General features: G+C 56.8%; 50 protein-coding genes (1 of these 50 only partly in view). 23 read left to right on the top strand and 27 right to left on the bottom strand.

Features of this window, described 5'->3' with window-relative positions; all coding sequences use genetic code 11:
* Positions 1-279, bottom strand: partial view of a zinc-dependent alcohol dehydrogenase family protein gene (locus tag Q6A51_RS02780; protein ID WP_201002348.1) — the start only. 744 nt of this gene lie to the left of the window's left edge; only the first 279 of its 1,023 coding nucleotides appear in the window; the start codon lies at positions 277-279; its stop codon lies off the left edge, out of view.
* A 309-nt stretch (positions 280-588) separates the two neighbouring features.
* On the opposite strand from Q6A51_RS02780, the gene Q6A51_RS02775 reads away from it, so the two are divergent.
* Positions 589-1,503 (top strand): LysR substrate-binding domain-containing protein, encoded by a 915-nt coding sequence (locus tag Q6A51_RS02775; RefSeq protein ID WP_236124074.1) that lies wholly within the window; start codon positions 589-591, stop codon positions 1,501-1,503.
* Positions 1,504-1,656: 153 nt separating this feature from the next.
* Here the strand turns inward: Q6A51_RS02775 and Q6A51_RS02770 are convergent, their stop codons facing one another.
* The gene (locus Q6A51_RS02770; RefSeq protein ID WP_304574072.1) at positions 1,657-2,679 is read right to left on the bottom strand and encodes a zinc-dependent alcohol dehydrogenase family protein; all 1,023 of its coding nucleotides are present in this window, start codon (positions 2,677-2,679) and stop codon (positions 1,657-1,659) included.
* Between the two features lie 101 nt (positions 2,680-2,780).
* Here Q6A51_RS02770 and Q6A51_RS02765 point away from each other — a divergent pair, with 101 nt between their 5' ends.
* A complete protein-coding gene (locus Q6A51_RS02765) occupies positions 2,781-3,668 on the top strand; it encodes a LysR family transcriptional regulator (RefSeq protein WP_304574071.1) in 888 nt (295 codons plus the stop codon).
* Positions 3,669-3,735: 67 nt separating this feature from the next.
* Here Q6A51_RS02765 and catA read toward each other — a convergent pair whose 3' ends face one another.
* The 4 genes from catA to Q6A51_RS02745 all read right to left on the bottom strand — a co-directional run bounded on the left by catA (position 3,736) and on the right by Q6A51_RS02745 (position 7,278).
* Complete coding sequence (gene catA / locus Q6A51_RS02760; RefSeq protein WP_304574070.1) at positions 3,736-4,665, bottom strand: catechol 1,2-dioxygenase; 930 nt, start codon at positions 4,663-4,665, stop codon at positions 3,736-3,738.
* A 73-nt stretch (positions 4,666-4,738) separates the two neighbouring features.
* Entirely contained in the window at positions 4,739-5,029 is a 291-nt protein-coding gene (gene catC / locus Q6A51_RS02755) for a muconolactone Delta-isomerase (protein WP_304574069.1), read from the bottom strand.
* Positions 5,030-5,039: 10 nt separating this feature from the next.
* Complete coding sequence (locus tag Q6A51_RS02750) at positions 5,040-6,188, bottom strand: muconate cycloisomerase family protein (RefSeq protein ID WP_304574068.1); 1,149 nt, start codon at positions 6,186-6,188, stop codon at positions 5,040-5,042.
* Between the two features lie 82 nt (positions 6,189-6,270).
* Entirely contained in the window at positions 6,271-7,278 is a 1,008-nt protein-coding gene (locus Q6A51_RS02745; protein WP_201019632.1) for an AraC family transcriptional regulator, read from the bottom strand.
* A 228-nt stretch (positions 7,279-7,506) separates the two neighbouring features.
* On the opposite strand from Q6A51_RS02745, the gene antA reads away from it, so the two are divergent.
* The 3 genes from antA to antC are packed head-to-tail and all read left to right on the top strand — an operon-like array spanning position 7,507 to position 10,432.
* Entirely contained in the window at positions 7,507-8,892 is a 1,386-nt protein-coding gene (gene antA, locus Q6A51_RS02740) for an anthranilate 1,2-dioxygenase large subunit (RefSeq protein WP_304574067.1), read from the top strand.
* Between the two features lies 1 nt (position 8,893).
* Complete coding sequence (gene antB / locus Q6A51_RS02735; RefSeq protein WP_304574066.1) at positions 8,894-9,382, top strand: anthranilate 1,2-dioxygenase small subunit; 489 nt, start codon at positions 8,894-8,896, stop codon at positions 9,380-9,382.
* Positions 9,383-9,400: 18 nt separating this feature from the next.
* Positions 9,401-10,432: an anthranilate 1,2-dioxygenase electron transfer component AntC gene (antC, locus tag Q6A51_RS02730; protein WP_304574065.1), complete on the top strand. Its 1,032-nt coding sequence runs from the start codon at positions 9,401-9,403 to the stop codon at positions 10,430-10,432.
* 66 nt (positions 10,433-10,498) lie between these two features.
* Here antC and Q6A51_RS02725 read toward each other — a convergent pair whose 3' ends face one another.
* The 6 genes from Q6A51_RS02725 to Q6A51_RS02700 all read right to left on the bottom strand — a co-directional run bounded on the left by Q6A51_RS02725 (position 10,499) and on the right by Q6A51_RS02700 (position 17,416).
* On the bottom strand, positions 10,499-12,046 hold the full coding sequence (locus Q6A51_RS02725; RefSeq protein WP_304574064.1) for a methyl-accepting chemotaxis protein: 1,548 nt from the start codon (positions 12,044-12,046) through the stop codon (positions 10,499-10,501).
* A 127-nt stretch (positions 12,047-12,173) separates the two neighbouring features.
* Positions 12,174-13,094 carry a SphA family protein gene (locus Q6A51_RS02720; protein WP_304574103.1) on the bottom strand — a complete coding sequence of 307 codons (921 nt, stop codon included), beginning with the start codon at positions 13,092-13,094 and terminating at the stop codon, positions 12,174-12,176.
* Between the two features lie 396 nt (positions 13,095-13,490).
* On the bottom strand, positions 13,491-14,033 hold the full coding sequence (locus Q6A51_RS02715) for a flavin reductase family protein (RefSeq protein ID WP_304574063.1): 543 nt from the start codon (positions 14,031-14,033) through the stop codon (positions 13,491-13,493).
* Between the two features lie 26 nt (positions 14,034-14,059).
* Positions 14,060-15,298, bottom strand: a complete 1,239-nt coding sequence (locus Q6A51_RS02710; protein WP_201002186.1) for a styrene monooxygenase/indole monooxygenase family protein — start codon at positions 15,296-15,298, stop codon at positions 14,060-14,062.
* Between the two features lie 76 nt (positions 15,299-15,374).
* On the bottom strand, positions 15,375-16,160 hold the full coding sequence (locus tag Q6A51_RS02705; protein ID WP_304574062.1) for an SDR family oxidoreductase: 786 nt from the start codon (positions 16,158-16,160) through the stop codon (positions 15,375-15,377).
* 2 nt (positions 16,161-16,162) lie between these two features.
* Entirely contained in the window at positions 16,163-17,416 is a 1,254-nt protein-coding gene (locus Q6A51_RS02700) for a dienelactone hydrolase family protein (RefSeq protein WP_304574061.1), read from the bottom strand.
* A 340-nt stretch (positions 17,417-17,756) separates the two neighbouring features.
* Here Q6A51_RS02700 and Q6A51_RS02695 point away from each other — a divergent pair, with 340 nt between their 5' ends.
* The gene (locus Q6A51_RS02695) at positions 17,757-18,785 is read left to right on the top strand and encodes an AraC family transcriptional regulator (protein ID WP_304574060.1); all 1,029 of its coding nucleotides are present in this window, start codon (positions 17,757-17,759) and stop codon (positions 18,783-18,785) included.
* 79 nt (positions 18,786-18,864) lie between these two features.
* Here Q6A51_RS02695 and Q6A51_RS02690 read toward each other — a convergent pair whose 3' ends face one another.
* The gene (locus tag Q6A51_RS02690) at positions 18,865-20,151 is read right to left on the bottom strand and encodes a CitMHS family transporter (protein WP_304574059.1); all 1,287 of its coding nucleotides are present in this window, start codon (positions 20,149-20,151) and stop codon (positions 18,865-18,867) included.
* Positions 20,152-20,257: 106 nt separating this feature from the next.
* Positions 20,258-21,184: an SMP-30/gluconolactonase/LRE family protein gene (locus Q6A51_RS02685; RefSeq protein ID WP_304574058.1), complete on the bottom strand. Its 927-nt coding sequence runs from the start codon at positions 21,182-21,184 to the stop codon at positions 20,258-20,260.
* Between the two features lie 354 nt (positions 21,185-21,538).
* On the opposite strand from Q6A51_RS02685, the gene Q6A51_RS02680 reads away from it, so the two are divergent.
* From Q6A51_RS02680 to Q6A51_RS02665, 4 genes are all read left to right on the top strand, one after another.
* Positions 21,539-22,480: a hydroxymethylglutaryl-CoA lyase gene (locus Q6A51_RS02680; protein ID WP_201019622.1), complete on the top strand. Its 942-nt coding sequence runs from the start codon at positions 21,539-21,541 to the stop codon at positions 22,478-22,480.
* Positions 22,477-23,676, top strand: coding sequence for a CaiB/BaiF CoA transferase family protein (locus tag Q6A51_RS02675; protein ID WP_304574057.1), 1,200 nt, complete (start codon positions 22,477-22,479; stop codon positions 23,674-23,676). Before Q6A51_RS02680 ends, Q6A51_RS02675 begins: the two co-directional genes overlap by 4 nt.
* Before the next feature lie 115 nt (positions 23,677-23,791).
* Positions 23,792-25,111 (top strand): MFS transporter, encoded by a 1,320-nt coding sequence (locus Q6A51_RS02670; RefSeq protein ID WP_201019620.1) that lies wholly within the window; start codon positions 23,792-23,794, stop codon positions 25,109-25,111.
* A gap of 111 nt (positions 25,112-25,222) precedes the next feature.
* Positions 25,223-25,984, top strand: a complete 762-nt coding sequence (locus tag Q6A51_RS02665) for an IclR family transcriptional regulator (protein WP_201019619.1) — start codon at positions 25,223-25,225, stop codon at positions 25,982-25,984.
* A 76-nt stretch (positions 25,985-26,060) separates the two neighbouring features.
* On the opposite strand, the gene Q6A51_RS02660 is transcribed toward Q6A51_RS02665, so the two are convergent.
* A complete protein-coding gene (locus Q6A51_RS02660; RefSeq protein WP_201019618.1) occupies positions 26,061-26,960 on the bottom strand; it encodes an AraC family transcriptional regulator in 900 nt (299 codons plus the stop codon).
* A 156-nt stretch (positions 26,961-27,116) separates the two neighbouring features.
* Here Q6A51_RS02660 and Q6A51_RS02655 point away from each other — a divergent pair, with 156 nt between their 5' ends.
* Together Q6A51_RS02655 and Q6A51_RS02650 are read left to right on the top strand one after the other, a co-directional pair.
* The gene (locus Q6A51_RS02655) at positions 27,117-27,875 is read left to right on the top strand and encodes an SDR family NAD(P)-dependent oxidoreductase (RefSeq protein WP_304574056.1); all 759 of its coding nucleotides are present in this window, start codon (positions 27,117-27,119) and stop codon (positions 27,873-27,875) included.
* Between the two features lie 49 nt (positions 27,876-27,924).
* Complete coding sequence (locus Q6A51_RS02650; protein ID WP_304574055.1) at positions 27,925-28,608, top strand: glutathione S-transferase family protein; 684 nt, start codon at positions 27,925-27,927, stop codon at positions 28,606-28,608.
* An 81-nt stretch (positions 28,609-28,689) separates the two neighbouring features.
* On the opposite strand, the gene Q6A51_RS02645 is transcribed toward Q6A51_RS02650, so the two are convergent.
* The 8 genes from Q6A51_RS02645 to Q6A51_RS02610 all read right to left on the bottom strand — a co-directional run bounded on the left by Q6A51_RS02645 (position 28,690) and on the right by Q6A51_RS02610 (position 38,151).
* Positions 28,690-29,703: a GlxA family transcriptional regulator gene (locus Q6A51_RS02645; protein WP_304574102.1), complete on the bottom strand. Its 1,014-nt coding sequence runs from the start codon at positions 29,701-29,703 to the stop codon at positions 28,690-28,692.
* Positions 29,704-29,890: 187 nt separating this feature from the next.
* Positions 29,891-31,381 carry an aldehyde dehydrogenase gene (locus Q6A51_RS02640; RefSeq protein WP_304574054.1) on the bottom strand — a complete coding sequence of 497 codons (1,491 nt, stop codon included), beginning with the start codon at positions 31,379-31,381 and terminating at the stop codon, positions 29,891-29,893.
* A 1-nt stretch (position 31,382) separates the two neighbouring features.
* Positions 31,383-32,285, bottom strand: a complete 903-nt coding sequence (locus Q6A51_RS02635) for a dihydrodipicolinate synthase family protein (protein ID WP_201019613.1) — start codon at positions 32,283-32,285, stop codon at positions 31,383-31,385.
* Positions 32,286-32,453: 168 nt separating this feature from the next.
* Positions 32,454-33,770: an NAD(P)/FAD-dependent oxidoreductase gene (locus tag Q6A51_RS02630; RefSeq protein ID WP_201019612.1), complete on the bottom strand. Its 1,317-nt coding sequence runs from the start codon at positions 33,768-33,770 to the stop codon at positions 32,454-32,456.
* Between the two features lie 128 nt (positions 33,771-33,898).
* Positions 33,899-34,873 carry a GlxA family transcriptional regulator gene (locus Q6A51_RS02625; RefSeq protein ID WP_304574053.1) on the bottom strand — a complete coding sequence of 325 codons (975 nt, stop codon included), beginning with the start codon at positions 34,871-34,873 and terminating at the stop codon, positions 33,899-33,901.
* Between the two features lie 171 nt (positions 34,874-35,044).
* Positions 35,045-36,070, bottom strand: a complete 1,026-nt coding sequence (proX, locus tag Q6A51_RS02620; protein WP_304574052.1) for a glycine betaine/L-proline ABC transporter substrate-binding protein ProX — start codon at positions 36,068-36,070, stop codon at positions 35,045-35,047.
* 42 nt (positions 36,071-36,112) lie between these two features.
* Positions 36,113-37,066, bottom strand: a complete 954-nt coding sequence (gene proW, locus Q6A51_RS02615) for a glycine betaine/L-proline ABC transporter permease ProW (protein ID WP_201019610.1) — start codon at positions 37,064-37,066, stop codon at positions 36,113-36,115.
* A 50-nt stretch (positions 37,067-37,116) separates the two neighbouring features.
* A complete protein-coding gene (locus tag Q6A51_RS02610) occupies positions 37,117-38,151 on the bottom strand; it encodes a quaternary amine ABC transporter ATP-binding protein (protein WP_201019609.1) in 1,035 nt (344 codons plus the stop codon).
* 367 nt (positions 38,152-38,518) lie between these two features.
* On the opposite strand from Q6A51_RS02610, the gene Q6A51_RS02605 reads away from it, so the two are divergent.
* The 4 genes from Q6A51_RS02605 (at position 38,519) to Q6A51_RS02590 (ending at position 43,665) form a co-directional block, all read left to right on the top strand.
* Positions 38,519-39,478: a LysR family transcriptional regulator gene (locus Q6A51_RS02605; RefSeq protein ID WP_304574051.1), complete on the top strand. Its 960-nt coding sequence runs from the start codon at positions 38,519-38,521 to the stop codon at positions 39,476-39,478.
* Between the two features lie 141 nt (positions 39,479-39,619).
* Complete coding sequence (locus tag Q6A51_RS02600) at positions 39,620-40,996, top strand: MmgE/PrpD family protein (RefSeq protein ID WP_304574050.1); 1,377 nt, start codon at positions 39,620-39,622, stop codon at positions 40,994-40,996.
* 196 nt (positions 40,997-41,192) lie between these two features.
* Positions 41,193-42,428, top strand: a complete 1,236-nt coding sequence (locus Q6A51_RS02595; RefSeq protein ID WP_304574049.1) for an aromatic ring-hydroxylating oxygenase subunit alpha — start codon at positions 41,193-41,195, stop codon at positions 42,426-42,428.
* A gap of 85 nt (positions 42,429-42,513) precedes the next feature.
* Positions 42,514-43,665, top strand: coding sequence for an MFS transporter (locus tag Q6A51_RS02590; protein ID WP_304574048.1), 1,152 nt, complete (start codon positions 42,514-42,516; stop codon positions 43,663-43,665).
* An 89-nt stretch (positions 43,666-43,754) separates the two neighbouring features.
* Here Q6A51_RS02590 and Q6A51_RS02585 read toward each other — a convergent pair whose 3' ends face one another.
* Positions 43,755-44,309, bottom strand: coding sequence for a TetR/AcrR family transcriptional regulator (locus Q6A51_RS02585; protein ID WP_304574047.1), 555 nt, complete (start codon positions 44,307-44,309; stop codon positions 43,755-43,757).
* Positions 44,310-44,652: 343 nt separating this feature from the next.
* On the opposite strand from Q6A51_RS02585, the gene Q6A51_RS02580 reads away from it, so the two are divergent.
* Positions 44,653-44,988 (top strand): DoxX family protein, encoded by a 336-nt coding sequence (locus tag Q6A51_RS02580; protein WP_201019603.1) that lies wholly within the window; start codon positions 44,653-44,655, stop codon positions 44,986-44,988.
* Here Q6A51_RS02580 and Q6A51_RS02575 read toward each other — a convergent pair.
* Together Q6A51_RS02575 and Q6A51_RS02565 are read right to left on the bottom strand one after the other, a co-directional pair.
* A complete protein-coding gene (locus tag Q6A51_RS02575; RefSeq protein WP_304574046.1) occupies positions 44,985-46,223 on the bottom strand; it encodes an MFS transporter in 1,239 nt (412 codons plus the stop codon). The genes Q6A51_RS02580 and Q6A51_RS02575 overlap by 4 nt on opposite strands.
* 158 nt (positions 46,224-46,381) lie before the next feature.
* Positions 46,382-47,503, bottom strand: coding sequence for an MBL fold metallo-hydrolase (locus Q6A51_RS02565; protein WP_201019601.1), 1,122 nt, complete (start codon positions 47,501-47,503; stop codon positions 46,382-46,384).
* A 351-nt stretch (positions 47,504-47,854) separates the two neighbouring features.
* On the opposite strand from Q6A51_RS02565, the gene mexE reads away from it, so the two are divergent.
* The 5 genes from mexE to Q6A51_RS02540 all read left to right on the top strand — a co-directional run bounded on the left by mexE (position 47,855) and on the right by Q6A51_RS02540 (position 55,716).
* Positions 47,855-49,096: a multidrug efflux RND transporter periplasmic adaptor subunit MexE gene (gene mexE / locus Q6A51_RS02560; RefSeq protein WP_201019600.1), complete on the top strand. Its 1,242-nt coding sequence runs from the start codon at positions 47,855-47,857 to the stop codon at positions 49,094-49,096.
* A gap of 12 nt (positions 49,097-49,108) precedes the next feature.
* Positions 49,109-52,300, top strand: coding sequence for an efflux RND transporter permease subunit (locus Q6A51_RS02555; RefSeq protein WP_201019599.1), 3,192 nt, complete (start codon positions 49,109-49,111; stop codon positions 52,298-52,300).
* Positions 52,300-53,697 (top strand): efflux transporter outer membrane subunit, encoded by a 1,398-nt coding sequence (locus Q6A51_RS02550; protein ID WP_201002162.1) that lies wholly within the window; start codon positions 52,300-52,302, stop codon positions 53,695-53,697. The genes Q6A51_RS02555 and Q6A51_RS02550 overlap by 1 nt, the downstream gene beginning before the upstream one ends.
* Before the next feature lie 145 nt (positions 53,698-53,842).
* Positions 53,843-54,943: a tetratricopeptide repeat protein gene (locus tag Q6A51_RS02545; protein WP_304574045.1), complete on the top strand. Its 1,101-nt coding sequence runs from the start codon at positions 53,843-53,845 to the stop codon at positions 54,941-54,943.
* 407 nt (positions 54,944-55,350) lie between these two features.
* Positions 55,351-55,716 (top strand): histone-like nucleoid-structuring protein, MvaT/MvaU family, encoded by a 366-nt coding sequence (locus tag Q6A51_RS02540; RefSeq protein WP_201002158.1) that lies wholly within the window; start codon positions 55,351-55,353, stop codon positions 55,714-55,716.
* Positions 55,717-56,325: 609 nt separating this feature from the next.
* Here Q6A51_RS02540 and Q6A51_RS02535 read toward each other — a convergent pair.
* Complete coding sequence (locus Q6A51_RS02535) at positions 56,326-56,871, bottom strand: DUF4946 domain-containing protein (RefSeq protein WP_201019597.1); 546 nt, start codon at positions 56,869-56,871, stop codon at positions 56,326-56,328.
* A gap of 171 nt (positions 56,872-57,042) precedes the next feature.
* On the opposite strand from Q6A51_RS02535, the gene gloA reads away from it, so the two are divergent.
* Positions 57,043-57,564 carry a lactoylglutathione lyase gene (gene gloA, locus Q6A51_RS02530; RefSeq protein WP_304574044.1) on the top strand — a complete coding sequence of 174 codons (522 nt, stop codon included), beginning with the start codon at positions 57,043-57,045 and terminating at the stop codon, positions 57,562-57,564.
* Positions 57,565-57,671: the final 107 nt, after the last annotated feature.

The following is a 57,671-nucleotide window of genomic DNA, read 5'->3' as shown; positions in this document are numbered from 1 at the left end:
ATCGGCAGCCGGAAAACTGGCGACCTTGTCGCCTACGGCCAGATCACTGACGCCATCACCCAGAGCGGTTACGACACCGGCCATCTCATAGCCAAGACCGGCAGGCAGACGCGCCTGGGTGGAAGCAAGATTTTGCCGCCAGAGAACGTCATACCAACTGACACCGATTGCCTGGACACGCACCTGCACCTCGCCGGGTGCGGGCAACGTGTCGGGATGCTCTTCGACCTTGAGCACCTCGGCCGGGCCAAACTGGTGAAAACGGATCGTGCGGGACATTTAGAACCTCGCCTTGTATACCTTGATGCCGTGAACTCTATCCGGGCTCTGCCGACAACACTATCAGTGGCTATTAATAGTCGACATGCCTGTCATCGATTGTGCCTCATGGGCCGGGCGGCAACGCCTGACAATCCCTGAATCCCCATGCACTCATGGGCGGCCATTGTTGGCATGTCGACGAAACATTGCAACCAGTGTGGACATTTAAGCCATGACAACGAATTTTCGATGCGCGTCATCGGCGTTTGCTCGTACTATCGCAACCTCTCAAAGCATCAAATCGACAAATGGCCCGAGATATTCCGCATGAATCGCAATGATCTGCGTCGCGTTGACCTCAATCTGCTCATCGTTTTTGAAACCCTGATGCATGAACGAAGCGTTACTCGCGCGGCCGAAAAACTGTTCCTGGGGCAACCGGCAATCAGTGCGGCCCTCTCACGCCTGCGCGGGCTGTTCGATGATCCGCTGTTCGTGCGTACCGGCCGCAGCATGGAGCCAACTGCCCGCGCCACTGAAATCTTCGCCCTCCTTTCCCCCGCGCTGGACTCGATCTCCACTGCGGTCAGCCGGGCATCGGAGTTCGACCCGGCGACCAGCACCAACGTCTTCCGTATCGGCCTGTCCGACGACGTGGAATTCGCCCTGCTGCCGACGCTGCTCAAACGCCTGCGCTCCGAAGCACCCGGCATCGTGCTGGTGGTCAGGCGCGTCAACTACATCCTGATGCCAGCCCTGCTGGCCTCGGGCGAAATTTCCGTGGGCGTCAGCTACACCCAGGACCTGCCCGCCAACGCCAAACGCAAGGTATTGCGCAGAAGCAAGCCGCAACTGCTGCGCGCCGACTCGATTCCCGGCGCCCTCTCCCTGGACGACTTCTGTTCACGCCCTCACGCCCTGGTGTCATTCGCAGGCGACCTGAGCGGCTTTATCGATGAATACCTGGAAGCAATAAACCGCAAACGCCACGTCGTCCTGGCCGTCCCGCAGTTCAACGGCCTGGCCACCCTCCTGACAGGCACCGACATCATCGCCACCGTCCCGGACTATGCCGCACAGGTGCTGACGGCCGCTGGCGGGGTTCGAGCAGAGAACCTGCCTCTTGAGACTCAGACTTTTGAACTGCACATGGCCTGGCGCGGGGCGCAGGATAATGATCCGGGGGAAAGGTGGTTGAGGTCGCGGATTCAGATGTTTTTTGGGGATCCAGACAGTCTGTAAAACACCCAAAACCAGCCCCAACACCATCGCCCCTTAAACTCCCAAGGGGTGCCCACCATCAAATACCGCGCTAAGAAACCCATCCTCCAATCAGGCGATGAATGTCCAGCAAGTTCGCCGCCTGTCCTATCGTCAACGTCTTGGGTTCTTACCTCATTCGGCCACTCTGATGACGACCTTCCCGAATGGCTCCCCGGACGCGGCTGACTCATACGCTGCGGGGGCATCCGACATTGCGAATACCTTGGCAATCGGTGGCTTGATCCCGTGCGTGTCGATGAAGTCCACCATGTCTTTATGTGCCATGGCGCTTCCGACCGATAGGCCACGAATAGATGCAGCCTTCATCATCAGAGTGACCAGGTCGGGCGGAGTCGAGGCGAAAGTGTACAGCCCCATCAATGCGATCTCGCCACTTGGTGCGAGGGCTGCGATGGATTGGTCCAGTTCCCCCGCTCCTCCCGCGTTCACGACACGCTGAAAACCCTCAAAACGCTCGAACGCGACTTCACCCCAGTTCGAGTGGGTTTTGTAGTTAATGACGTCGCTGGCACCGAGCGCCCGGATTCGGGACGACTTGCTGTCGCGGCTGGTCGTCACAACGACGGTGGCACCCACGGCCTTGGCGAAAAGAACTGAGAAAAGTGCGACTGTGCCTGTACCGGTGGCGAGTACCTTGTCACCCTTGCGAACCGGGTTCCGGTACGGTCGGTCACCGTTCAGGGCCGTCCAGGCGGTCAAAGCAGCACAAGGTATGCAGGCCGCCTCCTCCAGTGTCAGCGTCTTGGGGGCTGCGGCTACTCGCTCAGCCCGCAACACGACGTATTCAGCGAGCATGCCGTCTTCGTCCGGAGAACCAAGGCCCCAACCCTGCCCCTGCGTGGGCGGCCCGTCAATCCAGGCGCGATAGAGAATACCGGTCACCTTGTCACCAACAACCCATTCGTCCACACCGGCGCCAACGGCGACAATCTCGCCGGCTCCATCCGAGACAGGCACGAAGTCACGAGGTGAAACCCCGAAGGTTCCATGCAGGAGCAGCAGGTCACGGGCGTTGAGCGAGACCGAATCGACCTTCACCAACACCTCTCCCGCACCGGGTTCAGGCCTGGGAACTTCCTGCATGACCATTCCATCCAGGGATGTTGAGCCCGCTGCAATCATCCATCTTTTCATACCGTTCTCGCCCGCTGTGTTGTTGAGCCGGGATGATAGGCATGGGATCATTGTGCGAGAAGCCGTTAGTTTTGGCACACGTAACTGAGCCGGATTCATCAATGAAGCGTGAAGACCTCCCCGACCTGATGGCCTTTCTTACCGTCGTCCAAGAAGGCGGATTCCGAAAAGCAGCCGCGAAACTGAATGTCTCCCCATCGGGGCTCAGCCACGCTATGCGTCGTCTTGAGGCGAAGCTTGGAACACCCTTGCTGCTGCGCACTACGCGCAGCATGACGCCAACACATGCCGGAGCGGATCTGGCAGCCAGTCTCGAGACCGCGTTCAGCGAGATAGGCCGTGGGCTGCGGGACCTGGACGACCGGAAGGGGCGCATCGCAGGGACGGTAAAGATCAACGTCCATCGCACCGCTGCCGTTCTCTTCGTTTTGCCCAGGCTCGCCGCCCTGCAGGAACATCATCCCGACGTAAAGGTTGAACTCGTCATCGACGATGGCCTGGTCGACATTGTCGCCGCCGGATGCCACGCGGGGATTCGCAAGGGCGAAATGCTTGCGAACGACATGGTGGCTGTCCGGATCAGCGGCGAACATCAAACCGCCGTTGTCGGTTCCCCTGCGTACCTCGATCGCCATCCGGCTCCAAATACGCCAGCCGACCTTCGCGATCATCGCTGCATCGGGTATCGCTTCGTGACGTCCAGGTCCCTGCATCGATGGCGTTTTCTGCACGGCGACCAGGATTTGCTCATAGACTTCGAGCCATCGCTCATCGTGGATGATCTTCAGGTCGGCGTGTGCGCCGCACAGCAAGGTCTGGGCCTGACCTACATTCTCAGGGAGGCGGTGGCAGAACAGATCGAGAATCAAACCCTCATCGAGGTGCTGCAAGACTGGTCGACACCACTCGCTGCGGACTATCTGTACTATCCAGGCCGCGGCACAGTCTCCCCTGAACTGCGCGCGGTCATAGAGCATTTGCGTGTTTAATCACGAAGACGTTCACAACCAACAAGGCCTGCTCTAAAGCAGGCCTTGTTAGCTCAATCACACCCCCTCAATCCTCCAACACACGCAACCGCTCGCCACGCTGTTCATCTTCTACAACAACCGCAGGTTGCAAGGTGAAGTCGAATTCGATTTCAGCAAAACGCCCCTCAATACCCAGTGCCTTGGCGCGTGCTGGCTCGTCGCTAAAGGTAATTTCAGCGATCAACTCGTCACGTGTGGCGTAGGCAAAATCGTCATGCAGGTATTGGTCGCCGTCCAGATTGATCTGGGTGGTGAGGTGTCGATGCTCGGCGGCGGAAACGAAGAAATGCACATGCGCCGGGCGTTGGCCGTGACGGCCCAGTTGGTCGAGCAACTGTTGCGTCGGGCCATCGGGCGGGCAGCCGTAGCCGGACGGTACGATGCTGCGAAAGCGGTAACGCCCTTCAGCATCGGTGACGATGCGACGACGCAGGTTGAACTCCGACTGACTGACATCGAAGTACGAGTAACCGCCACCCGTATTGGCGTGCCAGACATCCACCACGGCCCCGACAACGGGTTCGCCCCGTGTATTCCTGACCTGCCCGCGCATGAACAGCGGCACGCCCGGATCAAGCCCGTCGTCCAGCCGGGCCTCGCCCTGGCTCAACGGAGCGCCTGCCACATACAGCGGCCCTTCGATGGTGCGTGGCGTGCCGCCGGTCTTGCCAGCCTGCTCATCGGCGGCGTCCATCAACAGGTCCAGATAATGTTCCAGCCCAAGGCCAGCCACCAGCAAGCCTGCTTCCTGGCGCGCACCCAGCACATTGAGATAGTTGACTGCCTTCCAGAACTCTTCAGGGGTGACTTCCAGGTCTTCGATGATGCTGACCGAGTCACGCAAGATCCGGTGAATCAGGGTTTTGATACGCGGGTTGCCATTGTCATTGAGTTGCCCGCTGACCTCTTCTAGAAACTGTTTAACGCCTGCAGTCCGGGAGATTCTGACGCTCATGATTAATCCTCATCTTGTAGTTATTAGCGTGCTGCACTTGGTTATTAACGTGCTGCACTTGGCCGATCACAGATCAGCGATCATCTTCATGGATGGAAGAAGGATGTCGGCACAGGGCGTCAACTTCGATCGCCATGTACGGGTACAACGGTAATTGCGTGAGCAGATCGTGAAGTTCCTGCGCACTGTCCACATCAAAGACGCTGTAGTTGGCATACAGCCCGGCGATCCGCCAGAGATGGCGCCATTTGCCTTGCTGTTGCAGGCGCATGGCCATGGCCTTTTCGTCACTCTTGAGTTGTGCGGCACGTTCCGGGTCCATGTCGACCGGTAACTTCACCGTCATTTTTACGTGGAACAGCATGCTGCTCACCTCAGGCTTGTTGAACGGAAATGGAAGTCTTGTCGCGACGGAAAAAAGCCAGACGCTGTTCGTCCAGGCTCAGACCGAGGCCAGGTGTTCGAGGAATATGCAACTGAAAGTCGCGATACACCGGCGGCTCGGTGAGGATGTCTTCGGTCAATAACAGCGGGCCGAACAGTTCAGTGTCCCAAGCCAGCGCCTGCAGGGTCAGGAAGGCATGCGCCGAAGCCACTGTGCCGATACCGCCTTCAAGCATGGTGCCGCCATACAGGCCGACACCTGCGGCTTCGGCAATAGCCGCAGTGCGCAACACGGCGCGCGGGCCACCGTTTTTGGCGATCTTCAGGGCAAAGACTGAAGCCGCGCCCTCACGCGCCAGATTGAAAGCGTCCTCCACGCACTCGATGGACTCATCGGCCATGATCGGCACCGGACTGATCCCGTTAAGACGCGCCATACCCGCACGGTTATTACGCGAAATGGGCTGTTCGATCAGGTCAATGCCGTGACTGCCCAATACCCGACAGGCACGCAAGGCGACGGCCTCATCCCAGGCCTGATTGACATCGACCCGCACGCTGGCGCGGTCGCCCAGCGCAGTTTTGATCGCGATGACATGGGCCAGGTCACGGTTGACCTCCCCCGCACCGATTTTCAGTTTGAAAATGCGATGGCGCCTGAGGTCGAGCATTTTCTGCGCTTCGGCGATGTCCTTGTCGGTGTCACCGCTGGCCAGGGTCCAGGCCACTGGCAATGCATCACGTACTCGCCCGCCAAGCAGCTCGCTGACCGGTAAGCCCAGGCGCTTGCCTTGTATATCAAGCAATGCACTTTCAACCCCGGACTTGGCAAACGTGTTGCCGCGTATGCAGCTCTCCAGGCGCTGCATGGCCGCATTGACGTTGGCACTGTCCTGCCCGATCAGCAGTGGTGTGAAGTAGCGATCGATATTGGTCTTGATGCTCTCAGGACTTTCGTTGCCGTAGGCCAGGCCGCCAATAGTGGTGGCCTCACCGATGCCCTCAATACCATCGGCGCTGCGCACGCGGATCACCACCAGCGTCTGGTTCTGCATCGTGTGCATGGCCAGCTTGTGCGGCCGAATAGTCGGCAGATCGACAATAATCGTCTCGATTGTCTCAATCGCAGAAAACAGCATCTTGATACCTTTAAAGTTATTAGTGTTCTGAGGCTGCTATCGCCCTCTTTAACGAGCGATAAAACTTGATTCCTGAACTCAATCAATACAGCCGTCGACGCTCAACGGTGGTCGACGGCATTTCCAGGAACAACTTTTTATAGTCCGATGAGAAGCGCCCCAGATGATTGAATCCCCAGCGCATGGCAACGGCAGAAATATTCTGGTTACAGCCCTCCTCCAACAGCGCCCGTCTGACGGCTTCAAGTCGATAACGCTTCAAGTAGCACAGCGGTGAAATGCCGAAATGCTTCTTGAAGTCCGATGACAACTTGAAGCGCGATATACCCGCCGCGTGCTCAATATCTTCCAGCGTGATGCCTTCGTCGGCGTGTTGATGGATGAACTGTTTGGCCCTGGACAGATATTCAGGACAGCGCGCTTGAGACAGACTCAGCAATTCGCACGAATAATTATTGGGCTGTGACAACAACAGGCCTTTTATCAAGGCCCGCTCGATATCGCGCACCATGGACAGGTGCGCGAAAAAGTCCCGGGACTGCTCCATTTCCGCCAGCAGATGCTTTACCCAGCGCCACCAGGCGGCTGTGCTGCCATCGTGAGTGCTGATCTGTGCGTCAAACACAACCGGTGCATCGACCGAGCGCTGCAGCATTTCCTCCAGCACCTGACGCATGGCTGCACATTTGATTGCGACCTGGATCTTGCGACAGTCACCGGCGATAGACAGCTCTTGCTGAGCATGTGGCGACACGATCAGACCGGTCAGGCTGTCAGAGAGCAACAAGCCTTCCGGACGGCGCAACGCCTGCTGACCGTTGAGTGGCAGGCTGATGCTGTAACTGCACAGCGCCGACGCATCGATATCAATGGTCACATCAGTGCCGTATTCGATACAGCCAATCACTGTGGACATGGACTTCAGCACATTGCCCGCATGCTGGAAGTTCAAACGTTGCGGTGCAGACACCTTGAGCCCGTGCGGTCCGCAAATATTGGCCATCCACGCCTGGGCACTCTGCGCGTCATTGCACGCCGCATGAATGCCTTGAAACGGGTCTTCGCTCCGTACATGAGTTTGCAGGTTCATCACAACACCACACGACTTGCCGATTAGCTTTCAGCCTAATGAGCGCAGCACCCGGCAACTATCCGCATCGTGCAGAAATGAGCAGAAAAACGCATAAAAGAAATCGGCCGACAGAACGCGCTCGGGCCTGTAAAAAAGTGGACAGAGATCACCACGAATCCGGATAGATGAATGTTCCGGAAATGCTTTCAATCGGTATGAGCCTAACACTAGAAAAGGGTCTACCTGATGAACAGCACAAAGAGCATTGCGCAATGGCAGGACTATATTCAGGGGTGTCTGGATTTTCGGCCGGCAGAAGGCATTTATCGTGTGGCACGAGACATGTTTACCGAGCCGGAACTGTTCGACCTGGAGATGGAACTGATCTTCGAGAAGAACTGGATCTACGCCTGCCATGAAAGTGAAATCGCCAAGCCAAATGATTTCCTGACCCTGCGTGCGGGTCGTCAGCCGATGATCATTACCCGCGACACGAACAATCAGTTGCACGCACTGATCAATGCCTGCCAGCACCGGGGTGCAACCCTGACACGGGTCAGCAAGGGCAATCAGTCGACATTCACCTGTCCGTTCCACGCCTGGTGCTACAAAAGCGACGGGCGCCTGGTCAAAGTCAAGGCACCGGGGGAATACCCGGAAGATTTTGACAAAGCCACCCGCGGTCTTAAAAAAGCCCGGATCGAGAGCTACAAAGGTTTTGTGTTCATCAGCCTTGACGTGAATGCCAGCAACAGCCTGGAAGACTATTTGGGCGACGCCAGAATCTTCTTCGACATGATGGTCGCGCAGTCGCCCACCGGCGAACTGGAAATCCTGCCGGGCAAATCGACTTACAGCTACGACGGCAACTGGAAACTGCAACACGAAAATGGGCTGGACGGTTATCACGTCAGTACCGTGCATTACAACTACGTGTCCACCGTACAGCATCGTCAGCAAGTCAACGCAGGCAATGGCGGCGGCTCCAGCACACTGGACTACAGCAAGCTGGGCGCAGGCGATGCTGAAACCGACGACGGCTGGTTCTCGTTCAAGAACGGCCACAGCCTGCTGTTCAGCGACATGCCCAACCCGACCGTGCGCGCCGGTTATGCCACGGTCATGCCGCGCCTGGTGCAAGAGTACGGCCAGCAGCAAGCCGAATGGATGATGCATCGGCTGCGCAACCTGAATATCTACCCCAGCCTGTTCTTCATGGATCAGATCAGCTCACAGTTGCGCATCGTGCGGCCAGTGGCCTGGAACAAGACTGAAATCGTCAGCCAGTGCATCGGCGTCAAGGGTGAATCCGATGCTGACCGGGAAAACCGCATTCGCCAGTTCGAAGACTTCTTCAACGTGTCCGGCATGGGCACGCCCGATGACCTGGTGGAATTCCGTGAAGCCCAGCGGGGTTTCCAGGCACGTCTGGAACGCTGGAACGAAGTCTCTCGCGGCAGCGGAAAATGGGTCGAAGGCCCAACGCCGAACAGCGAGGCACTGGGTATCAAGCCGGTGCTGACCGGCACCGAGTTCACCCATGAAGGCCTGTACATCAATCAACACGGATCCTGGCAGCGCTTCCTCTTGCAAGGCCTGGAACAAAAAGCCCTGAAGTTGAAGGAGGTGTGACATGAGCGCACTGCAACACGCTGTAGAACAGTTTCTGTATCGCAAGGCCGAGCTGTGTGACCAGCAGGATTGGGATGCCTACATCGCTCTGTTTGATGAGCAGAGTGAATTCCATCTGCCGCAATGGGAGTCGGAGCATGTCTACACCACCGACCCTAAACGCGGCATGTCGCTGATCTATTACTCCAATCGTTCGGGGCTCGAAGACCGGGTCTTTCGCCTTCGCACCGGCAAGTCCGCCGCATCGACGCCAATGCCTAGAACCCTGCACCAGATCAGCAATGTGCGGATCAATGAGTTGCCTGACGGCCAGCTCCAGGTCAAGGCGGCCTGGGTCACGCTGTACACCCGACAAGGGTTGTCCGAGCAGTTTTACGGTCACGTGACATACCACCTCAAAGCCACCGCCGACAGCTGGAAGATCACCCGGAAACATATTGTGTTGCTCAACGACACCATCAACTCAGTGCTTGATTTCTACCACCTCTGAGTTGCGGAGCAGGCTGTCATGAATCATAAAGTTGCTTTCAGCTTCGCCGACGGCAAGACCTCGTTTTTTGAGATCAAGCCCAACGAACTGTTGCTCGATGCCGCTCTGCGCAACGGGGTGAATATCCCGCTGGACTGCCGCGAAGGCGTCTGCGGGACCTGCCAGGGGCGCTGCGAATCCGGCCAGTACACTCAGGATTATGTCGATGACGAGGCGCTCAGCGAGCACGATCTGGCCCAACGCAAGATGCTCTCCTGCCAGACCCGCGTGCAGTCGGATGCGTCATTCTATTTCGACTTCGACTCAAGCCTGTGCAATGCCGGCGGCACGCAATTGCTGCAGGCTACGGTGACTCAGGTCGAACAGGTCTCGGCAACCACGGCGATTCTGCACATTGATGCAGGGTCGCACCCGCGACAGCTGGACTTCCTGCCCGGCCAGTACGCACGCCTGCACGTGCCGGGCACGGATGAATGGCGCTCTTACTCGTTCGCCAACCGGCCCAACCCGGCCAATCAATTGCAGTTTCTGATTCGCCTGCTGCCTGACGGGATCATGAGCAACTTCATCCGCCAGCGCTGCGCACCGGGGCAAGGCATCGAACTTGAAGCGCCACTGGGCAGCTTCTACATGCGCCAGATCACACGCCCGCTGGTGCTGATTGCAGGCGGCACCGGCTTGTCGGCGTTTCTCGGAATGCTGGACACGATCGCTGAACAAGGCGGTTGTGAGCAGCCCATTCAACTGTTCTACGGCGTCACTCAGGACAACGACTTGTGTGAGCTGCCGCGTCTGGCGGAGTACCGGGACCGCATCAAGGGTTTTGATTACCAGTTGGTGGTGTCCAGACCGTCTCCGGAATGGCAAGGCAAGACCGGCTGGATTCCCGATCACTTTGATCGCCAGGCCTTGCAGAGCGCCCCCTTCGACATCTACCTGTGCGGCCCGCCGCCCATGGTCGAAGCAGTCCGCACCTGGTTCACAGAACAACAGATCGATAACTTCCAGATGTATTACGAGAAGTTCATCGAGAGTAACTCCCGCCAGTAACAACCTCTGGCACATCAACAAGGAGGTAGCGGTTTGAGCCGCTATCTCCTTTCAATAACAAACATCTCAGCGATCAAAGCGCTCCGCCAAATGCCTCAATGCAACGGCCTGGTCCTGGATATCGCTGCTGATGCGCTGCCCATCCAGAGCCTTGTCGACGCTTTGTGTCGATAGCTGTGCAACCTGTAGCACTTGCTGCGAAAGGCTTTCCACGACCTGTGACTGTTGCTGCATGGCAGATGCGATTTGCTCACTCATCCCGGATATCTGCCCCAGGGAAGCATTGACCCCGGCGAGATTACCTTGCACCGACTCGACTTCACGGGTGCTGTGGCGGGCGAACTCTCGGCCTTCATCGGTCAACTGCACTGTACGCTCGGTGGCGGTACGCAATTGCAGCAGTAATGGCTGGATCTGCCGGGTCGCCTCTTGCGTGCGTGTTGCCAGATGCCGCACTTCATCAGCCACCACACTGAAACCGCGCCCCGCTTCGCCTGCCCGTGCCGCTTCAATGGCCGCGTTCAATGCCAGCAGGTTGGTCTGCCCGGCAATCGCGCTGATGATCTCGGTGATATTGCCAATCGATTCCGTCGAGTGAGCCAATTGCTCAACCGCCAGCGCGATGTGATCAACAGACGAACTCAATTGCTGCATCGCGCCGAGACTTTTCTCCGACAGCTGTTCACCGTGGCTGGCCAGGCGCAACGCTTCCTGAGTGGCCAGATTGGTTTCCTGCACATTGCCGCTAACTTCCTGAATGGTCGCGCCCAGCTCGGCCAGCGCCGTCACCGACAGATCCGTCTCGTCGCGCTGGCGCTCCAGACGATGGGTTTCCGCCTGGATCAGTTGCCCCAGCTCATTGATGCGCTGCTCTACCACGCTGCCGGTACTGCCGATCCGCGACAAGGCACTTTGCAATCGACTCTGTTCGGCCAGAAGCGCCAGATCCAGCAGTCCGGCAGTGCCTGATTCGCCGCTGAAGACCCTGGCCAATAGTGGATCCGCGAAGGACTTGTGATGAGCTGTCAGTACACGCTGGAACGCCCGAGCCTGACGCCACTGCTGTATAACGCCCATCGCCGCCACTGCGGCGACGATCAAACCGGTCTGCGCAGCGAAACCATCCAGTTGCCAGGCACCGGCACCGGCCAGCAGCCCCACAGGCAATGCAGGCAGCGTGCTACTCAACAGCGCTGCGACCCGTTGTCCTGCACCGAGCGACGAAGAGCTGCCTTTAAGACCGGTGTAGAGTTTTTCCGCACGCAGACGCTGCACATCCGTCGGCGTGCTGTACACAGCGCCATAGGCCTGAATACCCTCGTTACCAAAGATGGGTTTGACATAGGCACTCAGCCAGTAGGCCGAACCGTCCTTGCGGCGATTCTTCAACAGCCCCATCCAGGGTTTGCCTTGCTTCAGGGTCGACCACAGGCTGTCGAATATCTGCGCCGGCATGTCCGGGTGTTTCAACAGCACGCAAGGCTGACACAATAACTCTGTCGCGGAATATCCGCTCAAGGAAACAAAAGCATCGCTGCCAAACGTTATAAGGCCACGAAGATCGGTACGGCATATCAGCGGCGCAACAGTAGAGTGTGTAGAGGTGGCAGACATAATACATATTCCCCTGACAAAAAAAGCCTGCCCACGAAAGGCAGCGTGAATGATGTTCACACTGTCTTCGCGGGCAAGCTCAAGACCAAAGTTATTAAAGCCAAGGAGCTAAAAGACTAACCCGGTTCTAAAAGTGATGAACATAACGTATCTGTATCCGACTGCCATCCGGCCTGTTTTCTACATCCTGCTCAAAGTAGGCGTTCACAAAAACATGGTCATCCTTGGAAAAACTGTACATGGCACCTGGCCCGATCGCCCACACTTTCTCACGACGCCCGGATACATCATGACCGTCAACTTTAGTGTCGGTGATTTGCTTCAACCAATAACCGTTCATACCCAGACGCAATTGCGGAGTGACGGCGTATTCTGTCGCGAAGTTGGCATGCAATGCCTGTCCGGCCTGAATATCGTCAGCCCCGGCAAACCCCGGACCCGGATCGTCATTTTTGCCGTTGTACAGATAATGTGCTCGCAGCGAGGCTGTCCACTTCGGTGTAAACCAGTAAGTCGCGGCCCAGTACGGATCAAACGACCAGGCATTGTTGCCGGGGTTGATGTCATGCTTGCTGTCGTATTCTCCGGTCGGCAAATTCACCTGCAACTCGATACGGTGTACAAAGCGCGGCCCATCCGGGCCCATGATCGGGTCGAACTGAATCATCGGCCCCAACAGCAGATCGCCCAAGCCGCTCTGCGCCTTGAGTGCCGCGTTATTCAGACCATCATCCACGTCCATGCGCGTCACGAAGGGCAACAAGGCATTCATGCCCAGGCTCGCATTGCCCACACGCACATCCGACAGATAAGTAATCTGGGTCACGGCCACCTGATAGTCCAGGGTCTGTTTGGGCAGCCCCAGTGCCTTGCCGTTCTCATCGCGCAGACGATTGGCGCTGTAGTTCTGGAAGTACTCTTGAAAGTACCAACCGGAACCCGCCGGTACGCCACCGTCAAGAAAGCTGGTCAAGCCAAGATTCACCACCGGCAAGTCGTAAGCCTGCGCCGTGCTCACGCTTAACAAGCCGCTGCCCAGTGCCCACATCGACAACCATGTTGTTGTTCTTTTCATCATGTTCCCCTCCTCGAATCAAGACTAATGCCGGCGTATCAATAAACCGCACGACCTGCATCACAACATCCAGTACACGAGGCACATTGAATACTGTGATGACAGACACTCTGCGACAACCAATACCCCCCTGATAGACTCGGCAGATAACTTGAATCCTGTGCTGGTTTATTTTTATTGTTCGGCCTGTCGGAGCATGACAACTCGCGCAGCACACAGCGATCCACTGACTGCGCGACTTATCCATTTAATGCAAAAAACTTACACCCTGGAACGTGGACAAACATTGATTGCATTCAATGCAAAGTATCCAAGTAAAAATGCACTGCTTTCACAGCAACTATTATTTTGAACAGCCAACGCACTGTTTCAACGATTGAGCCCGGGGTGTTCGGCAGCAACCCGGTATTGACCACCATGAAACACCAATGGCTCGCCTGCACCGTGCCGATAGTGCTCGACTTTCCCGATAAAGATCAGGTGATCGCCGCCTTCGTATTGCGTGACATTGCGGCACACCAGCGTGGCAATTACCCCGTCGAGCAATGGCACGCCACAGTCGGCATGGGTGAAAGCCACACCGGCAAACTTGTCGGGTGCGGGACGAGCAAAACGTCCGGAAATATCATGCTGATCGGCACCCAGCACATTGATCGCAAAATGCTCACACGTCTGGTAGTCACGCAGGCTCGGTGCGTTTCGGGAAATACTCCACAACACCAGTGGCGGATCGAGGGAAACCGACGAAAACGAGTTGGCAGTCATCCCGACATTGCGACCATCTGCAGTGCGGGTAGTGATGACAGTGACGCCGGTAGCAAACTGACCGAGCAGGTTACGCAGTTCACGCGGGTCGCTGCCCGCGGCTTCAGTAAGTTCGTGCTGCAGGGACTGGCTGGTAAATGCATTCATGATCAACTCCTCGCTCTGTGGGCGATTCAGGCAGCCTGACGGCTTTTTTCCTGGATGAAGGCCTGGCACGATTGGGCATCGAACCACCACGGCGCAAAGTTGCGCGGGTCATCGAAGCCATTGACGATGGCCGAGGCCAGTGGCCTGGATTGACTGGCAGCGCCGAGCAACTCCAGAACGTGTTGCGGTGGCGGAGTGAGCAAGCTGTTGGTCCACTTGACCACGTGTTGCGCATAGCTCCAGTAGGTCTCGAAAGTGTCCTGCATCCAGTCCGGGCTGAAGGCTTGCGCGCCACGGCCGAGAATGGCGTCCAGATACACCTTGCTGCACTTGGCCGCGTTGTTTGAGCCCTGCCCCGTGATCGGATCATTGACCACCAGCGCATCGGCCATGCCAAACACTTTGTTACCGGAGGGCAAGGTCAGCACCGGCTTGCGCACCATCGGCGTGAAGCGACCCGACAGGAAACCCTTGTCGTCAGTCAGTTGCACCGACCCACAGCGTTCGGCTTCCCAGGGAGCATAACGCTTGATCAGTTCCAGGCTTTTTTCCAGATGCTGCTCAGGCGACTGAATGCCTTGCCAGCAGTCCATCGGACCACCCGGCACACCTTCAAAGACCATGATTTCGCACGGGCCAGTGGTTGTCAGGCACGGGAACACGAAGTATTCGCCAACACCTGGAATCAGGTTGAAGCTGACCCGGGAAAACGGTGTCATCGGCTGCATGCCTTTGACGTAAGTCAGTGCCAGCGCACGTTGCGGCTGCTGGAACTGAGTGCGCTCAAGGTCTTTCTCGAACTGGTTGACGATTTCGCCCTTGCCTGCTGCCAGCAACACAAGGTCGTGGCTGCTGGAGAGTTGTTCCAGTTCAGCGATGCCCACATCCTGAAACACTACTTCGCCGCCACGTTTGGCGACTTCTTCAAGCCACACCGGCATTTTCAGGCGCTGGTCAACGGATTGAGCGTAACGATCCAGCCGCGTGCTCCAGCCGAACAAGGCTTCACCGGGGCTTTGCGGGTCAGTCACGGTCAGGCCGATGCCCTCGACAGCCGGGCACTGGTCTTCCCAGAAATTCAGGCCCAGATCACGCTCGCTTTGCAGCGCGGCGTTGAACATGCATTGGCTGGACATTACTTTGCCATTGCGAATGTCCTCACCCGTGCGATTGGTGGTCAGGGTCACATGATAGCCCTGGGCAAGCAGGCCCAGAGCGAGTTGCAGGCCAGCCTGGCCGGCGCCAACGATAGCGATTCTACGCATTGTCATCTCCTGGTTATCGACGGTTACAACTGCAGCATTCGGCACCTTCCGAACGGGTGTTCAGAGGTGCCATAAGTTATTCGGCCAGGCGCGGAATCGCTGGCCGGTTCTGCTCAGGGCCCATCACCGAGTAGCCTCCATCGACTGCGTAATCGGCTCCGGTGACAAAGCTCGCGGCAGGCGAACAGAGAAAGGCCACTACGTTGGCGACTTCGGCTGGATCCCCCAGGCGGCCCAGCAAGTGATAGTCGGCGGCTACCGCATCGGCTTTCTGGCGATTGCCGCCACTGGCCTCGGCGATCACACGCGACCAGGTCCAGCCCGGTGATACCGAATTGACCCGGATGCCGTCGGCGGCCAGGTCCATGGCCATGCAGCGAGTCAACTGCAACATGGCTGCCTTGGACACCGGATACAGCCAGCGCCCGGTCTGCGCGCATTTGCTGGAAATCGAGGTGAAGTTGACGACCGCACCCTTGCGCGCCTTGAGGTCTTGATGCACCGCCTGAGTCAAGGCCACCGCCGACACCAGGTTCACATCCAGCGCTTGCAACCAGTCCTGGCGACTGGAAGCAAAGCCCTGATCGCTGTAGGTACAGGCCAGGTTGATCAGCAGATCAATGCCACCAAAACGCCCACGAACGGCTTCGACAGCATCAGCCAGCAGCGCGTCATCGGTTACATCCACAGCGAAGAAAGCCGCGTTTTCACCCAGCTCGGCGGCTGCCTTGATGCCTGCCTGATGATCAATATCAAACAGCGCCACACGCGCCCCGGCATCAATCAAGGCCTGCGCCACTGCGGTGCCAATCAACGTCGCACCACCACTGATCACTGCGACTTTGTCTGTTATCCGAGTCATGGTTATTGCCCCTCCGCAGACAGCTCTGCGCTGGACGCCCAGCTCGGCATCAAGGTATTGGAAGGCAGCGATTCATCGAGCAATTTGTGTGCGGTGACAGCACCTGCGACCGGCAGGCCTTTTGGGTCCAATAGACCGATTTGCACCAGCACGCTGGCCTGATCCCAATAGATGTGTTCGTGATACAGCTTGGGGCCGCGGAATTTGACGACGCCCAGCATCGGGATCTCGACGTAACGCCCGGTCGGAGCAACACCGGGCAGCATCCAGTCGATCTCACTGTCATGGGTGAACGTCATGATGAATTCGTCGACGATCTGCGACGCACCTACGGTGCGCGACAAGGGCGTCAGGGCCATATCCTTGGGGTTGCCGTGTACAAAATGATGCTGGTAGAAACGGCTCAGTTGCTTGGCACCCACGCCACCGGTCATGGTCGGGATGTGATTGACGTAAGGCTCGTCCACCATGGTCGCCATGGTCGCTGGCACATCGCGAGTCTCGAACTCATGCCGAATGTGCTCTTCCCACAAGTCGGAAAGGTTGTAATCCGGGCCAAGCACGCGACGCAGTGCTGCAATCGTGCGGTCATGCGCCAACAGCGCCGATGGCTTGTGATAATGATCGCCGCGGGGTCTGGCGAAGGCGTGATCAACACCAGGATAGACATAGATTTCGACACCCGGCTTGCTCAGCAAAGCCTGCTGGATTGCGGTGCGCGCCTCGGCCGGACAGAACTGATCGCGCTCGGCCATGTGCAGCACCAGACGCCCTTGTAGCCCTTCGATTTCAGCCAGGGCGTTCTCGATACCCACGCCGTAATAGCCGACGGCGCAGGCCACCTCTGGTAGACGACAGGCCGCCAGATAGGCCAGCTTGCCGCCCAGACAGTAGCCGACCACACCCAACGCGCCGGGCGCACATTGCGGCAGCTCAGCCAACGCCTTGAGGCTGGCGCGGATATCTTCGACCCCCAACGCCTCGTCGAAGCCTTGATAAAGCTCATATGCACGGCCGAAGTCCGCTTCGGTGTAACCCAACTGGACGCCCGGCTGCTGGCGCCAGTAAAGATCAGGCACCAGAACGCTGTAGCCCTCTTCGGCGAGCAAGTCCGCCACTTCGCGCATGGCCAGGTTGACGCCGAAGATTTCCTGGCACAGCACTACACCCGGGCCGCGCCCGTCAACGGAGGTTGCCAGGTAAGCCTGGAATTGGCCGCCGTTGGCGGCTGGCACGCTGACATACTGACCTTTCATATCGACTCTCCAAAAGCGCAGGAACGTTGGAGACGATATTGAGTAACTGACAAAGCGCCGACTATCCGCTGAGTGCAAAGCCTGTCCGTGACATGCAGTAAATTCAGGCCGTGGCTTTTATCAACCGGCCGCAAAAACGCTGACAGTCAGCAGCGAACCAACACCAGGAAATGTGGCGTATTTATTGCTGTATCACGGCATAAGCCCCGTCGAGGGCGCAAAAAGAAACAGACATGCCATCCGCTTATCCAGAAACTGCAGCGACTGTCCAGATGCTGCAAAACCTCGGTAACGCTGCGGTGCGCAATGCCTTGAAACCGTGCACGCAAGTGAGGTGACTATGAATCAGAATCTCAATGCCGAGCGTAGCGGCAGTCGCTTTGAACTGTCGCCGCTGTTCACCGCCCGTAACCAGTTGTTCATGCTTGACGACTTGAACGCCATTCGTGACGGCGTCAGCAGCGTGTTTAAAAACCACGAGCTGCGCTGCACGGATAAAGGTGAGCGGATCAGCGCGCGCATGCACCATGTCAGCCGTGGCCGGCTGTCATTGAACCGCCTGGAATACGGTGCACGGGTGCAGATTGATCCTGGTCGCCTGGAGGACTTCTTTCTGATTCAGGTGCCGCTCAGCGGCAGCGCACAGATCATTTGCGGTCGGCATGACTTCACCTCCGATGCCCGCCATGCATCGCTGATCTCGCCGAACCTGCCGGTGTCGATGCGCTGGGATGCCGACTCGCCGCAACTGGCGCTGCGCATCGAGCGCAGTGAAGTCGAGTATCACTGTGCGCAGCATCTGGGACATTCGCTGGACCGCCCTGTGGAATTTCAGCCAATGCTCGACCTGAACACCTCGGGCGGCAGCTACTTTCTGCATCTGATCACACTGCTGGTCGATGCCATCACCGCCGATGAGCATCCGCTGCACCACGCGCTGGCGCTCAAGCAATTCGAGTCGATGCTGATCAATGCCTTGGTTTACGGACAACCGAACAATCTCAAGGAACAGATCGACAGCGCCAGCAAGCCCAAGGCACCGTTGCCGTACTTTGTGAAACGTACTGAAGAGTACATGCGCGTCAATGCCCACGAGCCGTTGAGCATCGAGCAACTGGCCGATCATGCCGGAGTCAGTGTGCGCACCTTGTTTGCCGGGTTTCGGGATTTCAGCGGCACCACGCCGATGGCTTATCTGCGCAACCTGCGACTGGAACATGCCCACGAGGAATTGCTCAACCAAAGCCAGGATGTTTCAGTCACCGACATCGCTTTCAAGTGGGGCTTTGCCCATTTGGGCCGGTTCGCCCAGGAGTATAAAAAGCGCTACGGCCAGGCGCCGTCGACAACCCTGAGGTTTCGCGGCTGAGGCTCACGGACGTGGTGTCATGCGGAAAGAACCCTGTACCGCCTGGATATCCTGACAGAAATCACCATCTACCCGCGGATCAGGCTAAAACAGTGATCGAACCAAAAGCTACCGCCGCAATGAACATGACCAGACAGGTACCGATACTCCAGCCAATCGAGGCCCGCTGGTTATCTCCGTAGTCAATGTCAAGCAGGCCGCATAGCAAGTAGGTTGATGCAACCAGCGGGCTCAACAGGTGAACAGGCTGCCCAATCAATCCGGCGATGGCCATTTCTTTCCCATCGATACCATAGTGCGCAGCGGTCTCAGCCAGGATGGGCAGGATACCGAAGTAGAATGCGTCATTGGTGAGGATGTAGGTGAATGGCATGCTGATAAATGCGGTGAAGACCGACATGAAATGGCCAGTCGACTCCGGAATTATCTGTACAAGGCTTGCAGAGACGGCCTTGATCATCCCGGTACCCGACATAACCCCTACAAATATGCCAGCGGCGAAGATCAGCAAGGTTACCGAAAGGACGCTTCCTGCATATTTGTCGATGACCTCCTTCTGCGCTTTAAGCGTAGGGTAGTTGACGACGAGTCCCAGACCGAAAGCGATCATGAACAGCGTCGGCAGAGGCATGATATTCAGCATCATCAGGGTGATTAACGTGACAGTCAGCACGACGCTGAAGATGAATCGCCAGCCGGTGAGCCTGGATTGCTCCAGTTCGGCCATGAGATGCTCCAGATCAATTTGTACCACCCCGAGTCTTTTGCGTTCTTGGCGCCCCAGGATGGTAGCCGCCATCAGAACCCAGGCCAGGCCCGCAAGCATGATAGGCAGCATCTCGATGAATAGTTCCGTGATGTCGACATGCATGGCGCTGGCGGCGCGGGAGAATGGGCCAGCCCAGGGCAGTATGTTCATCACACCGATCGTAAGCAGCAGCACAGTCGCCATGACTTGTGGGCGGATCCCTGTCCGGCGGTAGAGTGGCAAAAGAGCGGCTGTCGTAATGATGTAAGTGGTTGCCCCATCGCCATCCAGGCCAACGCAGACACCCAGAACAGCTGTGCCTAACACGATTTTCAGCGGATCACCCTTGACCACTCTAACCACGGTTTCGATGAGCGGATTGAACAGTCCTGCATCGGTCATCATGCAGAAGTACAGGATGGCGAATGTCAGCATGATGCCCGTGGGAGCGAGCATCTTCACGCCATCAAACATCATAGAGCCCAGTTCGCCAGCGAAACCGGCGGCACAGGCAAATGCAACAGGTACCAGTATCAATGCCACCAGCGGAGAGAGCCGCTTTGACATGATCAGGTACATGAAGCAGATGATCATGGTGTAGCTCAGGATCGTGATCATGAAGTCCCTCGTTTTATCGGTTTTATAGTGAAGACTTTCGTGTGCTCATCCTCTGGACGAGCGCACGCCTACGCGATCGCGCATAGACGTGCCGGGCTATGTCAGCTCAAGCGTGAGAGAAGAGTTTTTTCCCTGCGTGACGCAGGGTCACTTTCAGAATGTGGCCAGTAGCCGATTCGGTGATGAAAAGCGTGCGGTTGCCTTCTCCTCCGAAAGCCAGGTTGGTAACGGTCTTGCCGGTCGAGCATGCCCGAATCCGGTACAGCGGCACGGCATGAGCATCGAATACCCAGACGCAGCCGTTACCGGCATCGCAGACGTACAAATTGCCTTCATCGTCCAGAGCCATACCGTCTGCGCCACTGACCCCTCCCGCCATGGCGGTGAAAATACCCACCCTCGAGGTAGAGCCGTCTTTCTGAATAGGTAGTCGCCACACGGCATTTCCACGGGTCATGGCTACGAGCAGTGCTTGCTCTTTCAGATCCATCACCAGGCCATTAGGACTCGGGCCGTTATCAATGAGGCAGTCCAGCCGCTGCGCCTGCAGGTCGTATCGGAATACCCGACCGGACGGATCGTGCATGCCTGATTGACCCTGGTCAGTGAAATAGAGGCACCCCGCCTGATCGAAGAACAGGTCGTTGACCCCTTTGAAACCCTCGCTACGGCGATGGGTGAGGAAAGGCTCAATGGTCTTGGTGACAGGATCGAGCTTCAGGATGCCGCGCTTATAGTCCGCGACAAAGATACGGCCATCGGCATGGATTTTTAGCCCGTTTGGCCAGCCATCGTACTCGACTACCAACTCCCATTCACCAGCAGGAGAGATTCGGAAAATCCGCCCATAGGGAATGTCCGTCACATAGAGATTTCCGGCCTTGTCGAATGACGGGCCTTCAAGGAAGGAACTTACGACCTGGCCGGGTTTGTTGGCTCTTACCCAATCCGAATCGCCATCGCGCCAGAATTTCTCGGGCATGCGACTGAAAACCTCGGTTTGGAGGTCCTGGGGAGGGGCATACAGACTCATGGGCATCTCCGCAAGGCGTGCAAGCACTGCACCCATCTTATGTGATGAGTGAGCACCCAAGTACGCGATTATTATATTTATCGTTCTACCTGACAGAACATTGTTTCTTTCTGTGGAACACTTTTTCAAAATCTAACGGCACATGTCAAGCCGTATTCATTCACGGGCGTTTTTCCTCCTCGTGGGTTTCTGGAAGAACGAGCGGGCATTGACAGCATGAGAAATTGGCGCAGATACTATTTGACAGAACGTAATTCTGACTGACAGAACAATCATAAAAATACGGATCAGCGCTACCCAATAGCCTGCCGCGTGAATGTTCCAAAGGCTCTCCAGCCGATGAGGAGAACCTCCATGCACCACGATTCAGATATCGATGTATTGGTCAGTGAAGTCGCCCCCCGCGATGGCCTGCAAAGCATCAAGGCGACCATGCCTACCGAGTTGAAACTTCGCTGGATCTCAGCACTGGCCGAGTCGGGATTGCGTGAGATCGAAGTGGGATCGTTCGTACCGCCAAAACTTCTTCCCCAGATGGCCGATTGCGCTGAACTGGTTGTTCACGCTCGTAAGATTTCCGGCCTCTTCGTCACCGCGCTGGTGCCGAACCTCAAGGGCGCCCAGGCCGCATTCGATGCTGGGGTTCAGAAAATCACGTTGCCGATCTCCGTCAGCGAACCTCATTCCCTTTCCAATGTTCGTAAAACGCACGCTCAGGTCTTTGAAGAGGTCAAGGCGGTGGTGGCGTTGCGCAATGAACAGTTCCCAGGGGTCCAAATCGAGGCAGGCCTTTCCACCGTTTTCGGTTGCACCCTTCAAGGCGTGGTTACTGATGACGAGAGCATCGCCATGGCCGTAAAGATGGCTGAGTTGGGCGTCGACGAAGTCGGGCTTGCAGACACAGTCGGCTACGCCAACCCGGCCCAGGTTCGTCGAATTTTCACTCGGTTGCAAAATGAGCTTGGAGCCCTGGCTGGAAGCGCGCATTTCCACAATACGCGAGGTCAAGGCCTGGCCAATGTTGTAGCGGCGCTCGAGGCTGGCGTGACGACCTTCGATGCGTCGCAGGGCGGTATTGGCGGCTGCCCATACGCTCCAGGGGCCTCAGGCAACATCGTGACCGAAGACTTGGTTTATCTGCTCGAATCCATGGGTTTGCGGACCGGCGTCGACATTGATCGTCTGGTCGCTGCACGCGAGTGGCTCCGCCAAGGCCTTCCAGGTGAGGCCTTGTATGGCTTTATCCCCGATGCCGGCGTTGGAAAAAACTTCACCTATGCGAAGGAGGCAGTATGAGCCAGTCCCCGGAGAAAGCACTGCCACTTGCCGGCATCCGAGTCGTTGAGTTCGTTCACATGGTCATGGGGCCAACCTGTGGCCTGCTGCTTGCAGATCTTGGCGCAGAGGTGATCAAGGTAGAGCCTGTTCCTGAAGGCGACAACACCCGTCGCCTGATGGGGTCCGGCGCGGGCTACTGGCTGACCTACAACCGCAACAAGAAAAGCTTTGCCGTCGACATCAAGTCGAAAGAAGGAATGGCAGCGGTCAAGAAACTGATCGCCACCGCAGATGTGGTGACAGAGAACTTCCGCCCAGGTGCCATGGAGAAACTGGGCCTTGGCTACGACGATGTCAAAGCGATAAAGCCAGATATCATCTACAGCTCGATGAAAGGCTTCCTGCCTGGCCCCTATGAAAAACGGACAGCGCTGGACGAGGTCGTTCAGATGATGACCGGGCTCGCATACATGACCGGTCCGGTTGGCCGTCCACTGCGCGCAGGAGCTTCAGTCAACGACGTCATGGGCGGTATGTTCAGTGCTATCTCCGTATTGGCCGCCCTCCTCCAGCGCAAAGACAGTGGCAAGGGGCAGTTTGTCCAGACCGGTTTGTTCGAAAACTCCGCTTTCCTGGTCGCACAGCACATGATGCAAAAAGTGGTAACCGGCGCGGCCGCTGCGCCAATGCCTAGCCGCATTTCTGCCTGGGCTATCTATGACGTTTTCGAGACAGCTGAAGAAGGTCAGCAAATATTCCTGGGGGTCGTGAGCGACAGCCAATGGGCCGCATTCTGCAAAGCATTCGATTTTCCGGATTTTGCCAATGATGGCTCGTTAGCCCTCAACAACCAGCGTGTGCAGGCACGTGAGCGAATCATGCCGATTGTGCGTGAGCGTATCCAGGCAATGGATAAAGCGTCCGTCATGGCACTGTGCGAACTGGCCGGTCTACCTTTCTCGCCCATCCAACGCCCTGAAGACCTCTTCGATGATAAACACCTGAATGAGTCGGGTGGACTGACTGAGCTGACGCTCAGCAACGGGCAAATCACAAAAGTGCCGATGCTGCCATTTGAAATGGATGGTCAGCGCTTTGGCGCACGACTGTCAGTGCCTGAAATCGGCAGTCATTCGCGGGAGCTGTTGGTCGAGTTGGGGTACGAAAGTACTGCAATCGATGACCTCGCATCCGCCGGTTTGATTCAAACCTGATAGATCAGCACAAGAACCGGCGCAAATGAATGTGCAATGCCCACGGTGCGTTGGCATTGCATCGACTTTGACGACCCCGTCTGGCCGTACATAAGAACAATATGAGGAACCTGTCATGGCTAACGTCACGACTCCAGCAAACGCTACCCCCCTGACGCAACCACTTGAGCTTTCCGAACTGCAGCAACGCGCTCTGCGCAAAGCTGCATGGCGGCTGATCCCGCTTCTGGCTCTGGCTTACTTCTTCAACTATCTCGACCGTACGAGCGTTGGCTATGCCGCGTTACAAATGACGGATCAGCTTGGCCTGACAGCCGCGCAGTTCGGGCTGGGCGCAGGCATCATGTTCGTCGGATATTGCTTGTGCGAAGTGCCCAGCAATCTCGCCATGTACCGGTATGGCGCCAGACTCTGGATGGCACGGATCATGATCACCTGGGGGCTGGCAGCAGCTGCAACCGCTCTTGTCGTCGGACCTTACAGCTTCTACATCATTCGTTTCATTCTCGGCGTAGCTGAGGCAGGGTTCTTTCCGGGCGTCATCTTCTTCCTGACACTGTGGTTCCCGCTTCAGTACCGTACCCGAGTGCTGGCCTGGTTTACCGTAGCAACACCGATTTCGTTTCTGGTCGGCGGTCCACTGTCTATATGGCTGCTGCAGATGCACGGTATCCTTGGATTGGCCGGCTGGCAGTGGATGTTCATCATCGAAGGGCTTCCAGCATGCGTTCTAGGGCTGATCACTCTAAAGGTACTCGCCAACCGGCCAAGCGAAGCCAAGTGGCTGAGTACTGAGGAGCGTAATGCACTGGATACACTCTTGGCAGCGGAGTCGGGCAAGACTCAGAAGAGTCATGCCTTCAAGGGTGCGCTCAAGGATCCTCGTGTATGGATTCTCAGCTCGATCACTTTCAGCTTCACGATTGGTACGTACGGGATCGGTATCTGGCTGCCACAAATGCTCAAGGCGCAAGGCGTCGAGTTGAGCATGATTGGCTGGATTGCAGCCATCCCCTACTTCTTCTCAACCATAGGATTGCTGTTCTGGGCCAGGCATGTAGACCGTACCGGTAAAGGCATTCTGAACCTTGTGATTGCGTTGGTTCTGGCAGGGCTGGCCCTGCTGTTCGCTCTTCAGATGAGCGCTTTGATTCCTGCGCTGATCGGTATCACGCTGGCGCTGGTAGGCACTATTTCGGCCAAAACCATTTTCTACACATTGCCCGCCAAATTCCTGAGTGGTCAGGCGGCAGCAGGTGGTATTGCTCTCATCAACTCGATTGGAGCGTTCGGCGGTTTTGTTGGGCCATACCTGATGGGTTACCTGAAAGAAACGACGCAATCTTTCACGGCAGGACTGATGGTGATGGGATGCATTCTGTTGTTCGCTGCCGTGATGGCGCTGGTGCTCAAGCTGTTCATGCGAGAAGCCTGATCAGAACAGTGTTCTGTTGCGCCCAGAGGCTGGATTCTCTATGTTGCGATTACAGCAACTCTGGTTGACCTGTCTCATGGCAGGCCTTTTTCAAGCAACAAAAGTGACGCTATGCCTACCAACAGCACCCCAGAAAGTGACGACAGTACTGAAGCAACAGCAGGCGGTGTCGCCGCTGTAGATCGTGCATTCGCGATTCTCGCAGCTTTCGACTCCGATCGCCCCAGCCTGCCCTTGGCAGAAATATCACGGCGCACAGGTCTGTATAAAAGCACGATCTTGCGCCTGATGACGTCCCTCGAGCGGGGAGGCTTCGTACGCAGGTTGGCGGACGGTCAATTTGCTATCGGGCACGAACCTCTTCGTCTCGCCCAGCTTTATCAGGGCTCTTTCAATCTGCGTGATGCGCTACTGCCCATCCTCGAAGCGCTGTCTCAGGAATGCGCGGAAACCTCATCATTTTATGTTGCGCAAGGAGCGAGCCGGGTCGTCTTACTCCGTGTTGAACCGAAACGGTCGGTACGTGTTTCCATTCATGAAGGGGATCGATTCCCCATCAATGCGGGTGCTTCAGGCAAGGTCCTTCGAGCATTTGGCGCAGCTAAAGACCCATCTCTTCAAGCAGTCCGCGAGCAGTGCTGGGCAGCCTCATTCGGAGAGCGAGACCCAGACACGGCTGCTATTTCTGTTCCGGTGTTTGGCGCTGGAAACATACTTGCCGGCGCATTGACTTTATCTGGGCCGGCAGATCGATTTAACGCCGAGCAAATCAAGCGCGTACGCTCCACTGTCTTGAGAAAAGCAGCGCAAGCGACTGCTGCATTGGGCGGAGTAGCCGAAACTTATGTCACCGCTATCAATGCAACAGATTGAATGCTGCCAACAATGTCTTTAGGGAGCCACCCTCCCCTGAACGCTAACGCCTGCAATCCATAGACAAGTCTGCTGTTTACGCCCTTGTTGAAGTGGCAATAGCCTGCCGTATCTCCCGCACGTCGCGTGCAGGCGATGCGCCGAATTGTCGGAGATATTCGCGGCTGAACTGTGATGCGCTTTCATAGCCGACAACGAACGCCACGTCAGAGGCGCGATGCTCACCGGCAAGCAAAAGCTGGCGAGCTTCCTGCAATCTGAGCTGTTTCTGGTACTGGATCGGGCTGAAACCTGTCATTGACAGAAAATGACGATGCAGGCTCGCCCGGCTCATGCCGCTTGCATCGCACAACGCCTCGATGCGAAGCCGGGTATTGTAATTGTCCCTGATCCAGGCAACGGCACGCCGGATGCTGCCCAGTGCGCCATTGGGCTGGGCAATCTGACGCAGCAGCCGCCCTTGTGGCCCCTGCAGGAGACGATAGAGCAATTCCCGTTCGACCATGGGGCCGAGGACCGGGATATCGGCAGGCGTGTCGAGCAACGACAATAAGCGCAATAACGTGTCGCGCAGCGGCGCGGTCATCGGGTTTATCGTGATGCCAATCCCTTTTTGTTCGCTCTCGCGAACCGCAGGCATGGTCGCCGCCAATTCCGCCAGTATGGCCGGATCCAGTACGAGCGATACCGCAACGTAAGGCTGCCCACCCTCAGCATCAAGAATCTGTCCGCTCAAAGGCAGGTCCAGGGCGCTGATGAGATATTGTTCACTGTCGTAGTTCAGAAGATTGTCGTTGATCGAAACGCGCTTAGAGCCTTGCAGGATGAAGCAGATCATCGATCGATACAGGCATGGTGCCTTGTCTGTAGTACCTTGCCCGACGCAGAGGTCTACACGCGGAATCCGTGTAATCGTCAAACCCGGTGGCGCATGGCGCAGGGCTATATCAAGATGCGGTGCAAGATCGTTATTCATGGGCCGATTATGCCAACGCCCCGCCACCACGCAAGATGATTGAGACAATCAGGCAATAAACTGAGCGTATCGGGCGTGGGTTATAAACAGGTCATTGCCTATCTTGAGCAGGTCAGAAAGCACCATGCGGTGCGCCTAACCTACTAGAGACAATCCATGACCAAGCAGATCGCACTCATCACTGGCGCCAGCCGCGGCCTTGGCCGCAACATGGCTCTTCACCTCGCCAAACGCGGCGTTCATATCATCGGTACCTATCGCAGCGGTGCAGCAGAAGCCGAGACGCTGAAGCAAGAGATTGAAGCGCTGGGCGGCAAGGCCGCGATGCTGCCGCTCGATATCACCGATACCGCCAGCTATCAGGCTTTTTCAAACGCGGTGACTGATACGCTGAAGACCGGATTCGGCCGCGAGCGCTTCGATTTCCTCGTCAACAATGCCGGTAATGGCCTCTTTTCGAACTTCGTTGACGCGACCGAGGAGCAGTTTGCCTCACTGGTCGCCACGCACCTTCGCGGTCCGGTTTTTCTGACGCAGAAGCTGCTACCGCTCGTGGAAGACGGCGGTCGTATCCTGAACGTTTCGTCCGGTTTCGTGCGCTTCACTTTGCCGGGATACAGCATTTATGCGGCGGTAAAAGCCGCCGTCGAGGTACTGACCCGTTACATGGCCATAGAACTTGGTTCACGCCAGATTCGGGTGAATGCAATTGCCCCGGGCGCCATCGCAACCGATTTTGGCGGTGGTGCCGTGCGCGACAACAAGGATGTGAACGCCTACGTAGCACAAGGCATCGCACTGGGCCGTGTCGGTCTGCCGGACGATATAGGCGGTGCGGTTGCCGCCATTCTGTCCGATGACATGGCCTGGGCTAACGGGACGACTTTTGATATTTCTGGCGGGCAATTGCTCTAGTCACAGCAGCATTACTTCCATCACATCGCCGCCCTGTCGAGAGACCACCATGCCGCACGCTCAACTTACGCTCATCAGTCATCCGTTGTGCCCGTTCGTTCAGCGAGCGGCTATCGTGCTGCTGGAAAAGAATGTGCCCTTTGAGAGGATCGATGTCGACCTCGCAGCCAAACCAGACTGGTTCCTGGCGCTTTCACCGACGGGAAAAGTGCCGTTACTCAAGGTGGCGCTGCCGGACAGGACGAATGCGGTACTCTTCGAGAGCATGGCCATTTGCGAATATCTCAACGAAACGCAGGAGGGTGTCAGTCTTTACTCCAACGATGCGCTCTCCCGTGCGCGCCAGCGCGCCTGGGCAGAATTCGGCGTGGCGATGCTCTCCGATGCCTGGCAGTTCCTCAACGCCAAGGACCTCGCGATTGCTGAGAACAAAAAAGCGGCCTTTCGAGATAAATTGCAACGACTTGAAAGCGAGCTTGATCAAACGCCGTATTTTGCAGGGTCAGCGTTCGGCATGGTCGATGCAGTGTTTGCCCCTGTGTTTCGTTATTTCGACTTGCTGAGCCCGGTTGTCTCCCAGCCGATCTTCGATAACCTTCCCCGTGTATCTGCCTGGCGGGTTTCACTGGCAAACAGGCCAAGCGTCATCTCGGCCGTAGGAGGCGATTACGCTGACCGATTCAAGCAGCACCTTGTCAGACAGCAGGCAATACTTTCAGGCTCGGTTCGTTAAAAACTTCAGTGGGATTTCGATATCAACTTTGCTCAAAAGATCTCCGATAGCTAACTTCGGCACAGAGCGTGCTTTCAGTATTTAAAACTCCATCCGCAGCTCTCGGGAGGGGGAATAACCGAAGTAGGAGGTGTAACACTTGCTGAAATGGCTAGGCGATATGAATCCACACGCCACAGCAACCTGAACGATTGAAAGCCTGGAGTACTGGAGCAAACGGCGCGCCTCCGTCACACGCAGCTCAAGGTAGTAGCGCGAAGGAGTGGTGCCGAGCTGAGCCCTGAACAACCGCTCTATCTGACGCCTTGACAGGCTGACCCACCCCGAAATCTGTTCCAGATCCAACGGTTCCTCAAGATTCGCCTCCATCAACTTGACCACCTCTCTCAACGGCGCTGCCATCTTGATGTGAATCGCCGGACTCAGGCGACGATATCGGGTTGTCTCAAACGCCAGGATATCTGTAATACCGTCGACCAGGGTGGCTCCCTGAGATTGACCAATCCAGTCCAGCATCAGATAGAACGCCCCGTTTGGGCTGGCGCAGGTGTAACGGTCACGATCGACAATGTAGTTCTCACTCGTTACCTGGCTGTGAGGCGCAGCTTCTGCGAGTGCGGGACGATGCTCGGGGTGAATCGCACACCTGTAGGCATCCAGAAGGCCCGCCTGCCCGAGAAACCATGCCGCATTCCACAGCCCCGCCAGGGCCACTCCCCTTTCTGAGGCTTTCTTGAGTAACAGGCGCAAACCCGCATCAGCGTTTAATGGCGTGCGCAAGCCGCCACAAACCACCAACAGATCAAGCTCGGTGACGGGATAGCTGGAAAGATTCTGATCAGGACGGATACGGATTCCCAAGTCACTGATCACCTCTTCCCCGCTCAAGGTAAAGGTGCAGGTGGTGAACAGATCAGGTCGCAATAAATTGGCAGTGACCAGCGCATCCAGAGCGTTGGTAAAAGAAGGAAGGGAAAAATGATCGAGTAAAATGAAGCCCACTGCACAATAAGTGCTCGTTACAGGTTTCTCGTTTTTAAGATACCTGAGGTTTTTCCCTTTGAGGGTTCCACAAAAACTTCGCGGCTCTATCACTTCAACCACCTTGATGTCAGACGCCTGTACGATAAAGTTGAGCTGCAAAAAATCCCGCTGCCATGACCGCATCAACTTACAAAGCGCAGTTTTTCAGCCAGAACGGTCATTTCAATCATCAACCAGAATCGCCCCGCGCGAAACATCAATTGACCGGGACAATTCTGGATCAAGCATCAAGACGCCATCAGGAGGCATCAATCCAGATGGTTTTCAACTCGGTGTATTGGTCGTGCGCCCAGATTGACTTGTCGCGGCCACCAAAACCGGACTCTTTATATCCACCGAAAGGTGTGGAAGCGTCGCCCTCACCGAAGCAGTTCACGGTGACGATACCGGCACGAATGCCACGCGCCAGTTTCAACGCATGACGCAGGTTGCCAGTGTAGGCGCAAGCAGCCAGGCCATAGGCGGTGTCGTTGGCAAGGACGATGGCTTCATCGACCGACTGGAACGTGGTCACGCTCAGTACAGGACCGAAGATCTCTTCCTGGAACAAACGACTGTCACGTCTCACGCCATCAACAATGGTCGGCTCGACGAAAATATCCTTGGCCGTGTTGCCACCCACCAGCACCTTGAGCTTTTCTTCTTTGGCTACGTCGAGGTAAGAACGTACCTTCTCGAAATGCGCCTTGCTGACCATTGACCCCAAGCGGTTTTCCGGGTCCAGCGGATCACCCGTTTTCCAGTCATCCAGGTGGACCTGTACGCGCTGTAACAGAGCGTCCTTGATATCCGCATGCACGATCAGCCTTGACGAGGCCGAGCAGTTTTCGCCCATGTTCCAGAAGGCGCCGTTCACCACGTGCTGGGCGACGACATCGATGTCTTCGACATCATTCATCACCACTGCGGGGTTCTTGCCACCACACTCAAGCACAATACGCTTGAGGTTGGACTCACTGGAGTACTTGAGGAACAACCGACCGGTGTCGGTAGACCCCGTGAAACTGACCATGGCCACGTCCGGATGCCGACCCAACGGCTCACCGGCCTCCTTGCCGCCCCCGGGCACTACGTTGAACACGCCGGCCGGGATTCCTGCCTGATGAGCCAGTTCAGCAACGCGCAGCGTACTCAGCGTGGTTTCCTTGGCGGGCTTGACCACGATAGAGCAACCGGCAGCCAACGACGGGCCGATTTTCCAGGCAAGCATCAACAGCGGGAAATTCCATGGCAGTACCAGACCGACGACACCAATCGGCTCGCGCACAACCATGGTCACCGCCCCAGAACCTACCGGCGCGGTCGAATCGTAAATCTTGTCGATCAGCTCGGCGTGCCAGCGAAGGGTATGGATCGTCTCGGGCACGTCGACGTTCTGGCACTCACGAATCGGCTTGCCGCTGTCCAGGCTCTCAAGAACCGCCAACTCATGGGCATTGTCTTCGAGCAACAGGGCGAAACGCAGCAGTACCGACTTGCGAGCCGAAGGTGCCAGCGAATGCCAGCGGGCGTCTTCAAACGCATCCTTGGCTGCTGCAACCGCATCATCGACATCCTGCGCATTACACGCGGCAATCTCAGTCAATACCTGTCCGGTGGCTGGATTGGTCGTGGTAAAGGTCTTGCCCGACCTGGCCGTGCAAAACTTGCCATTGATAAAGGCCTGATTGCGAAACTCAAGCTTCGCGGCCAACTCAAGGTATTGCTCTTTATTCAACAGGTCTGCCATTTCAAGCCTCCTCGACGATGCGTGCCACATTCTGTTTCAGGGTTTTGATCACATCTTCCAGCGCCTGTTTCTCGGACGCCTCCAGGGGTTGCAGCGGCGCGCGTACGCCACCAGCGCGCAGACCGCTCAGCTCGCTGCCATGCTTGATCGATTGAACGAATTTGCCGCTCTCAAGGAAGTCCATCAGCGGCAACATTGCCGACATGATGCGACGTCCTTTATCGAAGTTCCTTTCGATAACGCAGGCCTCGTACAGCGCGATGTGTTCACGCGGGATGAAGTTGGAGCCCGCGCAAACCCAGCTGCGTGCGCCCCATGCGAAGAACTCCAGCGCCTGATCATCCCAACCGCAGGACAACTGAATCGACGGATGCGCGCTGGCAATGCGGTGCAGGCGGGCCATCTCGCCAGAACTCTCCTTGATGGCGGCAATGTTCTTGCAGCTGGCAATTGCCTCGAAGAATTCGTCGCCCATCGCCACGCCCATTCGCGACGGATAGTTGTAGAGCATGATCGGCAGACCGGCCGCCTTGTCCACTGCCAGCACATGGGTGGCAATTTCCTTCTGCGTCGGCAGTGCATAAGGCGGCGACCCGACCAGAATGGCATCGGCCTCAAGCGACTTGGCCTTCTCGGCGAAGTAAACAGAGTCCTCGGTGCGGATACCACCTGTGCCGATCACCAGCGGCAAGCGCCCCCGGATGACTTCTTTCGCACGCTCAGCCACGGCAACACGCTCGGCGGTGGTATGTGCGTAGTACTCGCCCGTCGAGCCACCAATCACGATGCCGTGAACCCTGGACTCGATCAGGTATTCGAGCACTTCAGCGAACGCCGAAAAATCGATCTGGCCATCGGCTGACAACGGGGTAATGGCAGGGGTGAAAATTCCGTCAAAGTTCATAGCGTCTTCTCCAGTGATTGCAATGTTCAATCCGCACGCCCGGTTACGAGCCGGACACAGACAGTGGTCAATTCAGCGATGCGGCTTCTTGTAGCTTGAGTGAGCGCGTAGAACGCGAAGAGAAACAGCACCAGCAAACTCGGCCCGGCGTGCCCGATGGATAGAGCCTCAGCTCTCTCGTCCGGCACGGTACTGCCCCCACTTCAGGTTCATGTTCACTCCCAGCGAAAGGAAAGGTTCTGGTGGGTTGCTGTTAGGTCCAGGCGCTTGCAACAAGAAATCAATCAACCCGTCACGCCGCCCCGCCAGCCAGTCGGCCAGCAACGTGCCCGTTACCGTGCCGCGCGTAACGCCAAGGCCGTTACAGCCCAGCGCGCCATACACATTCGCAGCCAGCTCACCGAAAAATCCGTTGTGGTTTCTCGACATGGCCAGCGCCCCGCCCCAGGTGTAGTCGAACGTCACGTCCGGCAGCATCGGGAAACGCACGTCAAAAGAGGCCTTGTGCCGGCGTACAAAACGTTCGTTGTATTTGCTGTTGCTGCGACCATCCGGGTTGAAGCTGAAACTGTTGCGAATCAGCAGACGGTTATCCGGAGTACGCCGTACCGTAGTGCCGAAGGGGTCTGCCGGAATCACGCCCCAGAAGGGTTTTCCACCCAGGCGCGCCTGCTCTTCTTCGGTCAGGGGTCGGGTGATGCTCGCGTAGGTGTAGATGGGCAGCATGCGTCCCTGCAGAAATCCGAAACGCATGCCGAACGAGTTATTCGCCAGGATCAGTTTTTCCGCTGTAATGCTTCCATGGGCGTGCTTCAGAACAGTCTTTTGGCCGTATTCCACTTCAAGGATCGGCGTGTGTTCATACAACGTGACGTTTGCCGGCAGATGGTTCGCCAGCCCTTTGACCAGGCCCGACGGTTGCAGCAAGACAGCCCCCGGGGTGTAAAGCGCCTTACGGTAGAAACGAGTACCCAAATGTTCTGCCAACCCCTCTGCGTCGATCATCTGGTATGGCTGATCGAGCTTTTCCAGCCCTCGGCGATAAGCGTCGAGTACTGCGATGCCACGATCCTCCACCGCGGCCTGATATTTGCCACAGGCTTTCATCTGGCAATCAATGCTGTATTGATCGACCAGGTCGCGCAGGATCGACTGGCCAGCGAGATTCAGTTTCAAACTCATTCTGGCCAGGTCGATATCGCCGATGTAATCCTCTGCACCGATATCATGGGGAAGATCGATGGCGAAACCCGCATTGCGGCCCGAGGGGCCCAGCCCGACTTCCTGCGCCTCGATGAGCACCACATGGTCATCGGGGAAATTCAGTGCAAGTTGCCGGGCAGCCGCCAGCCCGGTGAATCCGGCTCCGACAATGACCCACCGGGCAGCGCTGTGGCCTCGGTGAGCGGGCTCGGGATTACGTGGCAGGCTCAAATGAAACCAGCCACAACTATCATCATCGGCGGGCAATGAACTGACTTTCATAGTGTTGAACCATTCATCGTTGAAATGACAAACCGGACTCGGCACGAGGCGAACGCACAGAGAGGCGTTGATTAAAAACAGCTACCTAATCGACGGGACGCTAATACGCTGGCACTTGATGAATTAAGTCAAAAGTTCGCAGCAATGGCGTAACGACCTGCACTGGCGTAATAGTTATCCCTGAATGTCATTGGCGGTAATCCGAACAGATCCTTGAAACGCTTATAGAAATGCGGATAACTGACAAACCCGGTGGCAAGTGCCACATCCGTTAACGATCGATCACTTTGCACAATAAGTTGCCGAGCCCGGGTCAGGCGCAACTCCAGATAATATCGATTGGGTGCAACGTTCAAATAACGTGCAAACCGTCTTTCAAGTTGTCGTCGTGACACGCCGACGTGACTGGCGATTTGATCAATCTCCATCGGCTCCTCGATGTGTTTTTCCATCAAGTTGAGGGCGACATTCAACGGTTTTGGAATAGCGACCGATCGAATGCATTCATTACTGAACGCAAAATCGTGCGCCAGTTGCCTGGGTTGATGAACCCGTCTGATTTCATCCACCAGGGAAGCGTCATTGCAGGAGCCCAGCTCTTGCATGAGTGCCAAGGTCATATCCAGCGCTGAATGGGCGTTGGCACAGGTGGCGCGGCGCTGTTCAAAGGTAAAGTCGAGGCCGGACACGCTCAATTGTGGGAAATACTCGCTGATCAGACCGCAACTGTCGCTGTGACACGCGAAGTCCAGCCCATCGAGAAACCCCGCATCAGCCAGGTAAAACGCGGCATTCCAGCACCCGGCAACAACGCCCCTGGCCGCTGTTTTTTTCAATACTCGTCGCAGCAGCGGATTGGCCGAAAGCCTGACACGTTGCCCCCCCACGACGATAACCGCATCGTGATTGAACCCCTCAGCCACCAGCCTTTCCGAAGAAAGCGGCACGCCGATATCGCTCTCGACCAGGCCCCCCGACAGCGAATAGGTTGAGACTTTATAAATCGTGTCGCAGTTGATCAGATTACCGGTGGCCAGGGCATCCATCGCCGTTGAGAAGGTTGTCAGCGAGAAATGATCGAGCAGGATAAAGGCCACCCGCACGATACGCTCATGTCCCGACGCCCCCCTGGATTGTCGAAACCCGATGTTCTGTAGCTTCAACGTACTCTGAAAAGTTTCCATCTTGCACCATCCGAAACCCATGACTTGAAACAAGGTACAACCGGCGTGCTGGCGAGGGACGTGGCCTCCGCCAACACGGACCTGGACCGATTACCTCACCGCTACGGCACGCGCATCGCTGAGCCAGCCGTCGTAGGCTTGCTGGTTGGCCTTGATCCACTCCGCGGCATGGCGCTTGATGTCGGCAAGGGACTTTTCACCCTTCTGCATACGCAGGTTCTGCGCACTTTCATCGGCGGTGGTCAGGCTGACTTCGGACAGGAATTTGCGCGCAACCGGGTTTTTCTCGGCGAACTCTTTGTTCATGACGGCGTTAACCGTATCCACCGGAAAACCGAGGTTCTTGCCGTCGTGAAAGGTATCTTTGCTGTCCTTGCCATCCGGCAGCGAGGTAAACGGCACCGGCAGCCAGACCACGTCGCGCCCTTCCACCAGCACACTGGCAATCCATTGCGGCACCCAGGTGAAGAACAGCACCGGCTTGCCTTGTTGATAGCGGGCAATGGTATCGGCCATCAGCGCGAAGTAAGACCCGCGGTTATCGACCACCGTTGGCCCCAGGCCATAGGCTTTCATGTGATGTTCAACCATGACTTCGCAGCCCCAGCCGGGGTTGCAGCCGGTCAGGTCGGCCTTTCCATCGCCATTGCTGTCGAACAACTTGGCGATCTCTGGCCTTTTCAAGTCCGACAGATCCTTGATCTGATAGGCCTCTGCGGTCTTCTTGTCGATCATGTAGCCCTGCAGCACGCCCTTCATGATCTGACCGACCTTGACCATCACATCATCGCCACCGGCCTTGTTGTAAAACGCTTCGTGCAGGTGTTCCCACTCATGCACGGTGAAGTCTGCGTCGCCATAAGACAGCGCAAGAAACATCGCCGGGTAGTCGGTCTCCTTGGGCTGCTTCACGTTGTAGCCAAGCTCCTTGAGCCCGGCAATCACCACCTCACCGCGAAAGCGCTCTTCGGCAATAGTCGGAAAAATCGGCGTAATGGACACACCGGCACCGGGTTTAGTGGCATCAGCCGCGAAAGCCGCCGAGCACAGCACCGTACCGAACACCGACGCAATCAGGCCCGCAACGACGCTTTTTTTCAGATTTGCTAGTTTCATTTTTCACCATGCTTGGAATTTTTAATGGGTGAGCAGGCAAACTTAATTCGTCACTGGACGTACAACGTTCTTCTTTTTCTTCAGTTTCATGACCAGCCCCAAAGGCCCGGTTTCATACCAGCGTTGGCCGGTCGCCAAATCACTGCTGCGCTCCCCCATCGCCTGGGTCAGTCGATCAAGAAACACCGCCAACAGCACCAGACCAGCACCACCGACGCTCGCCAGCCCCATGTCCAGGCGACCGATACCGCTCAACACCATCAAGCCAAGCCCGCCGACCGAGATCATCGAGGCGACTACCACCATCGACAGGGACAGCATCAATGTCTGGTTGAGCCCGGCCATCATCGTCGGCGCCGCCAGCGGCAGTTGAACCTTCACCAGCATCTGGGTGGCCGTACAACCAAAAGCGCGGGCAGCCTCGATCTTGTCGGCCGGAACCTGGCGGATACCGAGGTTGGTCAGCCGCACCAGCGGCGCGACGGAGAAAATGATGGTGACAATCACGCCGGGCACGTTGCCAATACCGAACAGCATGACCACCGGTACCAGGTACACGAAGGCAGGAAGTGTCTGCATGGCATCCAGCACCGGGCGGATGATCACTTCCATGCGGTCACTGCGGGCACAAAGGATGCCCAGCGGTATGCCGATGACGGCGCAGAACAGCAATGACGTCAGTACCAGTGCCAGCGTGACCATGGCATCGGCCCAGACGCCGATCAGCCCAAGCCCCGTCAGCGTCGCCACACTGAAAATCGCAATGCGCTTGCCACCGACCTGCCAACTGATCAGCCCGGCAATGATGATGAATACGGTGGGAGGCACCGACAGCAGTCCCCACTGAACACCATCCAGGACTTGATCGACCGGCCAGCGGATCGAGCGAAATACATCCCGAAAGTTGTGCACCAAATATTTAAGGGCGGTTTCTACCCATGAGCCCAAAGGGATATTGATACTTTGAAAGGGGTCTAGAAAATTGAAGTCAGACATGGTGCTACCTCGCCCTCAGAAATGGCTTATCAATTCTGATTATTCGGAGTTCAGTTGCTACAAAGGCAGCTAAGAAGATGACCTTGTGAAATCGAGCCTTTATACAACCCGACTTCATCTACAACCGGCATGGGAGTGGCCGAGGCAGCAACGATATGAAAGATCTCTCGAAGAGAGGCTTCCGCCTTGATGGGAGTTTGATACCCAGGCTGATAAACGATGCCGGCGTCGTGCTGAGCGATATCACCTGCTTTCAGAATCCGGCTGGCATCGAATCCATTGAAGAAATCACGTACATAATCATTCACCGGATTGCACAGAAGCTCACGCGGCGTGCCGATCTGCACAACTTTTCCGCCTTCCATGATCGCAATCCGGTGACCGATCCGAACGGCTTCTTCGATGTCGTGGGAAATGAAGATAATGGTTCGATCCTGCTCGGCCTGGAGCTTGATCAACTCGCCTTGCATTTCACTGCGAATCATCGGATCAAGCGCAGAGAATGCTTCATCCATCAGCAGAATGGCCGGATCGTTGGCCAGAGCACGAGCCAGACCGACCCGCTGTTGCATGCCGCCAGACAGTTGATGTGGAAAACTGAGTTCCTGTCCCGACAACCCGACCTGTTCCAACGCGCCCATCGCGCGGCAGTAACGCTCTTTTTCGCTGACACCGCTGATTTCCAGGCCGAAACTGACGTTGTCGATGACGCTCATGTGCGGCATCAAGGCAAAGGACTGAAAGACCATGCCCATGTCTTTGCGACGAACCTGTAACAAGTCCTTGTCGGCTAGACCGGTGATTTCCTTTCCATTTAAAAAAATGCTGCCGGAAGTGGGTTCTATCAACCGGTTGAATAACCTGACCATGGTCGATTTTCCGGAACCGGACAACCCCATGATCACGAAAATCTCACCGCGGCGAACCGAAAAGTTAGCGTCAAATACACCGATTGCCTGGCCAGTCTTTTTGAACACTTCAGCTTTTGAAGCGCCCTCTTCAATCATCTTCATTGCAAGTGCTGGCTGCGTACCAAAGACCTTATATACATTCTGCACACAGATGATCTCGTCGGAGCTTGTCATACCTTGCCTCCCTCGCGTTGTGCAGTATTCGCATCAAGCGACATGCAAACGAGCGAAAATAAAATTAAGCGGCAGCGGTAATGAATAGATGTCTTCACGACGGGCTTCCTTTTATTATTTTTGGGGCCCTAGGAAAAAGGGATGTTTCAAATTTATTAGCATCACCCCGCTTAATCCAACTACATTTACAGGGACAATTTGATAACGTCAGGTTATTGATTGCCGTTGCGTCTCTCGGGGTGTGGCAACTGCCGCCCATGAACGACTGACGCTATCCTGCCAGCGACGCTGGCGTAGCCCTCCATGTCGGGTTCCGTTACCCTCCTCCCGCTTCATTGGGGAGCTGTATCGTTAAGAGAGCGTTTGAATGACCAAGCATGTCGACCCTGACACCATCTTGCTGAAGATGCCGTCCTTGAGGGCTGTGAAGGCATTTGTCGCGGCCGCCAAGTACGAAAGTTTTACCCGTGCGGCACAAGCCCTGTGCGTCTCGCAAGCAGCCATCAGTCGACAGATTCGCGAGTTGGAAAGTTACCTGGGGGCGCAATTGTTTACCCGGGTAGGACGTGCGGTGGAACTGACGGCCGCCGGCGCGGTGTTCTTTGATGCTGCACAGCTTTCATTCGTGAATATCGCTCAGGCCGCCGAACGGATCCGCAACAGTCAGTCCAGTAAAAAGGTCCTGACGGTATGTTGTTCCCCGGCCTTTTCCGCACTGTGGCTGGCCAATCACCTGCCGGAATTTTTCGCGCAAAGCGAGGGCATCGAGCTCAACCTGATCACTACCCAGAATTTCCTGACCATGGAACCTGGTGTTCAGCCTGACATTTTTATCACCAAGATCTCTCGCATCAGAGAAGGTTATCGAAGCTATCCGTTATGTCATGACGTCATCTACCCCGTATGTACCCCGCAGTATCTGCAACAGCACCCGGAAATATCGACCATTGAAGGCGTGCGCGACTCCGCACTGTTGAACCTGAGCCCCTATGGTCGTTCGCAAGTGGCCGAGCATGTCGACTGGGGCGTCTGGCTGGCTTTCCAGGCGATTGACATCGACGACCGCCCGGCCAACAGCCCGCAGATATTCAATGCCAATGACTACAACCTGCTGATCAGCATGGTACTGACCCACCAAGGCATCGCGCTTGGCTGGAATCACCTGGTCACGCCGCTGGTAGAGCAAGGGTTGCTCGTGCGACCGATCGAACAGAAGGTTCAACTGCGAAACAGCTGGCACTATTTGAGTTGCCGTGAAAACCCGGACAATGAAGAAGAGCTACGGCGCTTTCGCGAGTGGATCCTGTCGAAGTTTCCCCGCCGCTAACCAGCCCCCTCAATCATCGGGCGATTTGGTTATCAATTGCCCAACGAAAATGTTGCTAGAGCAACACAACCTTCCTGGCTCATTGTTGAGCAGCACCGGCCAAAAGGGGTCCGGGGTTACTCACCAGGAAAGGACGGTTGAATGTCACTCTTCGAGTTCTGTCGCGACTTTGATTTCCTCAACGCCCCGCTCAAGACCCGGTCAATCGTGCAGGACAGCCTGCTGGATATCGTCGGCGTCATGGCTGGCGCAGCTTCCAACGAAACGAGCATGGCAATTCGGCGTTACGCCACACTGCACTACCCCGCCGGGACCTACACCAGCCGCCTGATTTTCGACGGACAACGTGTCAACCTGCTCGGCGCGGCATGGGCCGGAGGCTTCAGTGCCGACAGCCTTGATGCCCATGAAGGCCACTTCAAATCCAAGGGCCACGCAGGTGCAACGGTAGTTCCGGCACTGCTCGCGCTGGCAGACGCACTGCACGACCACGGCCGGGATATCAGCGGGCACCAATTGCTGACGACCCTGTGCATCGGTTATGAAACCGCACTGCGCGCCGGTTCTGCCCTGATGGGGACCTCGCCCACGTATCACGCCTCCGGTGGTTTTTCGGCAATGGGTGTGGTGTGTGCCGGCTCGCGACTGCTCGGCCTGGACCAGCAAACCTTTCGCCACGCCCTCGGCATCGCCGAATACTTCAGCGCACGCTGCCCGATGATGCGCGTCGTGCAAGCGCCAACCATGTTGCGCGACGCCCATGGTTCCGGCGCTTTTGTCGGTTTGAACGCCCTATTGATGGCCAGGGAAGGCATGACGGGTGCCCCGGCTGAAACCGTGGAAGATGCCTCGGTTACCGAGTACTGGCGTGACATGGGTCAGCGCTGGGAGATTGACAGCCAGTATTTCAAACCCTGGCCGGTGTGCCGCTGGGCACAGCCTGCCTTGACGGCGATGCTCGAAATGCAGCGAACCCATCCGCAACTGGACGCTGATTCGATTGAAGCCATTCGTGTGGAGACTTTCAATGAGTCGATGTGCCTCCAGGGGCACTCCCCGGCCGATGCCGATCAAGCGCAGTACGCCCTCGCCTTTCCGCTGGCGGCGCTGATCGTTCGAGGAAAACTGGGGCCCGATGAAGTGACCGGTGCATCCATTCACTCAGCCGACATTCTGGCCTTGAGCGGGCGAATCGAAATTGTCGAAGCGGCGGATCTCTCAGCCAGATTTCCCGGCGAGATCCTCTCACGGCTGATCATCACCCTGAAGAACAGAGCAGTGCTTGTCAGCCCGATCACCGCAGCCCGAGGGGACCCGCAAACCCCGATGAGTGCGCAGGAGCTGAATCAGAAATTTGACCTGTTCGCCTCCGGCCTGGGCCTTGAGCGCAGTGCTGCAGTAAAGCAGGCGATCAAGAACCTTGGGCACGCTTCGTCTGCCATTGATGCGCTCGCACCGATTTTCCAAGGGGTTTCAAACCTGGCTGAATGCCCGGCATCCATAACCTCCAATCATTGATTGCCCATAGCAAATGTCGTTTGTGACGACCGTCATCCCCCCTATAGGCTGAGGACTATCGTCTCCTTATTGGGTCATGCGTATGGCAGCTGCGCCATGTGCATTCAAGGCAATAAAGAACACGCTGTTTTTTTCAAGACTCTACCAGTCACATTAAAAGGTGACCGCTCAAGATCTATGTCCCGGGAGGATAAAAATGAATAATAAAGAAACCGTTTTTGACCTGATCGCACAACGCAAACCATGGCACTCGCTCCCCGGCGCTCTTTACAGCAGTGAAAGCGTATATCGCCAGGATCTTGAGCACATCTGGCACAAGGACTGGATATTTGCCGGCCACACTTTCGAGCTTGCAAAACCAGGACAGTATTTCACGCTGCAAGTCGGTGATTATCCAGTGGCCGTCGTACGCGGCAAAGATGGTGAAGTGCGGGCATTCCACAATGCGTGCCGCCACCGTGGCGCAAAGATTTGCGAGGCGGACCACGGCAAAGTCGCGAAGATGGTCTGCCCGTACCACAAATGGACCTATGAGCTGGACGGCAATCTATTGTTTGCCGGGAACATGGGCCAGGACTTCGACAAATCGCAATACAACCTGAAAAGCGTTCACTGCGAAATCGTCGACACCTACATTTACATTTGCGTCGCCGCCAAGGCACCGGATTTCGAAGGCTTCCGCAAAGCCGTCAGCCCGTTTATTGCGCCGCATTATCTTAATGACTGCAAGGTGGCCTTCGAGTCGAACATCATTGAGAAAGGCAACTGGAAACTGGTCTTTGAAAACAACCGCGAATGCTACCACTGCGACGGCTCCCACCCGGAGTTACTGAATTCGTTCGTCGATAACCTCTCGGTGGGTGGCATCAGTGGCGAGGATGATCCTGAGCTGTCGGCCTACTGGTCGAAGTGCGAGAAAGCCGGGTTGCCAAGCCGTTTGGTGATGGACATCAATGGCCAGTTCCGCATGACCCGCATCCCGCTCTCATCCGGTGCCGTCAGCTACACCATGGACGGCAAGCCAGCCGTCGCCGGCCGGCTGGACAAGACCTGCGAAGCCGATATCGGCGCCCTGCTGTATTTCCACTATCCGTCCACCTGGAATCACTTCCTCGGTGACCATGCACTGAGCTTCCGGGTGCTGCCGATGAGCGCCACTGAAACACTGGTCACCACTAAATGGCTGGTGCACAACACGGCGGTGGAAGGCGTTGACTACGATATAGATCGCCTGACCAAGGTCTGGATTGCGACCAACGATCAGGACAGGACATTGGTCGAGGGCACCCAACGCGGCGTGACCTCTCCGTCGTACGAGCCAGGCCCGTACTCGGAAACGGCCGAGACCGGAGTGTGCCAGTTTGATGACTGGTACTGCACCACCATGATGGATCGGCTCAAAGGGCCGATTCCATTGAAATCCGTTGGCTGACAGCCACTCGATGCAACGTCGGTTCTTCCACTTGAAGAACCGACGCCCATGAGCTGGAACCGTATAGATAAGGATGTCAGTAACAATGAGTACCTCTACGCCTTCTTTAGCGATCAATGCCAATTACGGCGAGCGCGTTTCCACCCGAATCACGTTTTTAATCACTGGTATCGTCATGTCGGCCTGGGCGCCTCTGGTGCCATTGGTAAAAGCGCGTACCGGGCTGGACGACGGCGGCCTGGGATTGTTGCTGTTTGGCTTCGGCACAGGTTCGATCGTCGCAATGCCCTTCGCGGGATATCTGACTGCGCGTTTTGGCTGTCGCCCGGTGATCATCTGTTCGACTATCGCCTTGTGCAGCTTACTGCCGATCTTGAGCCATGTGGCGTGGCTACCGGGGTTGGCAATATCCGTACTGTTGTTCGGTGCCAGCATGGGCATGCTCGACTGCGCGATCAATATCCAATCGATCATCGTTGAAAAAAACAGCGGCGAAACCCTGCAATCCGGTTTCCATGGTCTCTACAGTGTCGGAGGTATCGTCGGCGCGGGGGCGATGACAGCCATGCTCAGCCTGGGACTGGAGCCGTTGCTCTGCGTACTGTGTCTGGTCGCGCTGATTCTTGCCTCACTTTACAAGGCTGCTCCGATGCTGTTGCCCTACGGCACCGAAAGGAGCGGCCCGTTGTTTGTGATTCCGCGAGGCATTGTGCTGCTACTGGGCAGCCTGTGTTTCATCGTGTTCCTGACCGAGGGCGCCATGCTCGATTGGAGCGCAGTCTTTCTCGCGTCCCGGCAGGACATGTACCCAAGCTACGTGGGCTTGGGGTATGCATGCTTCGCTGCTGCCATGACCATCGGGCGCCTGACTGGCGACATGATCGTCAGCAGGCTGGGTGGCGTTCGCGTAGTGGCGCTGGGCGGGATCTGCGCGGCGGCGGGCATGGCAGTCTCGCTGGTATTCGACAGCTGGCAAGCGTCGTTACTCGGTTATGCCCTGGTCGGTGCAGGTTGCTCGAATATCGTCCCGGTTCTGTTTACCGCCGCAGGGCGACAGACCCATATGCCGCAGCGCGCAGCCATCCCGGCGATCATTTCCATGGGGTATGCGGGCATCCTTGTGGGGCCGGCATTCATTGGCCTGGCAGCACATATCAGTTCACTGACAATCGCGTTAAGCGCACTGGTGTTCCTGCTGCTGTTCGTCAGCTATGCCGCGCGTTTACTCAAGGTTTGAATCTGCCGTCAACTTGCTCCACCACTGCCTGAGTGACAGTTGTCATCAGAAGAGAGCTTTCACTGACAGAACTCATATAAATCAATCAGTTAGGGCAAGCCGACACTCCTGCGAGCCAGCGCCACCATCTCCGGCTTGATTTCCTTGAGCGATTTTTCAGAAAGGATGAGGTCGTCAATTGCACCGAGCATTCCCCGCAGGATGAAGGTTGCGGTGGAGTGGGGATTGTTCACGACAAAGATTCCCTTTTTCTGCCCCTGGACCAGAAGGTCGGTCAGCCCCGTGATGATCCTGGTATTTCCCACAGTCCAGCGAGACCCTGGATAGTTACTCCAGGCGATATCGTGCAACTGGTCCGCCGAGCGAATGTACCAGTCACAAGCGGCACTGACCCATGCATCCAGCCGGACATCGGGGCCCTGCCCTGCCCTCGTTTCCAGTACGGCATCCAGATCGGCCTCGAACTCATCGACCACACTCTGGCGTAACGCCGCGAGCAGCGCCGATTTAGATTCATAGTGGTGATAGAAGGTGCCTTTGCTTGAGCCTGCGCGCAGGACGATATCATCCACGCTCGTTTCAGCGATTCCCTTTTCCGAAAACAGCACAGCCGCAGCTTCCAGAATGTTCCTGGCACTGCGCAAGCCGCGTTGCTGAGGCTTGCGAGACCGCAAGGAAGTGCATTTGCTCGAAGCGGGCTCGTTTTCTAGTGTCAATTTGTTTCTCGCGAATCGATTTCAAAACACCTGTGCGCGCCTGCCGCACCGTCAGCACCCGCAGTTTACCTTGCCAAGCGCATGGGGTCTTCCTTGCGAAACAGACGACTTCCTGCGCCAGAGGGAGCCGCTCTTCAGCTTGACAAAATAGACTGCCAGTCTAAAAATCGCAAAAACAGACTATCAGTCTGTTTTAACGCTTCTGCTTTCAGGCATTTTTCAGCATGCCGCAATCAGCCGGGCTCAGCAGATACTCATGGGATATACCGTAATGACTGGCATAGATTTAACAGAGGCTCTGCCTTGGGCGCTCGCAGCATTCTTTCTGTTGGGCGGGATCGTGAATTGGATCGCTCCGGCGCGTATCAGGAAAGACTATGAGCGATGGCGCTACCCTGGCTGGTTCCATTACGTCACTGGCGGGCTGGAAATTATCGCGGCCATACTTTTCATTTTTCCGCAGACACGCATTGCAGGCTCAATCCTCGCCATTGCAATCATGGGAGGAGCCTTTGCTACCCTGATCTTCCATCGCGAGTACAAACATGCACTTCTTCCTGCCCTGGTGCTTTTCCTGGCCCTTGTGTGTGGATGGAGCGCAACCTAGCAAGCTCTGGGCGAGTCAGTTTCGGTGCCACCGACACCTTCATGCCGACTCGCCTGCCCCAACGCCATCCACGCAAAGACTGAGGATGCGAGCAGGACCACGACGCCCAGGGCAAACGGACTCCACCAGCCCAGGCTGTCGAACAGCATGCCACCCAGCCCGGCTCCGACAGTGATCGCCATTTGAATGGTGGCGACCATCAGGCCACCACCCGCCTCGGCATCGTGCGGAAGAGTCTTGCTCAACCATAGCCCCCACGCCACGGGCGCAGGCGTTGCAACCAGTCCCCATGCCGCGAGCAGGACTCCCACTGCCCACATGGAGCTACCCATCTCGATCAGCAGCGCAGCGAGGACTGCCATCGACAGCGGAATGGCGATGAGATAGGCGTACATACGGGTTTGCAGCAATGAGCCCATGAAGTAAGTACCGACGACACCGCTCGCTCCCAGCAACAGAAGCATGAGCGACAGCGTCGTGACACTCACGCCGGTGACGGCTTCCAGAAACGGGCGCAGATAAGTGAAGACTGCAAACTGCCCCATGAACAGCAGCATGATTGCCAGCATCCCGAGCGCGACTTGAGGATTACCCAGCAAACGGAAAGGATTACTGGAGCGGGTAGTCGCTTCACTGCGCATCGCGGGAATGCTCAACCATTGCCAGATGAATGCAAGCACGGCCAGCGGTATCACGAGGAAAAACGAGCCTCGCCATCCGATGAACTGCCCAAGATAACTGCCCAATGGCGCAGCAACCGTAGCCGCCAATGCGTTGCCACCGTTAATGAGTGCCAGGCCTTTTGCAACGGAGTCCTTGGGCACCAGCCGCATGACAGTCGCGGTCGACATGGACCAGAAACCGCCAATCGAGATACCCAACAGGGCGCGCCCGGTCATGAAGAGCATGCCGTTATGTGCCCAGGTAACAATTGCGCCAGAAATCACCAGCAGCAGACTGAAACTCAGCAGCACTTTCTTGCGGTCGAATCGCCCGGTCAGCGGCGTATTCAGAAGGCTGGTAAGGACGGCAAAAAAGCCGGAAATCGAAATCGCCTGGCCTGCCTGCCCCTGGCTGATCCCAAGGTCCTGGGCAATCGGCGTAAGAAGGCTGACCGGCATGAATTCCGATGCAATCAGTACAACGACACAGAGCGCCATTGAAAATACGGCGCCCCAGGCCGGAGGATAGCCGGGACTCGTTTGTCGCTCCGGGTGGGTTTGCAGTGTATTCATATTTCTCCACCTGCTGAGGCTTTCGAGAGAGTGGGAGAACTGCGCGACAAACCTGTCGGCACAATCCGCATAACCTGCTCAGATGATTCGGCCGAGGGCATTCTCAGGCCCATGCCAGCCGAGTCGCTTGAAGCGTATGTAGAGGCTGGGTCAGCACTTCAGTCGACGCTGTTCCACCATGCCTCAAAGGTCTGGGCACGACCGTCGAAGTGAACAGGCTGACCGATCATGGGGGTCCACAGGGCATAGCCCCTTCCTTCGCTGGCCACAGTCAGGCGTCGGAAAGGATCGTTCCAGTCATGTGACGCGAGGGAGAAGCGTCCCACATGCCCCGGAGTCAATACTCGGGCACCGAGGTCGTTGGCAGCCTGAGCGGCCTCTTCGGGGTTCATGTGCAGGTGAGCCCAACGCGGATCGTACTGACCGCTGTCGAGCGACACCCAGTCGAACGGACCGAAGCGTTTGCCAATCTCTGCAAAGTGGCTGCCATAGCCAGAGTCGCCGCTGAAGAACAGCCGCCGCTGAGGGGATTCCAGCGCAAACCCTACCCACAACGCCTGATTACGGGTCAGTGTGCGTCCGGAATAATGCCGCGCAGGTGTCGCATGCAGTTTCAGATCCTTGCTGACTTCATAGCTGTCATACCAGTCCAGCTCGTGAACCCTGGCCGCGTCATAACCCCAGGACTCGAAATGCGCTCCGATGCCCAATCCGGTAACCACCTGTTTGACCAGAGGCTTGAGGGCAAGGATCGTCGGGTAATCGATGTGATCGTAATGGTCGTGGGTGAGCAGTAATACATCGATCCATGGCATGTCCTGCACCGAATAGATATTCGTGCCGCCAAACGCAGTCACCACTCCGGGCAATGGCGCCGCATGATCACTGAATACCGGGTCGATCAGGATGCGTTTGCCGTTCAGTTGCACGTACCAGGAAGAATGGCCGAGCCACACCACCAGATCATCCTGTGGGTCCAGCGAGCGCAGGTCGGTCTTTTGCGTGGGAATATCATGGGCAGGCCGAGGCTTGCCCTTCTGCGCGAAAAAGTTATCGATGCGGATCGACAACTGGGTAGCACCATTGGTCAGGAAAGGCGTGTCCTCCTGATTCTGAAAGGCACCATTCACATAGTTCGGCGACGCCTGGATGCGGGCAAGCCGCTCGCCCTGAGGCAACTGCCCGAAAACCGGCTGACGCATATAGAAGAAGGCTGCCGCAACCAGCACGGCAATACCGACCGTGAGCACGGCCAATGTTCGCAACAGGATTTTTCTCATCTCGGCCCAGGCCACGTTCAAAAGTTGCCCGCGATGGTAGGGAGAGAAGGCGTATCGAACCAGACCCGTATTACTTGATACGGCTATGAATGAGATTCAACAATGCGTCTGCTTTCTGTCTTGTCGCAAATGAATTCGTCCCACGGATTGCCGCTACCCGGCTCAATAATCTGTTGAACGCTATGACATCAGCCGGTTGACTGTCAGCAGCCAGACGAAGAGACTGGTCATAAACGAGGCTTGGGTCACCTTTATCATTCCCACTGATAATAACCTTCGGTTTATTCGATTCGTTAATAGAACCCCCTCACAACAGAATCCGCCCATCTCATACTATCGGCGGATTTTTCCATGTCTCAGTCTCTCTCTCATTTGCGCTATCCCCTCACCGCCCTCGCCCTGATCGTGATCAGTGCCTGCGGACGCGCACCTGAGGCCACCATGGCTCCAGCCGCAGCCAAAGTCAGTGTCGCCAAAGTGCTGGAACAGCCGATCAACGAATGGGATGAGTTCACCGGTCGCCTGGAAGCGCCGGAAACCGTCGAAGTTCGTCCGCGGGTTTCCGGGCAGATCGATCAAGTGGCTTTCACTGACGGCTCACTGGTCAAGAAAGGCGACCTGTTGTTCCAGATCGATCCACGCCCTTTCCAGGCAGAAGTTCGTCGTCTTGAAGCCCAACTGCAACAGGCTCGCGCCGTAGCCAATCGCAGTGAAAACGAAGCCGAACGCGGTGAGCGTCTGCGTACCAACAATGCGATTTCCGCTGAACTGGCAGACTCGCGCACGACCTCGGCACAGGAAGCAAAAGCCGGTGTTGCGGCGATTCAAGCGCAACTGGACGTGGCCAGACTCAACCTGAGCTTTACCCGCGTCACTGCGCCCATCAGCGGTCGCGTCAGCCGTGCGGAAATCACTGCCGGCAACATCGTGACTGCCGATGTCACGCCTCTGACCAGCGTGGTCTCCACCGACAAGGTCTACGCCTACTTCGATGCTGACGAGCGCGTATTCCTCAAGTACACCGAACTGGCGCGCAAGGGTCAGCGTGGCCAGACCACTCCGGTCTATCTGGGACTGTCCAACGAAACCGGCAACCCTCACCTGGGCCAGATGAACTTCGTCGACAACCAGGTCAACCCGAGGACCGGCACCATTCGCGGTCGCGCTGTGTTCGACAACACAGATGGCAGTTTCACCCCCGGCCTGTATGCACGCCTCAAGCTGGTGGGCAGCGGCACCTACTCCGCGATGCTGATCAACGACGAAGCCGTAGGCACCGATCTGGGCAAGAAATTCGTACTGGTGATGGAGAAGGACAACAAGCCAGCCTATCGCTTCGTCGAACTGGGTCCCAAGGTTGAAGGCCTGCGCATCGTGCGCAGCGGTCTTGGCAAGGACGACACCATTATCGTCAAAGGCTTGCAGCGCGTTCGTCCTGGCCAGCCTGTAGACCCTGAAGTAACGCCAATGGCTTCCAGCGAAACACTGGCTGCACTGCTCAAACAACGCCAGGCCCTCGAAGCCAGCAACCTGCCACAAGTGACGCCCAAGGCGGCTGTCAAAATCGCCAGCGCAACTGCGCCTCGCGGCTAAGGGACTCGTCCGATGAACTTCTCCAAATTCTTTATCACGCGGCCGATCTTCGCAGCAGTGTTGTCACTGTTGATCCTGATCGCAGGCGCTATCTCGCTGTTCCAGTTACCGATCAGTGAATACCCGGAAGTGGTCCCGCCCACAGTCGTGGTACGTGCCAACTTCCCCGGTGCCAACCCCAAGGTCATCGGTGAAACCGTTGCTTCGCCCCTGGAACAGGCCATCACTGGCGTCGAGAACATGCTGTACATGTCCTCGCAGTCCACGGCCGACGGCAAGCTGACCCTGACCATCACCTTCGCACTGGGCACCGACCTGGACAACGCGCAGGTGCAGGTGCAGAACCGCGTTACCCGAACCGAACCCAAACTGCCTGAAGAAGTGACCCGTATCGGTATCACGGTGGACAAGGCGTCTCCCGACCTGACCATGGTCGTGCACTTGACCTCACCGGACAACCGCTACGACATGCTGTATCTGTCCAACTATGCCGTGCTCAACATCAAGGATGAGCTGGCACGACTGGGCGGTGTCGGTGACGTGCAACTGTTCGGCATGGGCGACTACTCGCTGCGTGTCTGGCTGGACCCGAACAAGACTGCTTCACGCAATCTGACCGCCACCGATGTGGTCAACGCCATTCGTGAGCAAAACCGTCAGGTTGCTGCCGGCCAACTGGGCGCGCCACCCTCCCCGAGCGCAACCAGCTTTCAGATGTCGATCAACACTCAGGGCCGTCTGGTCAGTGAGGAAGAGTTCGAGAACGTTGTCATTCGTGCAGGTGCCGATGGTGAAATCACTCGCCTGAAAGATATTGCCCGCGTGGAACTGGGCTCGAATCAATACGCTCTGCGCTCGCTGCTCAACAATAAACCGGCTGTTGCCCTTCCGATCTTCCAGCGCCCCGGCTCCAACGCCATCGATATCTCGAATGACGTGCGCAGCAAGATGGCCGAGCTGAAAAAGGGCTTCCCGGAAGGCATGGACTACAGCATCGTCTATGACCCGACCATTTTCGTGCGCGGCTCCATCGAAGCGGTAATCCATACCCTGTTTGAAGCGCTGATCCTGGTTGTACTGGTGGTGATCCTGTTCCTGCAGACCTGGCGCGCCTCGATCATCCCGCTGGTCGCTGTGCCGGTGTCGCTGATCGGTACATTCGCGGTCATGCACATGTTCGGCTTCTCCCTGAACGCCCTGTCGTTGTTCGGGTTGGTACTGGCCATCGGTATTGTGGTGGACGACGCCATCGTCGTCGTGGAAAACGTCGAGCGTAATATCGAACTGGGACTGTCTCCGATGGAGGCAACCCACAAAGCCATGGGTGAAGTGACAGGGCCAATCATCGCCACGGCGCTGGTGCTGTGTGCGGTATTCGTACCGGCTGCGTTCATTTCCGGGCTGACAGGTCAGTTCTATAAACAGTTCGCTCTGACCATTGCCATCTCGACCGTGATCTCGGCGTTCAACTCCCTGACCCTGTCGCCGGCTCTGGCAGCCGTCCTGCTCAAGGCTCATGGCGCGCCCAAAGACAAGTTCTCGCTGTTCCTCGACAAACTGCTCGGTGGCTGGCTGTTCCGTCCGTTCAACCGCTTCTTCGAGAAAGCCAGCCATGGCTATGTCGGCACGGTAGCCCGCGTCATCCGCAGCAGCGGCATCGCACTGCTGGTTTACGCAGGGTTGATGGTTCTGACCTGGATGGGCTTTTCCAGCACGCCGACCGGTTTCGTACCGAGCCAGGACAAACAGTATCTGGTGGCCTTCGCTCAACTTCCGGACGCTGCCAGCCTGGACCGTACCGAGGACGTCATCAAGCGGATGTCCGAGCTGGCGCTTCAGCAGCCAGGTGTGGAAAACGCCATCGCCTTCCCGGGCCTGTCGATCAACGGCTTCACCAACAGCCCCAACAACGGTGTGGTATTCGTTGCACTCAAGGACTTTGACCAGCGCAAGGACCCGAGTCAATCGGCCAATGCCATCGCTGGCGCGCTGAACGGCAAGTTCGCGTCCATTCAGGAAGCTTACATGGCGATCTTCCCGCCACCGCCGGTACAGGGGCTGGGCACCATTGGTGGTTTCCGTCTGCAGATCGAAGACCGTGGCAACCTGGGTTATGACGAGCTGTACAAGGAAACCCAGAACGTCATCGCCAAGAGCCGTAGCGTGCCGGAGCTGGCAGGCCTGTTCACCAGCTATACCGTGAACGTGCCTCAGGTCGATGCCGCCATCGACCGCGAAAAAGCCAAGACCCACGGCGTTGCAATCAGCGACATCTTCGATACCTTGCAGGTTTATCTGGGCTCGTTGTACGCCAACGACTTCAACCGCTTCGGCCGTACCTATCAGGTCAACGTTCAGGCTGAACAGCAGTTCCGTCAGGACGCCGACCAGATCGCTCAGCTCAAGGTGCGTAACAACCTGGGTGAAATGATCCCGCTGGCAACCTTCGTCAAGATCAGCGATACCGCAGGTCCCGACCGGGTGATGCACTACAACGGCTTCATCACCGCCGAGATCAACGGTGCCGCCGCACCGGGCTACAGCTCCGGTCAGGCAGAGGCCGCCATCGAGAAACTGCTCAAGGAAGAACTGCCCAACGGCATGGTCTACGAGTGGACAGACCTGACTTACCAGCAAATTCTTTCGGGTAATACCGCGCTGTTTGTCTTCCCGCTCTGCGTACTGCTGGCGTTCCTGGTACTGGCAGCCCAGTACGAAAGCTGGAGCCTGCCACTGGCTGTGATCCTGATCGTGCCGATGACTCTGCTGTCAGCCATCGCCGGGGTGATCATTGCCGGTAGCGACAACAACATCTTTACCCAGATCGGACTCATCGTACTGGTGGGCCTGGCATGCAAGAACGCGATTCTGATCGTCGAGTTTGCCAAGGATAAACAGGAAGAAGGCCTGAGCCCGCTGGATGCGGTACTGGAAGCCTGCCGTCTGCGTCTGCGTCCGATCCTGATGACCTCGTTCGCTTTCATCATGGGTGTTGTGCCACTGGTGATCTCCAGCGGTGCCGGTGCCGAGATGCGTCATGCCATGGGCGTGGCGGTGTTCTCCGGGATGCTCGGCGTGACCTTCTTCGGTCTGCTGCTGACGCCGGTGTTCTATGTGCTGATCCGTAACTATGTCGAACGCCAGGACGCCCGCAAGGCAGCCAAGGCACAGAAACTGAACACCTTGTCTGCGGAGATGCATTGATGAGCGCTCTGAAACTCTTCGTTCCGAGCCTGCTGGTTCTGGCGCTGGCGGCCTGTGCCGTCGGCCCGGACTACAAAGCGCCTGACACTGCACCGGCAAAACTCGCCTCGGCAGCCCAGGGCAACCATGACCGCAGCAAGGTGGATACCCTGTGGTGGCAGCAGTTCGACGACCCGACCCTGAACACACTGGTCAGCCGTTCACTGGATGGCAACCGTGATCTGCGAGTGGCCTTTGCCCGCCTGAAATCGGCACGGGCGATTCGCGATGACGTCAGCAACGATGCCATGCCCGTGATCACCAGCCGGGCCAGCAGCGACCTGGGTAAAGGCCAGCAACCGGGCACCACTGAGCGCCGCGTCAACAGCGAACGCTATGACCTGGGCCTTGACATGGCCTGGGAGCTGGACCTGTTCGGTCGCATTCAACGGCAACTGGAAGCCAGCGAAGCGGATCAGGAAGCCGCCGAAGCCAATCTGTATCAGCTTCAGGTGACGCTGATTGCCGAAGTGGTCGATGCCTATGGTCAATTGCGCGGCGCCCAGTTACGCGAAGCCATTGCCCGGGACAACCTGAAAAACCAGCAGGATTCCCGAGGCGTTACCACACAATTGCGTGATGCCGGAGTCGGCAACGAGCTGGACGTGGTGCGCGCCGACGCCCGCCTCGCCGCCGTCGAAGCCAGCGTGCCACAGTTGCAGGCCGAGCAGGTGCGTCAGCGTAACCGTATCGCGACGTTGCTGGGCGAACGGCCCGAAAGCCTCAGCGTGGACTTGAGCCCGGCAAAACTGCCGGCCATCGCCAAGGCCTTGCCGATTGGCGATCCGACTCAGGTATTGCGTCAGCGTCCTGATATCCGTGCAGCCGAACGTCAACTGGCAGCCTCCACCGCGCGTATCGGTGTGGCGACTGCCGACCTGTTTCCACGGGTCAGCCTGAGCGGCTTCCTGGGCTTTACTGCCGGGCGCGGCTCACAGATTGGCTCGTCGGCCGCCAGAGCCTGGGCCCTGGGTCCGAACATCACCTGGGCCGCTTTCGATCTGGGCAGCGTCCGCGCCCAGATCCGCAGCGCCGATGCCGATGCCGAAGGCGCGCTGGCCAACTACGAACAGCAAGTACTGCTGGCGCTCGAAGAGTCGGAAAACGCCTTCAGCGACTACGACAAACGTCAGCAACGCCTGCTGGCTCTGATTCGCCAGAGTGAATCGAGTCGTGCCGCGGCGAGACTGGCGTCCATCCAGTATCGCGAAGGCACGGCGGACTTCCTGGTCCTGCTGGATGCCGAGCGGGAACGACTGGCAGCCGAAGACTCACAGGCCCAGGCAGAAATCGAGACCTATCGCGGTATCGTGGCTATCTACAAGGCTTTGGGCGGTGGATGGCAACCACAGGCCTGATGCATTGATTGCATGACCGATAAGCCTCGCACTCCATGAGCGCGGGGCTTTTTTCCGTCCCGTATTTACAGGCTATTCAAGATTGAAGTTTGACAGCAGCCAGTCACTGCCCGAAGCTGCAAGCCGTCAAGAATTGGAACTCGATATGCCCAGATTGCCTTTACAGGGCTCATCGCCTCGCCCCACTACTCGACGTCGCAAACTGATCGGCATTGCGGCTGTATCCATAGTGCTCGTTACACTGGTAGTGACTGTATGGTCGTGGCGCAGCAGCCCTGCCCAACCCGCAGCCAAGCTGAATCACACCTACGCGCAAGCGATGCAACAGGCCCATGACGGCAAACCCGGCGCAGCGCGCATGCTTTATCAGCAACTGGCGCGAACGGACCTTTCGCCTGCGCATCGGATGGCCCTCCTGGCCGAACTGAACAATTACCCGAGCCCCCAGGCACTCAAGCTGCTCAATGCCAGCCTCAAGAACCCATCGCCACAAGTACGCGAGGCAGCGATTGAAGCCAGTGTGAAACTGATACCCGACGGACAGCGCAGCCTCGTGCTCGGCCCACTGCTGGAAGACGCCGAACAATCCGTGAGGTTCAGCGCCACCCGTGCATTACTGGGGCTGTCCCCGGATGATCTGGGGTTGTACTTTGCCGTGCTGCAACAAGGCGCCGAGGCCTATCAGGAAGCATTGAAAACCCAGCCGCAAACCGCACAGAACCAGCTGCAACTGGCAAAGCTCTACCTGCAGACCGGTGATCTGGAGCCTGCACTTTCAGCCCTGAAGAACGCCATTGCCCTGGACCCCGAAAACGTCGAAGCCGCATTGGCGCATATCGAACTGCTGGACAAGAAAGGTCAGGCGGATCAGGCGCGCAGTCTTTTTGCCCGCTTGCTGGAGCGCAACCCCGAATCCTCCCTGCTGCAACATGCCCTGGGCATGTGGCTACTGAACCACGGGCAGAGCGAGTACGCCCTGCTCAGCCTGGCAAAGGCAGCGGAACTTGAACCAGGCAACAACGATTACCGCTACGACCTGGCGGTAGCCCTGCATGATCTGGATCAACTGGAAGCTGCACAGAAGCAATTGGTGCAAATACTCCAGAACCAGCCTGCCAACCGACGGGCACGGGTGCTCCTGATCCAGTACTGGAAGGAAAATGGTCAATTGCAGAATGTGCAGGTCCTGCTGGCAGAGCTCGAACAACAGAATCCGGATGACCCCGCCCTGCAACAAGGACTTTAGGAACCGGTCCAGCCAGCTGGCTGACCGGCCGAAAATAAGCATTTCGCGTCTGTTTTTAACCTGATCCCATAGATTTCAGACATTATTCAACCGACACCTAATATCGGAAATAACTTACAACGCGCTTCGCTCGATAACACAACGAGTGATAGAAGCCGCCAACTGATGAAAGCAATTTCATTTAATCATTTTCAAGAAGACTATTTTCTAACTCGTAAAAAACGTGCATTATTTAGGGGCAACTGATTATAACTACCCATTACTCCCGATTGCGTGACCGGAACGCTTAGTTTCATGATTGAAAAGCGCCGGGACTGGGTAGGAATCAATGAGCGAGCCGGCCTAACGTTTTTGTCATATCGCTTTATCGGGCTATCAACAGCCACTACATTGTTGGAGTATTTTATTTGTCCAGACTTGCCGAGTTTCGAGCAGCAGAGAAAGCCCTTCAAGAACAGCTTGCACAGCTGGAATCCCTGAAGAATGACGCCGGGCTGAAAAAGGAGATTGAATTCGAGCAGAAGCTCCAGGACCTGATGGGCAGCTATGGCAAAAGCCTGCGCGACATCATCGCCATCCTTGACCCTGTCAGCTCCACCTCCCTGGTTGCGCCAGCCGCCGGCCCGAAACGCCGTCGCGCCCGAGTTGTAAAGGTCTATCAGAACCCGCACACGGGCGAGCTGATTGAAACCAAAGGCGGCAACCACCGCGGTCTCAAGTCCTGGAAAGAGCAATACGGCGTCGAGACTGTCGATTCCTGGCTTCGTGCCTGATTGCGCTTTCTCGTAAAGCAAGCCCTGCATCCGCAGGGCTTTTTATTGGCCACTCCCCGCCGCCGCCTCTCGAAAAAAGCATGGTTTCATAGATGCGCATGTGTATAAGCACGTGGAATTCATATACATGACCCCTATTTAGCGTGTACCGCATATAATACAGAGCGACATATCATCCTCACGTTAAAATAATGACGCCAATAATCCTCTCTTTATCCAAACATATTGCCCCGCTGTTACAACTTGAAAAAATCGATCCGCCTTCAGCATCCCGACAGCAAACGCCCCTCATCCTTGATGTGTGAAATGCGTCACTTCCTCGCAATACCCTGTAAGGCAAGACAACATCGCCGAAGATTCAACGTCAATATTTTTCAGTGTTGCACGGTACGAATACGTTAACTTTTTGACGAGCTGCCATAAGTACCCGCCTGCATGCCGTGAGGCTTGCTCAACTGGCCAGCACCTGCGCACCTTGAATGCAATAACTTCAAGTCAGGACTTCACATTTTTTTCACACGACTTCTTACAAGATGAAGGCCGCTAAAGGAATAGCGCCCCATGCCCGCTTCGGCGGGCTTCTTTTTGCCCGCAGAAAAGCGCCACGGCTTAGCGGGCCGAATCGAGCTTCAGACTGTCCCGAATACGCAGAACCTCGTCCTTGCTGGCCGCATAGCCATCGACCGACCCGGCGTAGGACAACGACCACGCCATCTCCTTGTTTGCCGCCGCCACCAGCGTCTGGGTCAGCACATGCACACCGTTCTGAGTGACGGTGCAGGTGGTTTCCAGCGAAGGAATCACACTGAGCTGCCCTTCGCGTACATGGGTACACACACTCTGCATGCCGCTACGGGCAAAATTGACCTGAATCGACTTGCGCATCTCCAGCAGCACGGCCTGCACATTGACCTCATGGCCCGGCACCAGCCGAGACTGCGTCAGCTCCATTACCATGCTCGGATTACCGGCCTGATCGTTTTTCACTGCGCGTTGTCTGACCTGCACAGAGGGTTGAGTTGAGGAGTCCGCTGCCGGAAGCGACTCCACTTCCCAGCCTGCTGGCCAGATGATCATTGCATCAGCGGCATGCACCTCTGCGGCCCCCAACAGGCACAGGCTTATGAACAAGGATCTGCATGGCGTGAAAGTCATGATTGAAGCTACTCAGTACAGGAAACTGGAAATTCTGAGCCTGTCGCCCGTCACGAGCAAGGGGCTGAGCACTTTTGAGCAGTGCAAGCCTGATCAGCACAGGGTTTGGCACCGAGCGCCCCGCCCCGTATCATTTGGCGAGACTTTTTGAACACTCTGTTGGAGACCCCCATGAGCCTGCAAGAACTCAACACCTTCCCTGGCGTAACCGCTGAACCCGAAGCGGCAACCCAGCGTTTCGTGTTCAACCACACCATGCTGCGCGTCAAGGACGTCACCGCTTCGCTGGATTTCTATACTCGTGTACTGGGTTTCAGCCTGGTAGAAAAACGCGACTTCCCGGAAGCAGAGTTCAGCCTGTACTTCCTGGCCCTGGTAGACAAGGCCCAGATCCCTGCCGACGACAAGGCTCGCCACGAATGGATGAAATCGATCCCCGGCATCCTGGAACTGACCCACAACCACGGCACCGAAAACGATCCTGCGTTCTCCTACCACAACGGCAACAGCGACCCGCGTGGCTTCGGGCATATCTGCGTGTCCGTACCGGATGTACACGAGGCCTGCGAACGCTTTGAAAAGCTCGGCGTGGATTTCCAGAAACGCCTGGCCGATGGCCGCATGAACAACCTGGCCTTCATCAAGGACCCGGATGGTTACTGGGTGGAAATCATTCAGCCGACACCGTTGTAATCCGTCACCTGCTCACAAATGAATTCGCTCCTGCAGCCAGTACACCGTAGGAGCCAATTTATTCGCGAATGGACCGTGTACATGAAAAAGCCCCATGATCACTCATG

It is taken from the genome of Pseudomonas serbiensis, from assembly GCF_030580745.1.
GTDB classification, from domain to species: Bacteria; Pseudomonadota; Gammaproteobacteria; order Pseudomonadales; family Pseudomonadaceae; genus Aquipseudomonas; species Aquipseudomonas serbiensis.
Note: the sequence above shows the minus strand (reverse complement) of the source record. Positions and strands in the feature narration are given on the sequence as shown.

Bases quoted from the DNA above. Each gene is read 5' to 3' on its own strand.
- Q6A51_RS02775 (WP_236124074.1), top strand. From the start codon at position 589: ATGAATCGCAATGATCTGCGTCGCGTTGACCTCAATCTGCTCATCGTT.
- Q6A51_RS02770 (WP_304574072.1), bottom strand. From the start codon at position 2,679: ATGAAAAGATGGATGATTGCAGCGGGCTCAACATCCCTGGATGGAATG.
- Q6A51_RS02765 (WP_304574071.1), top strand. From the start codon at position 2,781: ATGAAGCGTGAAGACCTCCCCGACCTGATGGCCTTTCTTACCGTCGTC.
- catA (WP_304574070.1), bottom strand. From the start codon at position 4,665: ATGAGCGTCAGAATCTCCCGGACTGCAGGCGTTAAACAGTTTCTAGAA.
- catC (WP_304574069.1), bottom strand. From the start codon at position 5,029: ATGCTGTTCCACGTAAAAATGACGGTGAAGTTACCGGTCGACATGGAC.
- Q6A51_RS02750 (WP_304574068.1), bottom strand. From the start codon at position 6,188: ATGCTGTTTTCTGCGATTGAGACAATCGAGACGATTATTGTCGATCTG.
- Q6A51_RS02745 (WP_201019632.1), bottom strand. From the start codon at position 7,278: ATGAACCTGCAAACTCATGTACGGAGCGAAGACCCGTTTCAAGGCATT.
- antA (WP_304574067.1), top strand. From the start codon at position 7,507: ATGAACAGCACAAAGAGCATTGCGCAATGGCAGGACTATATTCAGGGG.
- antB (WP_304574066.1), top strand. From the start codon at position 8,894: ATGAGCGCACTGCAACACGCTGTAGAACAGTTTCTGTATCGCAAGGCC.
- antC (WP_304574065.1), top strand. From the start codon at position 9,401: ATGAATCATAAAGTTGCTTTCAGCTTCGCCGACGGCAAGACCTCGTTT.
- Q6A51_RS02725 (WP_304574064.1), bottom strand. From the start codon at position 12,046: ATGTCTGCCACCTCTACACACTCTACTGTTGCGCCGCTGATATGCCGT.
- Q6A51_RS02720 (WP_304574103.1), bottom strand. From the start codon at position 13,094: ATGTGGGCACTGGGCAGCGGCTTGTTAAGCGTGAGCACGGCGCAGGCT.
- Q6A51_RS02715 (WP_304574063.1), bottom strand. From the start codon at position 14,033: ATGAATGCATTTACCAGCCAGTCCCTGCAGCACGAACTTACTGAAGCC.
- Q6A51_RS02710 (WP_201002186.1), bottom strand. From the start codon at position 15,298: ATGCGTAGAATCGCTATCGTTGGCGCCGGCCAGGCTGGCCTGCAACTC.
- Q6A51_RS02705 (WP_304574062.1), bottom strand. From the start codon at position 16,160: ATGACTCGGATAACAGACAAAGTCGCAGTGATCAGTGGTGGTGCGACG.
- Q6A51_RS02700 (WP_304574061.1), bottom strand. From the start codon at position 17,416: ATGAAAGGTCAGTATGTCAGCGTGCCAGCCGCCAACGGCGGCCAATTC.
- Q6A51_RS02695 (WP_304574060.1), top strand. From the start codon at position 17,757: ATGAATCAGAATCTCAATGCCGAGCGTAGCGGCAGTCGCTTTGAACTG.
- Q6A51_RS02690 (WP_304574059.1), bottom strand. From the start codon at position 20,151: ATGATCACGATCCTGAGCTACACCATGATCATCTGCTTCATGTACCTG.
- Q6A51_RS02685 (WP_304574058.1), bottom strand. From the start codon at position 21,184: ATGAGTCTGTATGCCCCTCCCCAGGACCTCCAAACCGAGGTTTTCAGT.
- Q6A51_RS02680 (WP_201019622.1), top strand. From the start codon at position 21,539: ATGCACCACGATTCAGATATCGATGTATTGGTCAGTGAAGTCGCCCCC.
- Q6A51_RS02675 (WP_304574057.1), top strand. From the start codon at position 22,477: ATGAGCCAGTCCCCGGAGAAAGCACTGCCACTTGCCGGCATCCGAGTC.
- Q6A51_RS02670 (WP_201019620.1), top strand. From the start codon at position 23,792: ATGGCTAACGTCACGACTCCAGCAAACGCTACCCCCCTGACGCAACCA.
- Q6A51_RS02665 (WP_201019619.1), top strand. From the start codon at position 25,223: ATGCCTACCAACAGCACCCCAGAAAGTGACGACAGTACTGAAGCAACA.
- Q6A51_RS02660 (WP_201019618.1), bottom strand. From the start codon at position 26,960: ATGAATAACGATCTTGCACCGCATCTTGATATAGCCCTGCGCCATGCG.
- Q6A51_RS02655 (WP_304574056.1), top strand. From the start codon at position 27,117: ATGACCAAGCAGATCGCACTCATCACTGGCGCCAGCCGCGGCCTTGGC.
- Q6A51_RS02650 (WP_304574055.1), top strand. From the start codon at position 27,925: ATGCCGCACGCTCAACTTACGCTCATCAGTCATCCGTTGTGCCCGTTC.
- Q6A51_RS02640 (WP_304574054.1), bottom strand. From the start codon at position 31,381: ATGGCAGACCTGTTGAATAAAGAGCAATACCTTGAGTTGGCCGCGAAG.
- Q6A51_RS02635 (WP_201019613.1), bottom strand. From the start codon at position 32,285: ATGAACTTTGACGGAATTTTCACCCCTGCCATTACCCCGTTGTCAGCC.
- Q6A51_RS02630 (WP_201019612.1), bottom strand. From the start codon at position 33,770: ATGAAAGTCAGTTCATTGCCCGCCGATGATGATAGTTGTGGCTGGTTT.
- proX (WP_304574052.1), bottom strand. From the start codon at position 36,070: ATGAAACTAGCAAATCTGAAAAAAAGCGTCGTTGCGGGCCTGATTGCG.
- proW (WP_201019610.1), bottom strand. From the start codon at position 37,066: ATGTCTGACTTCAATTTTCTAGACCCCTTTCAAAGTATCAATATCCCT.
- Q6A51_RS02610 (WP_201019609.1), bottom strand. From the start codon at position 38,151: ATGACAAGCTCCGACGAGATCATCTGTGTGCAGAATGTATATAAGGTC.
- Q6A51_RS02605 (WP_304574051.1), top strand. From the start codon at position 38,519: ATGACCAAGCATGTCGACCCTGACACCATCTTGCTGAAGATGCCGTCC.
- Q6A51_RS02600 (WP_304574050.1), top strand. From the start codon at position 39,620: ATGTCACTCTTCGAGTTCTGTCGCGACTTTGATTTCCTCAACGCCCCG.
- Q6A51_RS02595 (WP_304574049.1), top strand. From the start codon at position 41,193: ATGAATAATAAAGAAACCGTTTTTGACCTGATCGCACAACGCAAACCA.
- Q6A51_RS02590 (WP_304574048.1), top strand. From the start codon at position 42,514: ATGAGTACCTCTACGCCTTCTTTAGCGATCAATGCCAATTACGGCGAG.
- Q6A51_RS02580 (WP_201019603.1), top strand. From the start codon at position 44,653: ATGACTGGCATAGATTTAACAGAGGCTCTGCCTTGGGCGCTCGCAGCA.
- Q6A51_RS02575 (WP_304574046.1), bottom strand. From the start codon at position 46,223: ATGAATACACTGCAAACCCACCCGGAGCGACAAACGAGTCCCGGCTAT.
- Q6A51_RS02565 (WP_201019601.1), bottom strand. From the start codon at position 47,503: ATGAGAAAAATCCTGTTGCGAACATTGGCCGTGCTCACGGTCGGTATT.
- mexE (WP_201019600.1), top strand. From the start codon at position 47,855: ATGTCTCAGTCTCTCTCTCATTTGCGCTATCCCCTCACCGCCCTCGCC.
- Q6A51_RS02555 (WP_201019599.1), top strand. From the start codon at position 49,109: ATGAACTTCTCCAAATTCTTTATCACGCGGCCGATCTTCGCAGCAGTG.
- Q6A51_RS02550 (WP_201002162.1), top strand. From the start codon at position 52,300: ATGAGCGCTCTGAAACTCTTCGTTCCGAGCCTGCTGGTTCTGGCGCTG.
- Q6A51_RS02545 (WP_304574045.1), top strand. From the start codon at position 53,843: ATGCCCAGATTGCCTTTACAGGGCTCATCGCCTCGCCCCACTACTCGA.
- Q6A51_RS02535 (WP_201019597.1), bottom strand. From the start codon at position 56,871: ATGACTTTCACGCCATGCAGATCCTTGTTCATAAGCCTGTGCCTGTTG.
- gloA (WP_304574044.1), top strand. From the start codon at position 57,043: ATGAGCCTGCAAGAACTCAACACCTTCCCTGGCGTAACCGCTGAACCC.